Origin of the sequence: Streptomyces sp. NPDC050147, assembly GCF_040660195.1 — a bacterium.
Lineage (GTDB): Bacteria > Actinomycetota > Actinomycetes > Streptomycetales > Streptomycetaceae > Streptomyces.
On sequence record NZ_JBFALJ010000017.1, the window covers coordinates 1 to 55,417 of the forward strand.

57 protein-coding genes and 2 pseudogenes (1 of these 59 cut by a window edge) are annotated in these 55,417 nt (G+C 69.7%); 29 read left to right on the top strand and 30 right to left on the bottom strand.

The window, feature by feature from the left end:
• Nucleotides 1-492 precede the first annotated feature (492 nt).
• From AB0I94_RS24660 to AB0I94_RS24670, 3 genes are all read right to left on the bottom strand, one after another.
• Nucleotides 493-996, bottom strand: coding sequence for a metallophosphoesterase (locus AB0I94_RS24660; protein ID WP_363311795.1), 504 nt, complete (start codon nt 994-996; stop codon nt 493-495).
• Between the two features lie 148 nt (nt 997-1,144).
• Nucleotides 1,145-1,969, bottom strand: a complete 825-nt coding sequence (locus tag AB0I94_RS24665; RefSeq protein ID WP_363311796.1) for an alpha/beta hydrolase — start codon at nt 1,967-1,969, stop codon at nt 1,145-1,147.
• Nucleotides 1,970-2,186: 217 nt separating this feature from the next.
• Nucleotides 2,187-3,053, bottom strand: coding sequence for a UbiA family prenyltransferase (locus AB0I94_RS24670; RefSeq protein WP_363311797.1), 867 nt, complete (start codon nt 3,051-3,053; stop codon nt 2,187-2,189).
• 146 nt (nt 3,054-3,199) lie between these two features.
• On the opposite strand from AB0I94_RS24670, the gene AB0I94_RS24675 reads away from it, so the two are divergent.
• Genes AB0I94_RS24675 through AB0I94_RS24685 form a run of 3 tightly spaced genes read left to right on the top strand, consistent with a single transcriptional unit; the run spans nt 3,200 to nt 5,829 of the window.
• Nucleotides 3,200-4,258, top strand: coding sequence for a 3-oxoacyl-[acyl-carrier-protein] synthase III C-terminal domain-containing protein (locus tag AB0I94_RS24675; RefSeq protein WP_363311798.1), 1,059 nt, complete (start codon nt 3,200-3,202; stop codon nt 4,256-4,258).
• A gap of 30 nt (nt 4,259-4,288) precedes the next feature.
• Entirely contained in the window at nt 4,289-4,819 is a 531-nt protein-coding gene (locus AB0I94_RS24680; protein ID WP_363311799.1) for an isoprenylcysteine carboxylmethyltransferase family protein, read from the top strand.
• Nucleotides 4,816-5,829 (top strand): FAD-dependent monooxygenase, encoded by a 1,014-nt coding sequence (locus tag AB0I94_RS24685; RefSeq protein WP_363311801.1) that lies wholly within the window; start codon nt 4,816-4,818, stop codon nt 5,827-5,829. The genes AB0I94_RS24680 and AB0I94_RS24685 overlap by 4 nt, the downstream gene beginning before the upstream one ends.
• 119 nt (nt 5,830-5,948) lie before the next feature.
• Here the strand turns inward: AB0I94_RS24685 and AB0I94_RS24690 are convergent, their stop codons facing one another.
• Nucleotides 5,949-6,131, bottom strand: a complete 183-nt coding sequence (locus tag AB0I94_RS24690; protein ID WP_363311802.1) for a hypothetical protein — start codon at nt 6,129-6,131, stop codon at nt 5,949-5,951.
• Between the two features lie 301 nt (nt 6,132-6,432).
• Between AB0I94_RS24690 and AB0I94_RS24695 the strand changes: the two genes are divergently transcribed.
• From AB0I94_RS24695 to AB0I94_RS24760, 14 genes and pseudogenes are all read left to right on the top strand, one after another.
• Nucleotides 6,433-6,579 carry a hypothetical protein gene (locus AB0I94_RS24695; protein ID WP_363311803.1) on the top strand — a complete coding sequence of 49 codons (147 nt, stop codon included), beginning with the start codon at nt 6,433-6,435 and terminating at the stop codon, nt 6,577-6,579.
• Nucleotides 6,580-6,919: 340 nt separating this feature from the next.
• Nucleotides 6,920-7,378, top strand: a complete 459-nt coding sequence (locus AB0I94_RS24700; protein WP_363311804.1) for a hypothetical protein — start codon at nt 6,920-6,922, stop codon at nt 7,376-7,378.
• A gap of 92 nt (nt 7,379-7,470) precedes the next feature.
• The gene (locus AB0I94_RS24705; RefSeq protein ID WP_363311805.1) at nt 7,471-7,914 is read left to right on the top strand and encodes a hypothetical protein; all 444 of its coding nucleotides are present in this window, start codon (nt 7,471-7,473) and stop codon (nt 7,912-7,914) included.
• A 42-nt stretch (nt 7,915-7,956) separates the two neighbouring features.
• Nucleotides 7,957-8,265 carry a hypothetical protein gene (locus AB0I94_RS24710; protein ID WP_363311806.1) on the top strand — a complete coding sequence of 103 codons (309 nt, stop codon included), beginning with the start codon at nt 7,957-7,959 and terminating at the stop codon, nt 8,263-8,265.
• A gap of 176 nt (nt 8,266-8,441) precedes the next feature.
• The gene (locus AB0I94_RS24715; protein ID WP_363311807.1) at nt 8,442-9,905 is read left to right on the top strand and encodes an NAD(P)/FAD-dependent oxidoreductase; all 1,464 of its coding nucleotides are present in this window, start codon (nt 8,442-8,444) and stop codon (nt 9,903-9,905) included.
• 435 nt (nt 9,906-10,340) lie between these two features.
• A pseudogene (locus tag AB0I94_RS24720) lies at nt 10,341-11,171 on the top strand (IS110 family transposase); the annotation flags it as partial.
• Between the two features lie 229 nt (nt 11,172-11,400).
• On the top strand, nt 11,401-11,865 hold the full coding sequence (locus tag AB0I94_RS24725) for a hypothetical protein (protein WP_363311808.1): 465 nt from the start codon (nt 11,401-11,403) through the stop codon (nt 11,863-11,865).
• Nucleotides 11,866-12,160: 295 nt separating this feature from the next.
• Complete coding sequence (locus AB0I94_RS24730) at nt 12,161-12,559, top strand: hypothetical protein (RefSeq protein WP_363311809.1); 399 nt, start codon at nt 12,161-12,163, stop codon at nt 12,557-12,559.
• 111 nt (nt 12,560-12,670) lie between these two features.
• Nucleotides 12,671-13,780 carry a PLP-dependent cysteine synthase family protein gene (locus tag AB0I94_RS24735; protein ID WP_363311810.1) on the top strand — a complete coding sequence of 370 codons (1,110 nt, stop codon included), beginning with the start codon at nt 12,671-12,673 and terminating at the stop codon, nt 13,778-13,780.
• On the top strand, nt 13,777-15,075 hold the full coding sequence (locus tag AB0I94_RS24740; protein WP_363311811.1) for an MFS transporter: 1,299 nt from the start codon (nt 13,777-13,779) through the stop codon (nt 15,073-15,075). Before AB0I94_RS24735 ends, AB0I94_RS24740 begins: the two co-directional genes overlap by 4 nt.
• Before the next feature lie 177 nt (nt 15,076-15,252).
• Nucleotides 15,253-16,695, top strand: coding sequence for an MFS transporter (locus AB0I94_RS24745; RefSeq protein WP_363311812.1), 1,443 nt, complete (start codon nt 15,253-15,255; stop codon nt 16,693-16,695).
• A 366-nt stretch (nt 16,696-17,061) separates the two neighbouring features.
• Entirely contained in the window at nt 17,062-17,874 is an 813-nt protein-coding gene (locus AB0I94_RS24750; RefSeq protein WP_363311813.1) for a hypothetical protein, read from the top strand.
• Nucleotides 17,875-17,911: 37 nt separating this feature from the next.
• The gene (locus AB0I94_RS24755; protein ID WP_363311814.1) at nt 17,912-18,442 is read left to right on the top strand and encodes a carboxymuconolactone decarboxylase family protein; all 531 of its coding nucleotides are present in this window, start codon (nt 17,912-17,914) and stop codon (nt 18,440-18,442) included.
• 81 nt (nt 18,443-18,523) lie between these two features.
• On the top strand, nt 18,524-19,798 hold the full coding sequence (locus tag AB0I94_RS24760) for an MFS transporter (RefSeq protein WP_363311815.1): 1,275 nt from the start codon (nt 18,524-18,526) through the stop codon (nt 19,796-19,798).
• Nucleotides 19,799-19,975: 177 nt separating this feature from the next.
• Here AB0I94_RS24760 and AB0I94_RS24765 read toward each other — a convergent pair whose 3' ends face one another.
• The 6 genes and pseudogenes from AB0I94_RS24765 to AB0I94_RS24790 form a co-directional block, all read right to left on the bottom strand.
• Complete coding sequence (locus AB0I94_RS24765) at nt 19,976-20,470, bottom strand: hypothetical protein (protein ID WP_363311816.1); 495 nt, start codon at nt 20,468-20,470, stop codon at nt 19,976-19,978.
• A gap of 180 nt (nt 20,471-20,650) precedes the next feature.
• The gene (locus AB0I94_RS24770; RefSeq protein ID WP_363311981.1) at nt 20,651-21,559 is read right to left on the bottom strand and encodes a hypothetical protein; all 909 of its coding nucleotides are present in this window, start codon (nt 21,557-21,559) and stop codon (nt 20,651-20,653) included.
• A 212-nt stretch (nt 21,560-21,771) separates the two neighbouring features.
• Nucleotides 21,772-22,745, bottom strand: a pseudogene (locus AB0I94_RS24775) (MFS transporter).
• 100 nt (nt 22,746-22,845) lie between these two features.
• A complete protein-coding gene (gene ssuE / locus AB0I94_RS24780; RefSeq protein ID WP_363311817.1) occupies nt 22,846-23,394 on the bottom strand; it encodes an NADPH-dependent FMN reductase in 549 nt (182 codons plus the stop codon).
• 101 nt (nt 23,395-23,495) lie between these two features.
• The gene (locus AB0I94_RS24785; RefSeq protein ID WP_363311818.1) at nt 23,496-24,584 is read right to left on the bottom strand and encodes an LLM class flavin-dependent oxidoreductase; all 1,089 of its coding nucleotides are present in this window, start codon (nt 24,582-24,584) and stop codon (nt 23,496-23,498) included.
• Nucleotides 24,585-24,740: 156 nt separating this feature from the next.
• Nucleotides 24,741-25,535, bottom strand: coding sequence for an MBL fold metallo-hydrolase (locus AB0I94_RS24790; protein ID WP_363311819.1), 795 nt, complete (start codon nt 25,533-25,535; stop codon nt 24,741-24,743).
• An 82-nt stretch (nt 25,536-25,617) separates the two neighbouring features.
• Here AB0I94_RS24790 and AB0I94_RS24795 point away from each other — a divergent pair, with 82 nt between their 5' ends.
• Nucleotides 25,618-26,220 carry a CGNR zinc finger domain-containing protein gene (locus AB0I94_RS24795; RefSeq protein ID WP_363311820.1) on the top strand — a complete coding sequence of 201 codons (603 nt, stop codon included), beginning with the start codon at nt 25,618-25,620 and terminating at the stop codon, nt 26,218-26,220.
• Between the two features lie 96 nt (nt 26,221-26,316).
• Here AB0I94_RS24795 and AB0I94_RS24800 read toward each other — a convergent pair whose 3' ends face one another.
• From AB0I94_RS24800 to AB0I94_RS24830, 7 genes are all read right to left on the bottom strand, one after another.
• Nucleotides 26,317-26,796: a DUF3237 domain-containing protein gene (locus AB0I94_RS24800; RefSeq protein ID WP_363311821.1), complete on the bottom strand. Its 480-nt coding sequence runs from the start codon at nt 26,794-26,796 to the stop codon at nt 26,317-26,319.
• A 48-nt stretch (nt 26,797-26,844) separates the two neighbouring features.
• Nucleotides 26,845-27,717, bottom strand: coding sequence for an ATP-binding cassette domain-containing protein (locus AB0I94_RS24805; RefSeq protein ID WP_363311822.1), 873 nt, complete (start codon nt 27,715-27,717; stop codon nt 26,845-26,847).
• Nucleotides 27,710-28,747: an ABC transporter ATP-binding protein gene (locus AB0I94_RS24810; RefSeq protein WP_363311823.1), complete on the bottom strand. Its 1,038-nt coding sequence runs from the start codon at nt 28,745-28,747 to the stop codon at nt 27,710-27,712. Before AB0I94_RS24810 ends, AB0I94_RS24805 begins: the two co-directional genes overlap by 8 nt.
• Entirely contained in the window at nt 28,744-29,619 is an 876-nt protein-coding gene (locus tag AB0I94_RS24815) for an ABC transporter permease (RefSeq protein ID WP_363311824.1), read from the bottom strand. Before AB0I94_RS24815 ends, AB0I94_RS24810 begins: the two co-directional genes overlap by 4 nt.
• Entirely contained in the window at nt 29,616-30,566 is a 951-nt protein-coding gene (locus tag AB0I94_RS24820) for an ABC transporter permease (RefSeq protein WP_363311825.1), read from the bottom strand. The genes AB0I94_RS24815 and AB0I94_RS24820 overlap by 4 nt, the downstream gene beginning before the upstream one ends.
• Nucleotides 30,563-32,218: an ABC transporter substrate-binding protein gene (locus AB0I94_RS24825; protein ID WP_363311827.1), complete on the bottom strand. Its 1,656-nt coding sequence runs from the start codon at nt 32,216-32,218 to the stop codon at nt 30,563-30,565. Before AB0I94_RS24825 ends, AB0I94_RS24820 begins: the two co-directional genes overlap by 4 nt.
• Before the next feature lie 144 nt (nt 32,219-32,362).
• Nucleotides 32,363-34,057, bottom strand: coding sequence for a CocE/NonD family hydrolase (locus AB0I94_RS24830; RefSeq protein WP_363311828.1), 1,695 nt, complete (start codon nt 34,055-34,057; stop codon nt 32,363-32,365).
• Nucleotides 34,058-34,163: 106 nt separating this feature from the next.
• Between AB0I94_RS24830 and AB0I94_RS24835 the strand changes: the two genes are divergently transcribed.
• Both AB0I94_RS24835 and AB0I94_RS24840 read left to right on the top strand, forming a co-directional pair.
• On the top strand, nt 34,164-34,775 hold the full coding sequence (locus AB0I94_RS24835; RefSeq protein WP_363311829.1) for a TetR/AcrR family transcriptional regulator: 612 nt from the start codon (nt 34,164-34,166) through the stop codon (nt 34,773-34,775).
• Between the two features lie 150 nt (nt 34,776-34,925).
• Entirely contained in the window at nt 34,926-36,395 is a 1,470-nt protein-coding gene (locus AB0I94_RS24840) for an amidase (RefSeq protein WP_363311830.1), read from the top strand.
• 77 nt (nt 36,396-36,472) lie between these two features.
• Here the strand turns inward: AB0I94_RS24840 and AB0I94_RS24845 are convergent, their stop codons facing one another.
• Nucleotides 36,473-36,628, bottom strand: coding sequence for a hypothetical protein (locus AB0I94_RS24845; RefSeq protein ID WP_363311831.1), 156 nt, complete (start codon nt 36,626-36,628; stop codon nt 36,473-36,475).
• A gap of 307 nt (nt 36,629-36,935) precedes the next feature.
• Nucleotides 36,936-38,012 carry an alkene reductase gene (locus tag AB0I94_RS24850; RefSeq protein WP_363311832.1) on the bottom strand — a complete coding sequence of 359 codons (1,077 nt, stop codon included), beginning with the start codon at nt 38,010-38,012 and terminating at the stop codon, nt 36,936-36,938.
• 155 nt (nt 38,013-38,167) lie between these two features.
• Here AB0I94_RS24850 and AB0I94_RS24855 point away from each other — a divergent pair, with 155 nt between their 5' ends.
• Nucleotides 38,168-38,605 carry a MerR family transcriptional regulator gene (locus tag AB0I94_RS24855; protein WP_363311833.1) on the top strand — a complete coding sequence of 146 codons (438 nt, stop codon included), beginning with the start codon at nt 38,168-38,170 and terminating at the stop codon, nt 38,603-38,605.
• Between the two features lie 208 nt (nt 38,606-38,813).
• On the opposite strand, the gene AB0I94_RS24860 is transcribed toward AB0I94_RS24855, so the two are convergent.
• Entirely contained in the window at nt 38,814-39,386 is a 573-nt protein-coding gene (locus AB0I94_RS24860; RefSeq protein ID WP_363311834.1) for a cytochrome b/b6 domain-containing protein, read from the bottom strand.
• 194 nt (nt 39,387-39,580) lie between these two features.
• On the opposite strand from AB0I94_RS24860, the gene AB0I94_RS24865 reads away from it, so the two are divergent.
• Together AB0I94_RS24865 and AB0I94_RS24870 are read left to right on the top strand one after the other, a co-directional pair.
• Nucleotides 39,581-40,588, top strand: coding sequence for a winged helix-turn-helix domain-containing protein (locus AB0I94_RS24865; protein ID WP_363311835.1), 1,008 nt, complete (start codon nt 39,581-39,583; stop codon nt 40,586-40,588).
• Between the two features lie 980 nt (nt 40,589-41,568).
• Nucleotides 41,569-42,009: a VOC family protein gene (locus tag AB0I94_RS24870; RefSeq protein ID WP_363311836.1), complete on the top strand. Its 441-nt coding sequence runs from the start codon at nt 41,569-41,571 to the stop codon at nt 42,007-42,009.
• Between the two features lie 576 nt (nt 42,010-42,585).
• On the opposite strand, the gene AB0I94_RS24875 is transcribed toward AB0I94_RS24870, so the two are convergent.
• Nucleotides 42,586-42,855 carry a DUF1905 domain-containing protein gene (locus AB0I94_RS24875; RefSeq protein WP_363311983.1) on the bottom strand — a complete coding sequence of 90 codons (270 nt, stop codon included), beginning with the start codon at nt 42,853-42,855 and terminating at the stop codon, nt 42,586-42,588.
• Nucleotides 42,856-42,871: 16 nt separating this feature from the next.
• Entirely contained in the window at nt 42,872-43,237 is a 366-nt protein-coding gene (locus AB0I94_RS24880) for a VOC family protein (RefSeq protein ID WP_363311837.1), read from the bottom strand.
• 380 nt (nt 43,238-43,617) lie between these two features.
• Between AB0I94_RS24880 and AB0I94_RS24885 the strand changes: the two genes are divergently transcribed.
• Nucleotides 43,618-43,842 carry a DUF1737 domain-containing protein gene (locus AB0I94_RS24885; RefSeq protein WP_363311838.1) on the top strand — a complete coding sequence of 75 codons (225 nt, stop codon included), beginning with the start codon at nt 43,618-43,620 and terminating at the stop codon, nt 43,840-43,842.
• Between the two features lie 251 nt (nt 43,843-44,093).
• Here AB0I94_RS24885 and AB0I94_RS24890 read toward each other — a convergent pair whose 3' ends face one another.
• Nucleotides 44,094-44,786 (bottom strand): restriction endonuclease, encoded by a 693-nt coding sequence (locus AB0I94_RS24890; RefSeq protein WP_363311839.1) that lies wholly within the window; start codon nt 44,784-44,786, stop codon nt 44,094-44,096.
• Nucleotides 44,787-45,252: 466 nt separating this feature from the next.
• Between AB0I94_RS24890 and AB0I94_RS24895 the strand changes: the two genes are divergently transcribed.
• A complete protein-coding gene (locus tag AB0I94_RS24895; protein WP_363311840.1) occupies nt 45,253-45,654 on the top strand; it encodes a VOC family protein in 402 nt (133 codons plus the stop codon).
• Nucleotides 45,655-45,727: 73 nt separating this feature from the next.
• Here the strand turns inward: AB0I94_RS24895 and AB0I94_RS24900 are convergent, their stop codons facing one another.
• From AB0I94_RS24900 to aztA, 3 genes are all read right to left on the bottom strand, one after another.
• Nucleotides 45,728-46,480, bottom strand: a complete 753-nt coding sequence (locus AB0I94_RS24900; protein WP_363311841.1) for a TIGR03943 family protein — start codon at nt 46,478-46,480, stop codon at nt 45,728-45,730.
• Nucleotides 46,477-47,502 (bottom strand): permease, encoded by a 1,026-nt coding sequence (locus AB0I94_RS24905; protein ID WP_363311842.1) that lies wholly within the window; start codon nt 47,500-47,502, stop codon nt 46,477-46,479. Before AB0I94_RS24905 ends, AB0I94_RS24900 begins: the two co-directional genes overlap by 4 nt.
• Before the next feature lie 220 nt (nt 47,503-47,722).
• Nucleotides 47,723-48,466: a zinc ABC transporter ATP-binding protein AztA gene (gene aztA / locus AB0I94_RS24910; protein WP_363311844.1), complete on the bottom strand. Its 744-nt coding sequence runs from the start codon at nt 48,464-48,466 to the stop codon at nt 47,723-47,725.
• Nucleotides 48,467-48,480: 14 nt separating this feature from the next.
• Here aztA and aztB point away from each other — a divergent pair, with 14 nt between their 5' ends.
• The 4 genes from aztB (at nt 48,481) to aztD (ending at nt 52,865) form a co-directional block, all read left to right on the top strand.
• The gene (gene aztB / locus AB0I94_RS24915; RefSeq protein WP_363311845.1) at nt 48,481-49,365 is read left to right on the top strand and encodes a zinc ABC transporter permease AztB; all 885 of its coding nucleotides are present in this window, start codon (nt 48,481-48,483) and stop codon (nt 49,363-49,365) included.
• Nucleotides 49,366-49,375: 10 nt separating this feature from the next.
• A complete protein-coding gene (locus AB0I94_RS24920; protein WP_363311846.1) occupies nt 49,376-50,617 on the top strand; it encodes a hypothetical protein in 1,242 nt (413 codons plus the stop codon).
• A complete protein-coding gene (gene aztC / locus AB0I94_RS24925; RefSeq protein ID WP_363311847.1) occupies nt 50,614-51,573 on the top strand; it encodes a zinc ABC transporter substrate-binding protein AztC in 960 nt (319 codons plus the stop codon). Before AB0I94_RS24920 ends, aztC begins: the two co-directional genes overlap by 4 nt.
• 92 nt (nt 51,574-51,665) lie before the next feature.
• The gene (aztD, locus tag AB0I94_RS24930) at nt 51,666-52,865 is read left to right on the top strand and encodes a zinc metallochaperone AztD (RefSeq protein ID WP_363311848.1); all 1,200 of its coding nucleotides are present in this window, start codon (nt 51,666-51,668) and stop codon (nt 52,863-52,865) included.
• A 124-nt stretch (nt 52,866-52,989) separates the two neighbouring features.
• On the opposite strand, the gene AB0I94_RS24935 is transcribed toward aztD, so the two are convergent.
• The 4 genes from AB0I94_RS24935 to AB0I94_RS24950 all read right to left on the bottom strand — a co-directional run.
• Nucleotides 52,990-53,817, bottom strand: a complete 828-nt coding sequence (locus tag AB0I94_RS24935) for a class I SAM-dependent methyltransferase (RefSeq protein WP_363311849.1) — start codon at nt 53,815-53,817, stop codon at nt 52,990-52,992.
• Between the two features lie 74 nt (nt 53,818-53,891).
• The gene (locus AB0I94_RS24940) at nt 53,892-55,079 is read right to left on the bottom strand and encodes a GTP-binding protein (protein ID WP_363311850.1); all 1,188 of its coding nucleotides are present in this window, start codon (nt 55,077-55,079) and stop codon (nt 53,892-53,894) included.
• A 7-nt stretch (nt 55,080-55,086) separates the two neighbouring features.
• Entirely contained in the window at nt 55,087-55,257 is a 171-nt protein-coding gene (gene rpmF / locus AB0I94_RS24945; RefSeq protein WP_363311851.1) for a 50S ribosomal protein L32, read from the bottom strand.
• Nucleotides 55,258-55,367: 110 nt separating this feature from the next.
• Nucleotides 55,368-55,417: the 3' end of an AAA family ATPase gene (locus AB0I94_RS24950; protein ID WP_363311852.1), read on the bottom strand. It continues 2,950 nt past the right edge of the window; 50 of the gene's 3,000 nt are visible here — the last part of the coding sequence; its start codon lies off the right edge, out of view — the gene reads right to left on this strand; the stop codon is at nt 55,368-55,370.

The window sequence follows — 55,417 nt, forward strand, 5'->3', positions numbered from 1 at the left end:
CCGAAGCCCGGCTCCAGCGGCTCGATCACGAACCGGGAGCGGAATTCGTCGACGACCTCTTCGGTCAACGAGGGACGCTGAGCGATCAGCATGAAAAATTTCCTCCAGTGTTCGGCGCCCGCTATTTGACGCCGTGGACAATGCACAGGGTAACGGGTTGCACAGTCTCACCTGGCGGTCTGGGGTCGGGACTCGACAGGCGGCCTTGGTGCGGATCAGAAATCGGCGGACTCACGTCAGGCGGCAGTAGGCGTTTCGACGTGCCGGGGCAGACGACACGCCCGGCGCCGCCGACGTGAGCGAGAACGTGGGTCAAGCCTGTCACGACCGTCGGCGGGCCCTGTTTCAGGGGTCCCCGGGTCCGGCGCAGGTAGCGCTCGCATCCCAGGTCAGACCCGTGACGCCGGCGTAGCTCTGCTCGGCACGGTCTTCTCCACCGAGGCAGGGCCGGACCCGGTCTCGACGCCGAGTGGCAGGATACCGATGCCCTGTTCAACGTCTCGGCGGCAGCCGGTGCAGCGTCACGTCGTGCAGGGCGCCGTCAGAGACGGTCAGGGTGAGGAACGTGCAGTACGGCTGACGTCTGCGGTCGGTGGGCGAACCGGGGTTGAGCAGCCGCAGGCCGCCTGGGGCCGCGGAATCCCAGGGAATGTGGCTGTGGCCGAAGATGAGCACGTCCAAGTCCGGGAAACGTTCGGCGCATCGGCGCTCACGGCCGGTGGCCGCCCCGGTCTCGTGCACGACACCGAACCGCACGCCATCCAGCTCCGCGCGGGCTACTTCGGGGATACGCCGACGGAGTGGTGGACCGTCGTTGTTGCCGAACACGCCGATCAGCCGACGCGACCTGGATTCGAACAGATCGAGCGTGGCCTCATCTGTCCAGTCCCCGGCGTGGATCACCACGTCGGCCTCGTCGATGCCCGTCAAGAGCGCCTCGGGCAGGACCTTCGCCCGCGTCGGCACATGCGTGTCAGAGGTCAGCAGCAGCCGCATGGAGCCAGCGTAGGCCGACTCGTGCCCAGTCGGCCTCTGGCCTCGCCGAACAGCCCGGCATCAAGCAGTGCGCCTCGCCGGGTGCGCCAGATCCGGACCTTGAGACCCGAGGCTACTGGCCAGCGGCCCCGCGCTCCTGCCGTTCCTCTCACCTCTCCGAGGGGAACTTGGCGGTGAGGTAGGCCGACAGCTGCCCCGGTGCGTCCTCCTGGAGGAGGTGACCCGCCCCCTCGATCCAGTGCAGCTCGGCGTGAGGGATGCGCTCGTGCAGCCACGTGGCGTACTCCGGGGGGAGGATGCGGTCCTCCCGGCCCCAAATGAGGCGTACCGGCAGCGACATCCCGCCCAGCAGCTTCTCGTACGCGGCGGTGTCCGCCTGCCTGATCTGGCTGTACTGGCGGTAGAACGCGGCCTGCCCCTCGGCCCCGCGCCACGGCGCGAGGAACGCGTCGAGGACTTCCGGCCGGAAGCCGATGTGCGTCGCGTGCCGCATATGGCCGGCGACCAGTGCTTCGTGAGCGTAGTCCGGAAGCTTTTGGAAGACGTCCGCGTGCTCCAGGATGAGTCGGAAGAGCCCTCGCTCCCACTCTCCGCCGCTCACCGCGTCGAAGAGAGTCAGGTCCCGGTAGCTTCTCTCCTCCAGCAGCAGCGTGCGCAGTGCCACGGCCCCGCCGATGTCGTGGGCGACGACGCTGGGGCAGGACAACTCCCAGTGGTCGAGGAGCCGGGCGAAGGTCCTCGCGTGGGCCGCCAGGCTGAGGTCTTGGCCCTCGCGCTGGTCTGACTGGCCGAAGCCGAGATGGTCGAAGACAAAGACCGTGCGGGTACGGGCGAGTGCCGGCGCGATGTCCCGCCAGAGAAAGGAGGAGTACGGGGTGCCGTGCACCAGCACGACCGGGTCTCCGCTGCCGAAGGCCCTCCAGCGCACCATGCCCTCGGACGTCTCGAACTCCTCGCCAAGTGACCAGTTCACCCTTGATCTCCCTCGCTGCGACATGACCGGAACCCTTCACCAAAAGCATGGCTGATGCCGCCCACAGGAGAGTGCGAGTGCCTCGACAAGCGACGTCCCCCTGCTCATACACCGTTCCGCAGTTCTCATGACCAGCCGTCAACGGCTGTCGCCTCACCGTGGGTGAGGCGAGTGGCGCCGTCGGGCGTGTAGCCATCGGGGCGGTCCAGCAGGCCCGTCAGGCGATCGCGACGCCGCGCAGCAGCAGCAACGCCACATCTACGATCGCCACCGCGACGGCGGCCACGAACGCAGCCCGCTCCCAGCGGCGTCCCAGCACCGTCCCTGCCACCGCGATCAGGCCGACCAGCGTGAGCGCCGTGACTCCCCAGCTGCCGGGGGGCCCGGCGGGACCCAGCGTCAGAACCGCGGACGCGATCACCAGCGGAACAGGCAGCAACAGGCGCGCGCGGTCCGGGCCGATCCGCTGCGGCCATCCTCGTACGCCCATCGACAGATCCGAGCGGATGTCCGGCAGTACGTCCCCCAGATGGGACCCGACCCCCAGCAACGCCCCGGCGGTGACGACCCACCAGGCAGGCCAAGACCGCTCCGGCAGCCCCAGCGTCACGAACGCCGGGAGTGCGGCAAAGCCCAGCGCGTACGGTGCCCACGACCATGCTGTCGCCTTGAGGCGCAGGTTGTACGCCCACGCCCCCGCTACTCCGGCCAGGTGAATGGCTCCTGCCCACAGGCCGCAGGCGAGCGACAGGGGCACGCACAGCGCCAGCGCGACATGCGCGGCTGCCCACACCTCCGTCGCCCGAACCGCGCCGTCCACGACGGGTTTGCCGCAGCGGCCCGCAGCGGTGTCCCGGCGCGCGTCGAACGCGTCGTTGCACCAGCCGACGGACAACTGCCCGGTCAGGACGGCGGCGGCGGTCAGGGCCGAACGCGCCGGGCCCTGTCCGGCGGTGACGGCCAAGGCAGTGATCAAGGCGGTGACCGCCACGACAGGACCCGGGTGGCACGCGCCGGCCAGGCCACCCGCCCGGCCGCCCCACCTGCCGGCCGGGCGAGCCGTCGATCGCTCGGGAGTGCCCACCCGGCCGAGCGTAGGTGGCCCGCCACCGGCCAACCCGATCACGCGGCCCGGCCGAGCCCCCGGATGGGCGATCCATGGTGCGCAAGCTCTGGATCGTGGAACAGGTGCAGAGCAGCACTCCAGTCGGAACATCGGACAGGAAAGCCATGACGCGGATCGCCGCCGTTCGCGGTGCCCTTGCACCGCACCGCTACGCCCAGTCCGAGATCACCGACATAGTGGCCCGCACCTGCCTGCCCGAGAATGGCGACCGCCGCGTCCTGGACCGGTTGCACCGCAGCGCGCAGGTCCGCTCGCGCCACATGACGCTGCCGCTCCAGCGGTACGCGGAGTTGGACGGATTCGGCTCTGCCAACGACGTATTCGTCGAAGCCGCCCCCGGCCTGGGGGCCAGAGTCGTCCGGGACGCGCTGCACACGGCCGGCATGAGCCCAACCGACGTGGACCTGCTGATCTACACCTCCATCACCGGCATCGCCACACCGTCGATCGACGCACGGCTGGTCGGCCGCCTGGGACTGCGGCCGGACGTGAAGAGACTTCCCCTCTTCGGCCTGGGCTGTGCCGGCGGCGCCGGCGGCCTGGCCCGGATGCACGACTATCTGCTGGGCCGGCCCGACGACGTGGCGGTCCTGCTGTCGGTCGAGCTGTGCTCGCTCACCTTCCAGCGGAACGACGCTTCCATGGCCAACTTGGTCGCCACCGGGCTGTTCGGCGACGGCGCCGCCGCGGTCATCGCCTGCGGCGCGGACCGTCCGGACGAAAACGCCGGCCCGACGATCGTGGACACCCGTGCCCATCTGTATCCGGACACCGGGCGCGTCATGGGCTGGGACATCAAGGACTCCGGCTTTCAGGTCGTCCTCGACCCGACGGTTCCCGACGTGGTGCGCCGTCACCTCGCCGACGACGTGGCGGGCTTCCTCGCCGACCACGGCCTGAAGCCGAAGGACGTGACCGCCTGGGTGTGCCATCCCGGTGGCCCCAAGGTCCTGCAGGCGGTCGCCGAGGCCCTGGACCTGCCTGACGGAGCACTCGACGTGACCTGGCGTCACCTGGCCGACGTGGGCAACCTGTCCTCCTCGTCGGTGCTGCACGTACTGCGCGACACCCTGGCCGAACGGCGCCCGCCGCCCGGCACCCCGGGGGTTCTCCTGGCGATGGGTCCCGGCTTCGCCTGCGAACTCGTCCTGCTGCGCTGGTAATTGCTCCGACGTGCGAGAGGTATCGGACACATGATCTGGTACGGCCTGCTGGTGGCCGCCGTCGCTGCCGAGCGCGTCGCCGAGCTCGTCGTCGCCCGCCGCAACGAGCGGTGGAGCATGCTTCGCGGCGCCATCGTGGCCGGGCAGGGCCACTACCCGGCCATGGTCGCCCTCCACACCGGCCTGCTGGTCGCCTGCCCGGCCGAGGCGTGGCTGGCCGACCGGCCGTTCCTACCCTCCCTGGCTTGGCCGATGCTGTTCGTGCTGGCGGCATCCCAGGCGCTGCGATGGTGGTGCATCCACACCCTGGGGCCCCGTTGGAACACCAGGGTCATCGTCGTCCCGGGCCTGCCGTCGGTGAAGGCGGGCCCCTACAGGTGGCGGTGGCTGCGACATCCCAACTACCTGGCCGTCGTGGCCGAAGGCGTCGCCCTGCCCCTGGTGCATACCGCGTGGGCCACCGCGGCCGTGTTCACGGTCCTCAACGCCGCCCTGCTCACCGTGCGCATCCGCTGCGAGAACCGGGCACTGGCCGCCCCGACCACATCCGTTCCCGCATGATCGACGTACTGGTGGCCGGTGGCGGTCCCGCCGGCCTGGCCGCTGCCATCCATGCCGCGCTCAACGGCTTTGAGACCGTGGTCGTCGAACCCCGGACAGGGCCGGTGGACAAGGCCTGTGGAGAAGGTGTCATGCCCGGCGGCGTCGCCGCGCTCCACGCACTGGGCGTCGATGTCACCGGCCGCGAACTGCGGGGCATCCGCTACGTGGACGGCTCGGCCCGCGCCGAGGCGTCCTTCCGCGGCAGCGGCGGGCTGGGGATTCGCCGTACGACACTGCACCGCGCATTGCACCAGCGTGCTCTCGGCCTCGGCGTGCGCATGGTTCGCGGCAAGGTCGGCGACGTACATCAGAGCGCGGAATCGGTCACCGCCGCCGGGGTCACGGCCCGTTGGCTGATCGCCGCCGACGGCCTGCACTCCCCGGTGCGACGTGGTCTGGCGTTGGAACTGCCGGGCAGCCCTCACCGCCGTTACGGACTGCGCCGGCACTACCGCGTCGAGCCATGGACCGACTTCGTGGAGGTCCACTGGTCGCGTCACGGCGAGGCCTACGTGACTCCGGTCGGCGACGACCTGGTGGGTGTCGCCGTGCTCAGCCGTACCCGCCGTGGATTCGACGCCCATCTGGCCGACTTCCCCGCGCTCGCCGCATCGCTGCGCGGCCCCGTCGCGACAGATGTACGCGGAGCCGGTCCGCTGCGCCAGAGAGTGCAGAGCCGGGTCGCCGGACGCGTACTGCTCGTCGGTGACGCCGCCGGTTACCTGGATGCCCTCACGGGTGAGGGCATCGCCCTCGGGTTGGCGACGGCCCGAGCCGCCGTCCACGCCCTGGCTGCCGGACAGCCGGGGGAGTACGAGCGTGCCTGGACTCTGCTGACCCGGCGCCACCGGCTCCTGACCGGGGCCCTGCTGGCCGCGAGCCGGCGTTCCGGCACCTCCCGGCTCATCGTCCCCGCGGCTGCCCGGATGCCCTCGGTGTTCACAGCCACGGTCCGCGCACTGCAGTAGCCACCGGCCTCCCAGGTGTCGGCGGTGGCCCCGGCTGAGCGTGGTTCGGTGGAAGTCCTCGACGCGCGCCGCGACCACCTCCGCGGTCGGCCGGGTGGCAGTCGCGGTGGCGCGCCGGGCTACTGTCCGGACTCGGGGTGACCGCCCTCGATCTCGTCCCGCACACCCTGGGCCTCATCCTTCGCCCCGTTCTCGGGCCGCCCGGTGTTCTCCTGCGCCTCATTGTCGGAGGTGCCCCTTCCGGTCCTGTCCCTGTTCGCAGGTTCGTTGGTCTCGTCCTCGGACTGATTTTCTTCACCCATGGTGGGCTCCCTTCTTTATGGCAGGGTCCTTGGTCACAGCCTCAGCCGCGAGCGGAGCCCGGCTCACGCGTCGCCTTTCTACGGCCTCGGGTACCCCGTGGCGGGCGACCACGCTCCTCACGCTGGCCAACCGGGTCGGCGGCTGTGGTGGGACCGCCGCTCAGCGCCCGTGCGCAGACTTCCCCCCGCCCGATCCGCGGCGTGCGGGTCCGGGGAATCCCCCTTGAGGCAACCGATGGGCGACGGAGTACGTCTCCAAGATCGAAGTAGGACACGGGGATGGACACGAGAGGATCAGAAGGTGGAAGAGGCTGCGAGTTCTACGGTGGTGCGAGTCCTGAAGGGTGTGGGCTGGCTGGCGGTCAACGTGGTCGGCACAGTGGGCGACATGCTCGCCACCCACGTCCCGTGGAACAAGCGGAGCCGGCGGTCCTCCTCGAACGGATAGCGCTGCCGCGGAAAGGCATCGCGCCGTCCAGAGGCCGGGGGCGGACAGTCCCCCGGTCGACAACCGTGTGCGGCCGGCCAATCGGCACCTGCCGACGGCACTGGTGCACGTATACGTGGGGGTGTGGGCCCCGCTGACAGCGGTGCCCACTCGCACGGCGCAGGCTGCATCCGCTACAGCCCATGGTTGGCGCCGGCCCGCCGCGGCGACGCCGGAGGCGGTGCCGGCCACTGGCCTGCCCAGGCAGGCGCTGCCACTCACCCCCGGATAACCCGATACCTTCAAGTGGATCACTGGGGCGTATCAGTCGCGCCGAGACAGTAGTTGACGTGGAGGATGAATGCGCAAGACGGTCACTGGCATAGCCCTGGTCACGACTGCCGTGCTACTGGCGGGGTGCGGCGGCGACGGCGGGGGCGAAGACACGAAAGGCGACCAACACAGCAACGGCGCGCCCGCTACGCCGAAGGAGAAGACCAGCAAGTGGGGAGCGCCCCAGTCCTTTGAAGTGACACTGGAGGTCACGGGCAAGGGCAAGCCGTCGCTGGGATGGATGGCGGACACCAATCACTTCGAGAATCAGGTCACTCTGCCCTGGACGAAGACGGTCAAGGTCACCCTGGAGGGGGCCGAGCTGAAGGTCGGCAGGCTGCTGGCCCTTACCCCTCAAGGCGTCCCGGGCACCGATGGGTTGACGTACGGGTTCCCTCCCTGCGCCATCAAGGTCGACGGGAAGACCGTTGAGAAGAATGCAGGCGGGAAAAAGGGCGGCTGCAAGTACCAGCTGAAGGCCTCCTAGCGGGCGTGCCTCGGCCGGTGCTGCTTGCCCTACCGGGGGCCGCGCGAATCGTGTGCTCGGCCGTGTCGCCGGGGAAGATGCGGAGCTTCCCGGTGAACTTCCGTACGGCTGTGTCGTCGATCCGGGTGGTCAACGCCCGTTCCCAGATTGGGAACGGGCTGGGGACGAAGACTCTGCACGAGCTGGGCGACGACCGTGCCCTGAGCCGGTTCCCGGCCGCCGAGGAGCTGTTCCTCGTGCTGGAACACGCACAGAGATGGGGCGACAAGCTGGCACAGCCGGAAAACAGCCCGGTCAACGTGATCGGGGAGGCCGCGGTGCTGCGCGCGATGTTGTGGCAGTACCTGCGCGAACAGGCCGACGCCGGGCAGCTGAAGGCAATCGAGACCGGCCGGGCCGCCGGCGTGCCCTGGCACCACTTCACCGAAGCGCTCTGCGTCACCTCCAAACAAGGCGCCTACCAGAAGGCCCGACGGCTGAAGGCCGAGGACGTCCGCGAGCCCGGCGAACGCCGAGCGCCCGAGGTCGCCCGCTAGCACGAAGACCGCACGGCCGCCGAGCAACGGGCCGAGCGGGCCTTGCTCCTCGTGCAGGAACGGCGCTTCCCCGTCGCCCGGCGGATCGCTCAACTCCTCCTGGAACATTGCGACGGCATCGTCATGGACGGCTGGGCCTCGTACTGGATCGGAGAGATCGCCGAGACGATCGACGACCGCGACAGCCCGGACAAGCGAGGACGGTTCACCGGATGGCTGGAGAGCTTCGTCCGAGCCGTCCGCGGACACGCTCGTGAACGCAACCAGCCCTCCACTACCACCGAGGCGGCCCGCCAGGCCCTCGCCATGGCCACCGAGTTCGCGTTCCAGGAACGCTCTGACGCACCGTGATGCGCGTGGTCGTCTCCGTCTGTGGGCGTTGACCGTGTACGTCGTGTCCTGGGGTGTGGCCGTGCTCGTTCAGCTTCTGATGCCTCAGGTACCGGAGGGCGCCCTGGGCAGGGAGGCCCGCAACCGGGATTATGGGCGAGCTGGACACGGCGATCGCCCATGGGGAGTGACAGCTGATGAGAGCGTGTGTGGTCGGGGCCGGCCCCGGGGGGATCGTCACCGCCAAGGTGCTGCTGGAGAACGGCTTCGACGTCACGGTCTTCGACAAGTACCAGCAGGTCGGCGGGATCTGGTCATCAGAGGGCTGCTACGACGGGCTGGCCAACCAGTCCGCGCTCCGCATCTTCGAGTTCGCGGACCTGCCCAACCGCTTGCACTTCGCCAGCGCGGTGGACACGCAACGCTACCTGGAGAACTACGCCGAGATCTTCGGTGTACTGGACCGCGTCCGGCCCGGTACCGAGGTGATCTCCATCCGGCCGGTGGAGGGACCCGGGCGGGTGGGCGCCTGCGGCTGGTCGGTCGACTCCCGGCCCACCGGGGACAAGGCGGCGGACGTTCATCGCGAGACATTCGACTATGTCGTTGTCGCCAGCGGGGCTCATCATCATCCCCAACTGCCCGAGCTGCCCGGGCGCGAGTCGTTCCGCGGGACCGTGCTGCACTCCAACGAGGTGCGGGCCGGGACATTCGCCGGCCGGCGCGTGGTCGTCGTGGGCGGCGGCAAGTCCGCATTGGACCTGATCACCCGCGCCGCACACGAGGCGGCCTCGGCCACGATCGTGCAGCGCAAGGTGAACTGGATGATCCCCGAGCGGTTCCTGCTCGGTCTGGTCGGCTACAAGTGGATCCTGTTCACCCGGTTCGGTGAGGCGCTCCTGCCCCGCTACCACGATCCGGCCTGCGTCCGTCCGATCGACCGCATCGACGAGCGGGTCAAGCGGGCTCTGTGGTGGCTCATCACCCGCGACGTGCTGCTTTCCACCGGGCTGTACCGGCTGCCGAGGCAGCTGCGGCCCGCTCACGCGCTCCCCTTCCATCTGGCCCACGCGGGAGTGATGCCACGCGGCTACGCGCGGGCCGTGCGCCGCGGCCTGATCGCCCCCAAGGTCAGTGCCGTCGAGGCGTATACCGACAAGGGGCTGCGACTGGCGACCGGCGAGGAAGTGGCGGCGGATGTCATCGTGTTCGCCACGGGGCACCATAAAGTCTTCCCGTTCCTGGACTCGAGCGTGCGCGTGCACGATGACGACGGGCGGCTGCGGCTCTACCGAGGCATCGTGCCACCCGGCGCCGACCGGCTGGGGTTCGTCGGTTTCCGGCAGGTCTTCAACAACATCATGGGAATGGAACTCACCGCGCACTGGCTGACCAGCCATTTCCGGGCGACGCTGCGCACCACCCCGGGCGAGCAGGGGATGCGGGAGGCCATCGACGCTCGCCTGGCCTGGCAGGAGCAGGTACTGCCAGGCTCCGGCGGCTACGACTTCGGCCCCTACGACATCCACTGCGCGGACGAACTCCTGCATGACATGGGGTTGCCATCCCGCCGCGCCGACAACCTGCTGGCCGAATACCTGCTTCCCGGCGGAGTGGCACGCCGCTACGCGGGCCTGACTCGATCGAGTTCGGCGAAATGAATGCAGAGCATGAGCGGCCCGACGCTCGACGAGCCCCGCTGACCTGCCGAGGAACGCCCACAAGTGTGGGTTAACGGCGCCTGCTTCGGCTGAGTCGACTGGGTTCGTTGTCAAACGCCTGGGTTGGATGGCAAAGGACAGCCGCCGCCGGACACGCTCCGGTCGCTGACGCACTTCGCGTATTCCGTCACCTCGTGAACCGCATTTCGTCCCTACCCTCCACATGGGTGGTCGGGCCCCTCGTATAGTTCAGCCCCCAGGGGTGTCGGGTGAGGCTTCATTTCGTCTGCCGTCAGTGGCTCGAACCGATTGGCCGCCCGGCACCCCACGACGACTCGGCCGCCAATTGGGATGTGCGAGCAAGAATGCTGTGTAGGGACGCGTCGGCGAAGTCGTCTGTGGGCAACCAAGTATGCGACGATTTCCGGAGGCGCAATGAGCCGGATTTGGGCCGGAGTGGACGCCGGCAAGACCCATCACCACTGTGTCGTCATCAACGAAGACGGCACCAAGATGCTTTCCCGTCGAGTCAGCAATGACGAGCCGGAGCTGCTCCAACTTGTTGCCGATGTGCTCGCCATCAGTGACGACATCACTTGGGCAGTAGACCTGGCCGACGGCGGAGCCGCCCTGGTCATCATGCTCTTGATCAACCACGACCAGGAACTGCTCTACATCCCGGGTCGCACCGTGAACCGCGCAGCTGGTGCTTACCGCGGTGAAGGAAAAACCGATGCCCGCGACGCCGCGATCATCGCGGACCAGGCGCGCATGCGGCGCGATCTGCTCCCCTTACGGCCTGGGGACGAAGTTGTTGCCGAGCTCAAGATTCTCACCTCGCGCCGCACAGATCTGGGCTGTGACCGCACCCGCACCATCAACCGTCTCCGTGCACAACTGACCGGCATCTTCCCGGCTCTGGAACGCGCTTTGGACATGACCCTCGCCGGGCCGCTGACCTTGCTGTCCGGCTACCAGACGCCGAGTGCACTACAGCGCCTCGGGCCCCGCCGCCTCGAGGCTTGGCTACGGAACCGCAAGGTGCGTAACGCCGCCCAACTCGCGACTGCGGCCACGGCCGCTGCCGAGCGTCAGCATGTCGTGCTTCCTGCCGAAGAGCTCGCGGCGCAGTTGGTTCGCACGCTGGCGCAGGAAGTGACGTCCCTCAACGCGCAGCTCGCAGAAGTCGACAGGCTCATCGAGTCTCGGTTTCGCGAGCACAAGTACGCCGAAGTGATTCTCAGCATGCCAGGTATCGGACCGGTGCGGGCCCCTTCCCGATGACCACCCTTGCGTCGTCACTACCGCCAGGCAGCATGTCAGCCAACGCCGAGCCGGGAATGTACGACACCGCGATCATTGCGGCATTTCTCTCTGATCCGGGTCTGTTCTCGGTTACGGCCCCGATACGAGCTCCGCCGCACATATGGCTTGTTCACTCGCGGTTCGTGCCGTCCCTTACGCCAGTCAGACAGACAGAGGCTAGGATCACGGCGTGATCACGGCCTGGTCTCCTTCCCGCGTACTGCGGAGTCGCTCAACCGCGATTCCGCTGCGCCTGCTGGGCCTTGGCCTGATCCTCTTCGGCCTTCTGTATGCGCACGCGGCCAGCCCCGAGAGCACGGCGCGTCACCTCGCATCAGGCAGCGTGACCTCGGCGGCCATCGTCGGCCACGTTGAACTCGGGCCGGAGCAGCCTGTTGCGACTGCCACGCGGGATGCGACCGAAGCGCCGGTCGATCACCATGGCGGCGACGGCCACGGGCGGCAGAGCTCCCTCGACGAATGCGGACTCGGTCAGCCGGCACAGGGCCCCGTGCTCGGGCTGCCGTGCCTCACTTCGCTGGGTTCGGCGGCGGAAACCGTGGTGCCGCCGCTCGTGCACGTCCGCCCCTCAGCCGTGCGGGGCTTCGTCGTTCCGATACCGCACGCGGCGGAGTCTCCAGTTCTACGTATCTAGGTCAGCGCCCCCTTCTCCATCGGCCGACGCCTCGCTGAGGCCGGCCGACGCGGCCCGAGGCCGTCGTCGTGCCTCCTCCCGTCGACCGGTGCCCGGCGTCTGACCTTCCCTTGTGTGCGCCCTGCTGCGGCGGCTCGGGGATGGTTTCGACGGCTTGTCACCACCCCCACCCATCGCTGCCCTGCCCTGGACGATCCGGCAGGGGCAGCCGCCGCACGGAGGATCTGTGCCGCCTTGCTCTGCTGAACTGATGTCCCCTTCCGCGCGGGCGTGTTCGCCCCTGGGGAGTTGGGCCGTGTCGCGAGCCCAGGTGCTGTGGAAGCGCCGACTCGTATGGACCGCGGTGACCGTTCTTCTGCTCACTCTGGTGCGGTGCGCCGCCGAGACGGCGCACGCCGGTGAGCAGTCGAAGGGCCACCTCGGTGCCCTGTCGCGCACACTCACCCCGCCCGAGGAGCGGCGCACGACGGAAGTGCTCGACGGGCCCGAGTCACCGGCCGACTGCTCCGTCTCCGATCCCGGAACCGCCGGAACCGCTCCTGCTCCCGTACGCGGTCTGCCGTACGCGAGCGCGCTCGAGAACCCGTCAACCTCCGTCACACCCCCCATCGCTGAGCACTTCGGTGCTGCGCGCAGCCGGATACCGGATGGCGGCCGGACCAGGCCGGCCGTCCTGTGCAGGTGGCTGATCTAGGAGCCGCCTTCGCGGTCGGCCGTAGTCGATCCGCCGCGCCGCTCGCCCGACAGGTGGGCGGTGCGAGACGAGCACCCGCGCAGCTTCTACAGCGAAATGAGAGCGAATCAGATGCACTCTCTGACCACGAGTGGCTTCACTCCTGCCGGATCCGGCCTTCCAGGGCTGGTCGGCAACACCCCCGTCCTTCGGGTGGCCCAGCCGTTCACCACGCCCGACCGCGGCTTCTGGGCCAAGTTGGAGGGATTCAACCCGGGTGGCATCAAGGACCGCCCGGCCTTGTTCATGGTCGAACGGGCCCGCGCCCGCGGCGAGTTGCTGCCGGGCCGCCCGATCGTCGAGTCGACGAGTGGCACCTTGGGGCTCGGGCTCGCCCTGGCCGGGATGGTCTACGGGCATCCCGTCACTCTCGTCACCGACCCGGGTCTGGAGCCGTCCATGACCCGTCTCCTTTCCGCGTACGGCGCCACCGTCGACATGGTGCCCGAACCACACCCCGCCGGAGGCTGGCAGCAGGCCCGCCAGGACCGGGTCGTCGAACTGCTCGCGCGGGAGCCCGGAGCATGGTGCCCCGACCAGTACGGCAACCCCGACAACGTCTCCGCCTACACTCCGCTCGGCCTCGAACTCGCCTCCCAGATCGGCCACATCGACGTACTCGTCTGCAGCGTCGGCACCGGAGGCCACTCCGCGGGCATCTCACGGGCACTGCGCCAGCTGTACCCGGACATGCGCCTTGTGGGCGTGGACACCGTCGGCTCGACCATCTTCGGGCAGCCCGCCCGGCCCAGGCTCATGCGGGGGCTCGGATCCAGCATCTACCCGCGCAACGTCGCGTACGAGAACTTCAGCGAGGTGCACTGGGTGGCGCCGGCCGAATCCGTGTGGACGTGCAGGCAGTTGGCGACCTCGCACTACGCCACGGGCGGCTGGAGCGTCGGCGCGGTCGCGCTCGTGGCCGGGTGGCTGGCACGAACGCGGCCTCGGGACACGCGGATCGTCGCGATCTTCCCCGACGGGCCTCAGCGCTATCTGGAAACCATCTACGACGACCAGTACTGCGCCGAGAAGGGGCTGTTGGGAGTGGCCCCGGCTCCCGAACCGGAGGTGGTGCACCGCCCCGACGAGAAGGAAGTGACCCGCTGGACCCGCTGCGCCGTGGTCGCGGATCCGCTCTCCTTGCCGGCTAGGACCGACGATCTCGAAGGCGGGGACCGGTGAAGGGCACGATCGCGCAAGTGCGCTCCTACGACCGGAGCGTGCAACTCCTGTTCGCCAACCAGTTCACCATCAACCTCGGCTTCTACATGCTGATGCCGTATCTGGCGCAGCACCTGTCCGGGTCGCTCGGCCTCGCGGGCTGGATGGTCGGGCTCGTCCTGGGGGTACGGAACTTCAGCCAGCAAGGCATGTTCCTCATCGGCGGCACCCTCGCCGACCGGTTCGGCTACAAGCCGCTCATCGTCGCCGGCTGTGTTCTGCGCACGGTCGGATTCGCGACACTCGGTCTGGTCGACTCGGTCGCGTCGCTGATCGCAGCCTCAGCGGCCACCGGCTTCGCCGGCGCGCTGTTCAACCCCGCCGTACGGGCCTACCTCGCGGCGGACGCGGGTGAGCGCAGGGTCGAGGCATTCGCCCTGTTCAACGTCTTCTACCAGGCGGGCATCCTGCTCGGCCCGCTCATCGGGATGCTGCTCACCGGAGTCGACTTCCGTGTCACCTGCCTGGTTTCGGCAACGATCTTCGGTCTGCTGAGCGTGGTGCAGATCCGCGCGCTGCCCGCCCGCAGGGGCGACGATCGCGCAGATGACGGCGCCGGTGAGCGGGAGAGCGTACTGGCGCAGTGGCGCGGCGTCATCGCCAACCGGGCGTTCCTGCTCTTCTCCACCGCGATGATCGGCTCGTACGTCCTCTCCTTCCAGGTCTATCTCGCGCTGCCGCTCGAAGTACGGCGCCTGGGCGGCGACGGCGAGTTCGGCACCGTCGCCGTGGCACTGCTGTTCGCCGCCTCCGGACTGACCACGATTGTCTGCCAAACCCGGGTGACGGCCTGGTGCAAGGAGCACTTGGAACCCGGCCGCGCCCTGACCTGGGGCCTGCTGATCATGGGAGCGGCGTTCACACCTCTCCTGGCCGCAACGGCCGTGCCGGTGCCGGACGAAGGCGTCGGCCTGCGGCTGCTCACCGCCGCACCGCCCACGCTGGCCGCACTCATGCTGGCCCTGGGCACGATGATCGCGTACCCCTTCGAGATGGACACCATCGTCCGGCTCTCGGGCGACCGCCTCGTCGCCACCCACTACGGCCTTTACAACACCATCTGCGGTATCGGCATCACCCTCGGCAACCTGCTCACCGGCGCAGCCCTCGACGCTGCCCGGGCCGCCGGAATGTCCGCGCTGCCCTGGCTCGCGCTGCTCGGCCTCGGCCTGGCCTGCTCGGCGTCCCTCTACGGGCTGCACCGGACCGGACGCCTGACACGCCCCGCTCCCGAGCCGAAGCCCGCGACGGTCTGACCGATTCCGCACACAACCGGTGGGGGCGGGGGCAACCCAGTCGCCCGTCCCCACTTCGAGTGCGCCCGAATTCGTGGAGACCCCATGCCGAACCATGAGCTTTTCATACCCTAGGGGGGTATGTTAGGTTCCCGCTCAAGATACCCCACCGGGGTATCAGGACGAGGGGATGGGATCATGCCAACAGTCAACCCAAGGCGCTGGTGGGCGTTGCTCGTGCTCGCCGCTGCCCAGTTCATGGTGATCATGGATACCAGCATCATCGGAGTGGCGCTCCCCGAGATGCAACGCGAACTCGGCTTCTCGCAAGGCGAGTTGCAGTGGGTCTTCAACGCCTATGTCATCGCCTTCGGCGGTCTCCTGCTGCTGGGCGGCCGGCTCTCCGACCTCCTGGGTGCCCGCAAGGTCTTCAACGCGGGCTGGGTCGTCCTGATAGCGGGCTCTGTCGTTGCCGCGGCCGCGCAGACAGCCTGGGTGGAGGTCGTCGGTCGCGCCGTACAAGGCGTCGGCGGTGCGCTGATCGCGCCCGCCGCCATGACGCTGCTGATGATCCTCTTCGCCCACGACCCAAAGGAGCTGGGCAAGGCGATGGCGCTCTACGGCGCCGCGGCCCCCGCCGGCGGCACGGCGGGAGTCTTCCTGGGCGGTGTGTTCACCGAGTGGCTCAGCTGGCCCTGGATCTTCATCATCTACGTCCCGATCGGCATCGCCACCCTCGCGGCCACCAAGCTGCTGCCCGTCGTCGAGTCCCGCCGCGGCCGAGTGGACGTACTCGGTGCCGCATCCGTCACCGCAGGTCTGGCCCTCGCGGTGTTCGCCATCGTCCGTGCGGAGCACGTGGGTTGGGGATCCAGCACCACCGTTCTCCAGCTTGTGGGCGCCGCAGTCCTGCTGGTCCTGTTCTTCGTGATCCAGAAGTCGGCAGGTCAGCCGCTGATGCCGCTCGGCATCTGGCGGGTGCCGCGTCTCGGGTCCGCCAACCTGGCGATGGCGCTGCTCGGCGCCGCATGGATCCCGATGTGGTACTTCCTCAACCTGTACCTGCAGCAGGTGCTCGGCTACGGGGCGTTCGCCTCCGGCGCGGCGCTGCTTCCGATGACCGTGCTCCTGATGATCTTCATGACGGCGATCACCGCGAAGCTGCTCGCCAAGTTCGGCGCCAAGCCCCTGATCGGCGGGGGTCTGCTGGTCCTCGCGGCGGGTTTGCTGTGGCTGTCGGCCGTCGAGCCGACCGGTTCGTTCGTGGTGGACGTCCTGCCCGCGTCACTGGTCGCGGCCCTCGGCATGTCGATGGCGTACATCCCGGCGATGATGGCCGCCATGTCCGGCGCCCCGCAGGAGCAGGCGGGTCTGGCCTCCGGGATCGTCAACACCACCTACCAGGTCGGCTCGGCCCTCGGCCTGGCGGCCCTGACCGCCCTCGCCGCATCTCAGGGCGCGGGGCAGCTGGGTAACCTCCCGGCGCTCACCGACGGCTTCAGCGCGGCGTTCCTTGGTGCCGCCGCGATCGCCGCTGTGGGCGGTCTCATCACCCTGCTTGTGATGCGCGGCGACAAGGCTACGGCCGCCGAACAGCAGGCGTCCGCTGCGCAGTCCACAGAAGAGCAGATCGGCGTGTAGCCGGTGGGCCGCCGGACGACCGCACGCGACCACTGTCAACAGGGGCCGCTCGATGTCTCACCGGACATCGAGCGGCCTCCTTCTGTGGTCGGGTTTACGGCCGAGTTGGCGGACGGCGGACGGTCATGCCCGGGCACGTACTCAAGCGGCAGGACCCGGCAGGCGTAGGGCGGTCCGGTGTCGGTGACTGGGTGCCGGTCATCCCGACTGCGGCGATGGGCGGGACTGGTGGGGATCCACTTCGGTCAGCCTCCCCGTGAGATTCCCACCATCAAGGCTCGCCAAGATACCCCCCCGGGGTATATGGTTCACATCAGCAGCCTGAACGGACGACGCCGAAGGCGCATCACACCCATGGGAGATGTCATGAGGAATCACTCCGGCCACGACCAGGCCGACCACGAGGGCCACGGCGGAGCCCAGCCCGGTGGGCTGTCGGTCTCCGAGCACGGTTACACCCTTGAATTCGACTCGACGATCCTCACCGCCGGCGTGCAGCCGGTCAGCTTCCGGGTGATCGGCCCCGACGGGCAAGCGGTGACCGAGTTCCTTTCGGAGCACGACAGAGAACTGCACTTCATCGCGGTCCGGCGCGACACGGCCGGATTCCAGCACGTGCACCCGGTCATGGACGAGAAGGGCACCTGGAGCGTCGAACTGGCCCTGGAACCGGGGGACTGGCGGTTCTTCACCGACATCCACCCGGTCGGCCACGACGGGACCATGACGCTGGGCATCGACGTCGCGGTCGCCGGGCCGTACGACCCGCGGCCGCTCCCCGAGGCCACCGGAATCGCACACATCGGTGAGTACACCGTCGCGCTCGACGGCGAACTCCTGCCCGGAGAGCCGAGCGAACTGACCCTCACCGTCAGCCGGAACGGCCGCCCCGTCGCCGACCTTCAGCCCTACCTGGCCGCGTACGGGCACCTGGTGGCACTGCGCGTCGGCGACCTGGGCTACCTCCACGTCCACCCGGAGGGCGAACCCGGTGACGGCGCCACCGCACCGGGTCCCGGGATCGCCTTCATGGCGGTCGCGCCCACGGCCGGCACCTACCGCCTGTACCTGGACTTCCAGCACAACGACGTCGTCCGGACGGCCGAGTTCACGGTACGGACCGCCACCGCCGCCCCCAAGCACGCCGAACGCCACCACGGCCACCACGCACACCACTGACCGCATGAACGCACGTACGCCACATCGAAGGAGCGTCATGCCCCGCCTGACCCGACTCACGCCCGACACGGCGGTCGGCGCCTCGCGCGACCTCCTCGCCGACCTGGTCTCCCGCCATGGCCAGATCGGTGACATGGTCTCCACGATGGCGCACTCGCCGGCCGTACTCGGCGGCTACCTCCAGCTCAGCCGGGCCATGGGACGAGCCAAACTCGACCGCAAGACCAGCGAACGGATCTCGATCGCCGTCCAAACCCTGCAGGGATGCGGACTGTGCCTCGACTCGCATGTGAGTGCCGCCCGCGCCCTGGGAGTCGACGAGCAAGAGATCGAACTGGCCCACGCGGGCACCTCGGCCGATCCCGCGATCGCGGCGATCATCACCCTCGCCCTCCAGATCTATCGCGAGCCGACGTCGATCACCGACGAGCAGGTCACCGCGCTGCGGGACCACGGCTACAGCGACCGCGCGATAGCCGACGTCGTCGGCGTCGTCGCACTCAACACCCTCACCGGCGCCTTCAACCTCCTCGCCGGTCTCACACCGGGGAGCGACACCGGTGCGTAGAGACACCCCCGCCTGTACTCGAGGGGCACGGACTCCGCCCCGGGGCCGTGCCCCACCGCATGGACACGGAAGGAACCCGCCATGCGACTGTTCGCCATCCGCGACTACCGCCGCCTGTTCAGCGCCCAGGTCATCGCTCTGTTCGGCACCGGGCTGACCACCGTGGCCCTCGGGCTGCTCGCCTACGACCTCGCAGGACCGCGCGCAGGCATGGTCCTCGGCACGGCCCTGACCATCAAGATGGTCATGTACGTGGTCATAGCCCCGCTGGCTGCTGCGTACGTCGACCGGCTCCCCAGGAGAACTCTCCTGGTCCTCCTCGACGTGGTCCGCGGTGCGGTGGTCCTGGCACTGCCGCTGGTCACCGAGGTCTGGCACATCTACGTCCTGATCGGCCTGCTCCAGGCCGGATCCGCGGCGTTCACCCCGACGTTCCAGGCCGTCATCCCCGACATCGTCACCGACGAGACCGACTACACGCGTGCCCTGTCCGCCTCGCAGGTCGCCTCGACCATGGAGAGCCTGCTCAGCCCCGTGTTCGCAGCCGTCGCACTGACGTTCATGAGCTTCGACCGTCTGTTCCTGGGCACCTCCGCCGGATTTCTCGTCTCGGCCCTGCTCGTCCTGGCGACGCGCATCCCGGACGCCCGCCCCAGTAGCCATACGAAGGCATGGGACAAGGCGGCAGCGGGGATCAGGGCCTTCCTCATGACGCCGCGGCTGCGCGGCGTCATGGCGCTCAACCTCGTGGTCGCGGCGGCAGGGTCGATCGTCGTCGTCAACACCGTCAACTACGTCCGTGACGAGCTCGGCGGCTCGCAGTCGAACGTCGCCTGGATGCTCGCCGCCTCCGGCACGGGGACCCTCCTGGCAGCCCTCGTACTGCCCCGCGTTCTCGACCGGATCGCCGCCCGCACGGTCATGATGACCGGCGCCGGAGTCCTGGTCGGCGGCGTGACCGCCGCGGTGACGCTCATCGCGGCCGGCCTGGCCAGCTGGACCGGTACGGCGATCATCTGGACCGTGATCGGCTTCGGCATGGCACTGATCATCACGCCGACCGGCAAGGTCCTGCGCGCCTCCGTCGCACGGAACGCGATCCCCGAGGCATTCGCGGCCCAGTTCTCCCTCTCCCACCTGGCCTGGCTGATCACCTATCCCGTCGCGGGATGGCTCGGCACGACCGCCGGTTTAACCCTCGCCTGGTCCGTCCTTGCGCTCCTGGCCGGAGCGGGAGCGATCGGTGCCCTCCTCCTGTGGCCGCGCCACGACGGACGTGGAGCCATGACCAGCCCCGTGACACCCGCCGGGCACGCGGCGAGCACGGACCGGTCCACCCTGTCCAAGGCAGCGTGAAGCGCCGTGTACATCGCTCCGACTGCCTGCGTCCTGCAGTCCTGACCGCGGCTCGGTGACGGGACGCCCAGCTGGTGCGCTGACCGAATGGAACCCTCCTCTGGCCCGGCCCGATGGCCAAAGGAGGGTTGCGAGCCGGGTCATCGGCTCCCGAACGGGTTGCCGTGACCGCTCGGGTCAGCGCATGAACTTGCTGCAGTCGTCCTTGTCCATCCAACGGTGCGAGCTGATCCTGTTGTCCGCGACGTAGCCGGTGGAGAACCTGTCGAAGCCGTAGTCGTCGCCGCCGTCGACGAGGGTGGAGGCGTACTTCTCCTGCTGGGTGAGGCAGATGTGTCCGCCGCTGTAACCGGTAAGCCGGTAGAACGCGACAGCGAGGCCGGACGACCCCTTGTTCAGGAGCGATGTCGCGCGGTTCTCGTCATCGCCCTGGAACCCGCCCGTACTGTTGCCCCAGTCGGAGTCCACGCCCGACGACCTGCCGAGGTAACCCTCACACTGGTCGTTCCAGTAGGCGTACATGTAGCCGATGGTCGCGTCGCCGTAGTTGTCGGAACAGGTCCGGGCGGCCGGTGCGGCGGCTGAAGCGTCGGCCTGCGCGGCGCCTGCGGGGACCAGCATCCCGAGCGTCGCGAGGCCCAGGGTCGCTGCTGTGGCCAGGGTCTTGCGCATGTTGCATCACTCCTTGTACGTGGGTGTTGTGGGTGCCCCGCAGCTGTGCCGCTGCGGAATTCCTGGGACGCCGTACGGGCCGTGCCGCGACAGCCCGAAATCCGGGTCAGGCATCGCTGCCCGAGGGGCTGTCGCCTGAAGGTTGCTGCCTAGTGGTTGCTGCCTGGAGGCGGCTCGGCGTCAGCTCTTGGAGCCGGTGATGTCCTCGGCTCGGGCCAAGGCGCTGGTTTCCAGCGTCCGGCGCGTGGCGATGGCTTCGCTGTAGCGGCGGGGGAGCTTCTTGGCGCGGTACTCGCGTTCCAGCGTGCGTGCTGTGGTGGCAAGCGCCGTCCGCTTCGCGCAGGTGGCCTCGGTGACAGCCAGTTCCACCTCGATGGCGTGGGCCTTCGCGTCGCTCTTTCCATCGACGAGCTCTTCGAGGTCGGCACGGACCGCCGGCGGATCGGCATAGGCGTGTCCCGCCTTGCGCATGCAGGCCGACCATGCCTTGAGCGCGGTCACGAAGCGCTTTTCGCGGAGCAGATCAGGAACGTACAGCGGAGTCAGGTTGTCGGTGGTCTTCTGGACGCCGTACCAGGTCTCGTAATTGCCGTACAGGTCCTCACCGGCAGCGACGCGGCAGCTGTCGGCGGGAGTTCGCACCGTGCCGCCCGTGGGCAGTTCGGCCGACAGCATCCGGCCCGCGTCGTCGCCGTCGAGCGTCCTGTCGTACCTGGCGCGTTCAGCGGTGGAGAGCTTGTCGAGGTACGCGAGATTCGGATCCTTCAGCCGGGCCTTCTCGGCCTTCTTCTCCAGCTCTCCGCCGTATCCGTACCGCTTCGCCCACGCGACGTCATCCAGGGCGTAACTCTGGCCCTTGCGTTCCTCGACGGTGGGAACCCGCGCCACCCAGTACTTGAAGCCCTTCCCCTCCATGCACTTCTTGACGAGCAGTTCTTCCGCACGCCGCACCTGGATCCGCTCCGCGTCGGTCAGTTCCCGCGCTCCGTTCCCGGAGGCCTCGGCCGCAGTGTTCCGCTGCGGGTCGGTCCCACTCGACTGCTCGCTCGTGCTGGTGGTGCAGCCGGCCACTGCGCCCAAGGCGATCACCGTGGCCGTGCATGCCGAAACGAACGCTCGCCGCATGATGCAACGCACTCCCCCGAGTCGTGGCGCTGGTTGGTCGTCGCGCCTTTTCGCCCCCTGAGCATCTCTGAACGGGAGCACGGTCAGCCAGGGGTTTCAGGCCTGCCTTAAAGGCGCAGGGTGCCGTGGGGGAACCCGATGCTCCGTATCCATCGCACCGATGCCAGTTACGTCGGTCAGGCGCGCGCGGATCCCTTGCGAGCTGCGACGATGGCCGCAGGCGCAGCCGCGAAGGCGAGGACGCCGCACACAATGGCGAGGATCGGGTAGCTGGCGAAGGCGACGACGATGCCGGAGACCAGGCCGCCTACGGCGCCCGCGACGGCGATGGCGACGTCGACCAGTCCCTGGACCTTGGCGCGGGTGGCCAGGGGTGTGCTGTTGGTGACGATCGCGGTACCGGTGACCAGGCCGAAGTTCCAGCCGACGCCGAGCAGGACGAGGGCGACGGTGATCAGGGTGAAGGAGTGGCCGGGCGCGAGGGCGGCGGCCACTCCCGCGGCGAGCAGCGTGGGGTCATGGTCATCACGGCGACCATGACGAGCTGACTCAGGACCAGGACCACGACGCCTACGAGCAGTCCGGGCCCGGACCGGGAGGGGGAATCCGCGGGTGCGGCCTCAGCGGGGGTGGCGAGCAGGGGTCCGGCGATGCCGCCGGCGGTGGTGGCGACGATGACGGTGGAGGTGGCGCGGGCGCGCTGATGGGGTGCGGCGAGGTCGGCTCCTGCGTACCGGGCCTGGAGGTTGGAGGTGGTGCCGGCGCCGTAGAGGAACAGGGAGGCGAACAGCAGCGCGGGGCTGCCGAGCGCGGCCGCGACGGCGACTCCCGCACCGCCGAGGGCGCCGGTGAGATATCCGGCGGCCAGTCCGGGGCGGCGGCCGAGGCGCTGGGAGACGCGTCCGATGACGACGGCGGCGGAGGCCGAGCCCGCGGTGAGCAGAGCGATGGGCAGTCCGGACAGCGAGGTGTCGTGGAGCATCTGCCCGGCCAGCAACCCGGCGACGGTGACACCGGCGGCGAGGCCGACACCGCTGAGGACCTGCGAGGCGAGCAGCACGGTCAGGGTGCGCTTCTGCACCGCGGATATGGCGGGGGCGGGAGCGGCGGTGGGCGGGGTGCGGGTGGGGGAGAGGGGCAGGTGGGCCATGGGGTCCGTACTTTCGGGATGCCGGGATGCCGGGATGCCGGGACTCCGGAAGGCCGGGGTGGTGGCACCGGTCGGGATGGGGCGGGGCGGCCGGTGGTCGTCAGGCGGTGGTCAGGGGCGCGCGGGACGGGAGAGCGTGGGCGAACTGGTCGGTGACGCGGGCCAGTTGGCTCTCGTCGTCGTGGTCGAGAGCCAAGGCTCCGTCCGGAGTGGTCGTGATGTGCCGGTCCAGGACGAACCGGCCCTGACAGACCTGGGCGCCGAGCGCGGTGAGGACTGGCCGCAGGGCGTAGTCGAGGGCCAGGACGTGGGCCGGGCTGCCGCCGGTGGCCAGGGGAAGCACCGGCTTCCCGGTGAACGCGTGCTGGGGCAGCAGGTCGAGGAAGGTCTTGAGCAGGCCGGAGTAGGCGGCCTTGTAGATGGGGGTGGCCACGACGAGGGCGTCGGCCTCGGCAACCAGACTCACGGCGTGGGCGACCGACGCGTCATGGGTGTCAGCGGAGAGCAGGGGCGCAGCCGGCAGGTCGCGCAGGACGAGTACGTGGGTCCGATGGCCGCGGGCCCGCAGGACCGCGGCGGTGTGCTCGGCCAGGAGAGCCGTACGGGACGTACGGGAGGGGCTGCCGGACAGGGCGAGGACGGTGGCCACGGTAACTCCTCGAACACTCCTGGGGAATCAGGGGACTTGGCGATGGCGGGCGGTCGGGCGGGCGGGCGGTGTCGGTGGGCGGAGGTCCGCCCGTTCCCGCGTCAGTGCGGGCTGTCGGGCATTCCGTAGGCGTCGGCGATCAGTTCGGTGGAACGCAACCGGGCCTGGACGGAGTGGCCGACGCTGCCGATCATGAGTTCGTCGGCGGCGGAGTCCCGCTGGACCTGGTTCAGGTGGGCGGTGACCTGTGCGGGGGTGCCGTGCGGGACGTGGCTGAGCCAGTTGTCGACGGCCTGGCGTTCCTGGGCGTCGTAGGCGTAGGCGTCCACTTCCTCGGGGGACGGCAGCAGGTAGGACTTGCGCTGGAACATGCGGAGCATGGCGTGCGCGAGGGTGCCGGCCTGGCGGCGGGCTTCCCGCTCGTCGTCGGATGCCGCGACGGTGAAGCTGACCAGCGCGTACGGCTCTGACAGGGTCTTGGACGGAGTGAACCGCTCGCGGTACAGCCGCAGGGCGGCCACGACGTCGCGCGGGTTGAAGTGGGCGGCGAAGGCGAACGGCAGGCCGAGCCGGGCGGCGAGCTGCGCCGAGTAGCCGGACGAGCCGAGCAACCACACCGGCAGGTGGCCGGTGGGCGGGGTGACGTCGTTGAGCCGGTCCTGGGCGGGCCCTGGCACGGCGTAGACGCGGTCGGCGGCGTAGGGGTGCTCGGCCGGGAAGTCGTCGCCGAGGAAGTGCAGGAGTTCGAGGACCTGCTGGGGGAAGTCCTCCGCGTCGCTCGCGCCGCGGCGCAGGGCGGCGGCCGTGGCGTGATCGGTGCCCGGGGCGCGGCCCAGGCCCAGGTCGATGCGGCCGGGGGCGAGGGCGTCGAGCATGCCGAACTGTTCGGCGACGACCAGCGGCGGATGGTTGGGCAGCATGATTCCGCCCGCGCCGAGCCGCAGCCTGCTGGTCTCCGCGGTGAGCCGGGAGAGCAGGACGGGCGGGCTGGAGGTGGAGACGCCCGGCATGGCGTGGTGCTCGTTCATCCAGTAGCGGGTGAAGCCGCGCCGGTCGGCGAGCCGGGCGAGTTCGATGCTGCCGGCCAGTGCCTGAGCGGCGCTCTGGCCGGTGCCGGTCATGGCGGAGTCCAGTACGGACAGGGCAGCGGGGGCGGAGCCGTGGCGGATGCCGCGGATGGGGTCGGTCATGCTCGTGCGGTCCTTCGGTTTCAACGTGTGCGGCGTGCGACGCGCGGCGTCCGGCGCGCGGGGAAGTGGGGCGCCGGGCGCCGGCCGACAGATGCGGCGGGTCTCTGTCGGCCGACGCCCGGCCGTGTCCGGCGTACGGGTCCGACGTACGTGCGGTCAGCCGCGGGCGCCGAAGTCGACGCGGTCGGCGAGACCGGCGGCCGCAAAGGCGGCGACGAGCTCGTCGCGGCCCTCGGTGAAGTGGGCCCAGCTGTCGTAGTGGACGGGGACCACGCGGCCGGCGTCGAGGATCTTCGCGGCCTCTGCGGCCTGGGCGCTGTCCAGGACGATCAGTCCGCCGTCGAAGACCTCGGAAAAGCGGGGCGCTCCGGCGAAGAGCAAGGCCGTGTCCACCGGGGCGAAGCGCTCGGCGATCTCCTTGACCGCGTCGAGAGAGGCGTTGTCGCCGCTGACGTAGACAGTGGGCAGGCCCTCGCCGGTCAGGACGAACCCGACGACCTCGCCGCAGATCGGCTCGACCTCTTCGCGCTTGCCGGGGCCGTGGATGGCGGGCACGCCGGTGACGGTGACCGTGCCGGGCCCGCCGTCCCGGCGCTCGAGCTCGACCGACTGCCAGTCGGCCAGGCCGGTGGCCTTCTCGCCGAGTCGCTCGCCGCCGCCGGGGGTGGTGAGCGTCAGCGGGACATCGGCGAGCAGGGCCCGCCCGGAGGTGTCGAGGTTGTCGGCGTGCTCGTCGTGCGAGAGCAGGACCACGTCGACCCGGCCGAGATCGGCCGGACTGCCGACGGCCGCCGCCGTCTTGGTCAGCATGACGGCCGGTGCCGGGTGCTCGCCGGGGCCGTCGAAGGTCGGGTCGGTGAGAAAGCGCAGGCCGCCGTAGTCGAAGAGGGCAGTCGGGCCGCCGAAGACGCGGACAGGGAAGGGGGCGGTCTGCGGGGTGGGAGAAGACACGAGAAGAGTTCCTCACGGATAGATTGCGTATTAACCGTGATGTGACTGTAGACATGCCTCACGGATGAATGCAACCCGTACCATGAGAAGCGTGGAAGAGACCGTGATGGAAGAAGCAGCCCTCCCGTCGGCACCGGGCGAGGCGGAGCACCCAGCTCTGGCCCTGGTCAACAGCGCCGTCGCACTGCCAGGGGGGCATACGGCCGACCTCCTGAGCACCCCGGCGCAGGCCGAGCAGTGGCTGGCGCGGCGCGACCTCGCCCCGGTCGGCGCGGGCCTGGCGGAGGTGTGCGCGACGCAGCTGCGTTCGTTGCGCGAACAGGTCAGGTCGCTACTGGCTTCGCGTGTCGCGGGGCAGCCCGCCCTGCCCGCCGCCGTCGCGGCGATCAACGACGCGATGACCCGCGTCCCCACCGCATCTCTGCTGTTGTGGGACGAGAAGACCGGCCCCCGTCGTGCCACACCGCACCCCACCACCGCGATCGTCGAGCACGCCCTGGCGGTCATCGCCGCCGACGCCGCCGACCTGCTCACGTCACCCGACGCCGCCCGCCTGACCGCCTGCGCCTCCCCTCCCTGCAACCGCTTCCTGCTCAAGCACGGCCGCCGCCAGTGGTGCTCCACGCGCTGCGGCGACCGCGCCCGCGCCGCCCGCGCCTACGCCCGCCGCACCGCGATGGACTGACGACGCCGCATCGCCCGCCCGCCGAGTGCGGCGGGCGGGCGATGCGGGTCACCGCGCCGGGCGTGTACGAGCCGCACACCAACGCTGCCCTCGCCGCTACCGGAGCGCGTACACGCGGATGACGACCGCGTCCTCGCCATGGGGGCGGGCGAGTCCCACGAAGACGGTTTCGGCGAGCCACCGGTGGGCGGGGGCATCGGTGCGAAAGACGGGAGAAGTGCGGTAGTAGTGACCCGTTTGGGAGATCTGGATGCCGTCGTCGTACTGGTCGGGGCCTTCGGGGTCGGGGTGGTAGTAGCCGCGGTTGACGATGTCGATGACGGCGCCGTCATCGGCCTGGAGCAGGTAGCGGGCGTCGAGTTGGCAGATGTCGCCGCGTGTGCTGCTCCAGTCGCCGCCGCCCGAGAGCACCTTTCCGCTCAGCAGCGGGCCGTCGACGCTTCCTCCGACGATCGGAGTGAACTCGGTGACCTCTCCATCGCCGTGGCCGATGTGCAGGGACGGCGAGAGGTCGGCGCGGATCTCGAAGGCGAAGGTCAGGGCGGGGGGCGAGGACGTGACGGGTGAGGAAGGCATGGAGGAACTCCGTTCGCTGCGGGTGGGGTTCAGTGGGTTCGATCGGGTTCAGTCGGGTTCGCTGGGGACAGGCCGGCCGCCAAGTGCCGCCGCCGGCCTGCGGCGCGGCGTCCAGCCTCTGCGCGGTACGGATTCGAGCAACTCGACGGTGTAGGGGTGTTGGGGGCTTCCGAGTACGGCGGTGGTGGTGCCGCGCTCGACGATCCGGCCCCGGTGCATGACCACGATGTCGTCGCAGATGTGGCGCACGATGCCCAGGTCGTGGGTGATGAACAGGTAGGCGATCCCGGTCTGTTCGCGGATATCGCGCAGCAGGCTGATGATCTGTGCCTGTACGGAGACGTCGAGGGCGGCCACCGCCTCGTCGAGGACCAGGACGCGGGGCCGCACGGCCAGCGCCCGCGCGATGGCCACGCGCTGGCGCTGCCCGCCGGACAGGGCGCGCGGCAGGGAGCGGGCCTGCTGGGCGCCGAGCCCCACCTGGCCGAGCAGTTCGCTCACGCGCCCGGCGAGCGCGGCTCCCCGCAGGTCGGTGTGGAGCGCGAGGACCTCGCCGACGCAATCGCCCACGCGTTGGTGCCGGTCCAGTGAGGCATAGGGGTCCTGGAAGACCATCTGTACGTCACGGGCGAACTGTCGGCGCTCGGCTGCACGAGCGCGCCGTCCCGCCCCCGGCCGGTCCTGGCCCGCCCAGCGGATCGTGCCGGCGGTGGGTGTCTCGAGCCCGGCGAGCATGCGGGCGGTGGTGGTCTTGCCCGATCCGGACTCGCCGACCACGGCCAGACAGGCGCCCGGGGTCAACGCCAGGCTCACATCGTCGACCGCGACGAAACCGCCGAAGGACTTGGACAGGCCGACCGCTTCCAGGGCGGGCCGTGCGGCTTCGGCGGCCTCGTCAGACACTGCGGCGTCGTCAGGCATGTCGCGTGCTCCTGTCCGTGCCGGGGGCCACGGCGGCCGGGTGGTGCGGGTAGTGGCAGGCGGCGAAGCCGTCGCCGAGCGGTTCCAGACGCGGCCGTTCGCTCTCGCAGCCGGCCCCGGTGGCCGAGCAGCGCGGCGCGAAGGCGCAGCCGGGCCCGGCCTCGTACGCCGTGAGGGGGTTGCCTCCGATCGCCCGCAGGGGCCGCGCACCGTCCCCCGGGTCGGGCCGGGACGCCAGCAGGGCACGTGTGTAGGGGTGGCGGGCGTCGTCGTGCAGCCGGGCGGCAGGGAGCTGCTCGGTCACCGATCCCGCGTACATGACGGCGATCCGGTCGCAGACGGCCGCGGCGAGGGCGAGGTCGTGGGTGATGAACAGCATCGCGAGACCCCGCTGGGTGCGGGCCTCGTCGATGAGGGACATCACCTCGGCCTGGGTGGTGACGTCCAGGGCGGTGGTGGGTTCGTCGGCGAGCAGGAGCCTGGGCCCGCCGAGCAGCGCCGCGGCGATCATCACTCGTTGCAGCAGCCCGCCGGAGAGTTCGGCCGGGCGCTGGCGCAGTCTGCGCGCCGCGTCGGCGATGCCCACCTCGCGCAGCAGCGCCGCGGCCTTGTCCTCGGCCGCCTTGCGGCGCTCGCCGCGTGCGGTGACGAGGGCTTCGGTGAGGAAGTCCCCGATGGTCCGCAGGGGGTTGATGTGGGCCCGGGGGTCCTGGAAGACCATGGCGGTCTCCCGGCTGCGCAGCGTGCGCAGGGCGGCCGGGTCCATGGCGGGGACGGACTTCCCGTCGTAGCGGACATCGCCGCCGACGCGGGCCCCCGGCGGCAGCAGCCGCAGGACCGAGCGTGCGGTGAGCGACTTGCCGGAACCGGACTCGCCGACGAGGCCCACGGCGCTGCCGGCCGGGATCGCCAGGTCGACGCGGTGGACGACGGTGCGGTGCTCGCCCTTGACCGGCAGGTCGATGCGCAGCCCGTCGAACTCCAGCAGAGGAGTTTCGGTCTGTGGCCGGGGTGTGGTGGCGGCGCTCATCGGCCTTCTCCCAACAGGCGGCGGGACAGGCTGCTTCCGAGCAGGTTGCAGGCGATGACGAAGACGACGATGACAAGCCCGGCGTACAGCGACTGTTCGGGCCGTCCGGAGAGGATGCCGGGAGCGCCGTTGGCCACCATCAACCCCCACTCGGCGGTGGGTGGTTGGGCGCCGAGGCCGATGAAGGAGAAGGCCGCCACGTCGAGCAGTGCGTAACCGAACGAGGCGGTCGTCTGCACCACGACGAGGGGCAGCAGGTTGGGCAGCAGATGGCGCAGGCAGATCCGCCGCCCCGACATGCCGAGCATGCCCAGTGCGACGACGTAGGGCAGCGAGCGCTCCCGCAGGGCCTCCGCGCGCACGGTGCGGGCCATGTACGGAAGGAAGGCGAGCGAGAGGGTCGCCACCGCGATGTGCAGGCCGGCGCCGAAGACCGCCGCACCGACCACGGCCAGGATGAGGCCGGGGAACCCGAAGATCAGGTCGAGGGCGCCGGAGATCAGCCGGTCCCACCAGCCGCCGAGCCAGGCGGCCGTGACCGCGAGCGCGGTGCCGAGCGTTCCGGCGATCAGCGTCACGAGCGCCGGGGCGAGCAGGCTGAGCCGTGCGCCGTGCAGGAGGCGGGAGAGGATGTCCCGGCCGGTGTCGTCGGTGCCCAGCCAGTGCGCTGCCGAGCTGCCCTGGGAGACGGCGAGCGGGTCCACGGCGTTCGGGTCGTACGGTGCGATGAGCGGGGCCGACAGGGCGGTCAGGACCACCAGGGCGACGACGGCGCCGGCGGCGATGGGCACCCCCCGGCCGCGGGCGAGGCGGCGGAACCGGCCGAGCCGGGCCTGATGAGGTGTCAGGGGAGCCAACTGATAGGTGCTCACGCGTGTCCTCCCAGCGGAACGCGGTGGTCGAGGGCGGCGGTGAGCACATCCACCGCGGTGTTGATCACCGCGAAGGCCACCACCGTGATCAGGGCGACGGCCTGGACCACGGCGAGGTCCTGCTTGGCGGCGCTCTGAATCAGCAGGGCGCCGACGCCGTTGAGTCCGAAGGCCTGTTCCACGATCGAGGAACCGGCCATCAGACCCGCGACGGCCACCCCGGAGATCGAGGTGATCGGCGCGGAGGCGTTGCGCAGGATGTGCTTGCGGATGATGAAGCGTTCCCCGATGCCCCGGCCGCGGGCCGTCTGGACGTGCTCGGAGAGCAGCTCGGCCCGGACCGCCGATCGGGTCACCTGCGCCACATAGGCGAGCCAGGAGGCGGCGAGGGCCACGGCGGGCAGCGTGAGATGTTCGAGCCGGCCGGTGAAGCCGCTGCCGCTGCCGTAGGCGGGCAGCCAGTCGAGGCGAACCGCGAGGAACCAGGTCAGCGCCACGGACATGACGAACACCGGCACCGCCATCAGCGTGGTGGCCATCACCGTCACCGCGGTCTCGACCCAGCCGCCGCGCAGACCGGCCAGTGTCCCCAGGGTGACGCCGAGCGTGACGATGAGCAGGGCCGCGTAGCCGATGAGGAAGAGCGTGTTGCCCGCGCGGTCGGCCAGCAGGCCGGTGACGGAGTCCTGATAGCTGAGGGACTGTCCGGCGTCCCCGTGCAGCATGTTGGTGAGCCAGCGCCAGTAACCCTCCAGGAACGGGTCGTCGAGGTGGTACTCGCGGTGGATCTGTGCCAAGAGACCGGGGCTGGGTTCCTTGCCCCCTCCGACGAGCAGCGTCGCGGGATCGCCCGGGGCCAGGAACAGCGCGCCGTAGATCGCGACGCTGGCGGCGAGCAGGGTCAGTGCCAGCGTCGCGGCGCGGCGGGCGATGAAACGGGTGATCACGAGGAGCCCTTGCCGGTGCCGCCGAGCTGGGCCGCCCACGGCATGCGGATGTACGCGAACGACGCGGGCGCGCCGCTCAGGCGCTTGTTGAGGAACATGCGCTCGTACGGGGAGACGAGCGGCACCACGGGGAGGTCCTTGGTGTAGAGCGCCTGGGCCCGGTTGAACAGCCGCGCCGACTTCTTGGGCTCCAGGGTGGTCTGGGCGCGGGCGAGCAGCGAAGTGACCTCGGGGTTGCGGTAGTCGGTCCAGTTGAACAGGGCCTTGGGGTCGGTCATGAGCTGCGCGTAGGAGCCGGGGTCGGGGAGCTCGACGTAGCCGAGGACCATGGTCGCGTCCAGGCCCTTGCGCAGGGAGGGGTCGTAGAACAGGCCGGACATCTGCGTGGGCTGCAGTTGCTTGATCCGGATGTCGAGGCCGATCTTCTTGGCGCCCGCCTGGAGGAAGGTGAGGATCTGCTGGGACTGCTGGTCGCCCGCGGCCATGGCGATGGCGAGGGTGCGCTTCTTGGAACCGGCCTGCTGGACGAGCTTCTTGGCGCCCTCCAGGTCGGGTCCGGACACCGCGGGCAGGGCCTTGTAGGCCTTGTTGTAGATGTCAGCGGCTTCGCTGTTGCGCCAGACCAGCGGCGGGACGAAGGTCTTGGTCTTCTGTGCGGCGCCGTTGTAGACGCTTCTGATCAGTACGTCGCGGTCCACGACCAGGGAGAGCGCTCGGGCGATCTTGGGGTCGGTGAGCGGTGAGTCGGGGCTGGTGGCGGTGAGGAAGTTGGTCTGTGCCGAGGGGCCGTAGTAGACGGTGCCGGCGTCGGAGGAGCCGAGGGCTCGTGCGGTGGCGGAGCTGATCTCGTAGCTGCCGTCGATCTGGCCGGACAGCAGGGCACTGGTCAGGGTGGAGCCGTCGGTGATGAACTTGAACGTGAGCTTCTTGGCCTTGGGCCGCAGCGAGGTGTCCCAGTAGGCGGGGTTGCGCTCCGCGGAGATGGATTCGCCGGGCTTCCAGCGGTTCAGCTTGAAGGGGCCGGTGCACATCAGGCCGCCTTTGGCGCTGCCGTAGGAGCGCCCCGCCTTCTTCACGTACGCGGCTTCGTTGACCGCGCCGAAGCCTCCCGCAAGAGCTTTCAGGAACAGCACGTCGGGCTTCTTGAACCGCACCGTCACCTGGTGCGGGCCGGTCGCGGTGATCGACTCGACGTGGGCGAGAAGGCTGACGTTGACGCTGCGTGTGGCGGGCCGGCCCTGGCGCCGCAGGCCGGCGACCACGTCGTCGGCGGTCATCGGGTGGCCGTTCCAGAACTTCACGCCCTTGCGGAGGTTCAGGATCAGGGTGGTGTCGTCCGGCTGGTCCCACGCGGTGGCGAGGCCCGGGCTGATGGAGTAGTCGGCCTTCTGCCGCAGCAGTGGATCGCAGAGGTTGGCCTCCACGGTGCTCGGCGCGTAGTCACCGACCCTGGCCGGGTCGAGGGTGGTGGGCTCGCCCGTGGGCAGGTTCCACGTGACGTGGTCCAGGGAGCCGGAGGCCGCGGGCGTGGTCGTGGTGAGTTTCGGGGCGTTCGGCGCTTCTTCGGTGCCGCCGCCCGACGAACAGGCGCCGGCGGTGAGAAGCACGCACAGGGCGCCGGCGGTGGTGACGGTGGTTCTGGGAGCCTGCATGAGGAGCTCCTCGGGAGAGGGTCGCGACGGTGGATTCCATGGGCTGGAGCGGTGTGCGTGCGGTGCCGGTGGGAGGTGGGTTCGCAGGAGCGAGTTGGGCTCTGGCGGTGCGGGAAACGGTGCGGGACCAAGGCCCAGTCCGGCTCAGGGGTGGTCGTGCGGGGCGACAGTGACGGTCAGCCGGGAGGGGTGTGCGCCGCCTGTGCGCAGGCTCTGGGTGCTGGGTTTGGCGGTCAGTGCCGTCCAGGGGTTCTCGCCGGTGCCGGGGGCGGGCAGGAACAGGGGGAAGTCGCTGCTGGTGAGCAGGAGCGCGAGCCGGTGCCCGGGGTGCAGCCGGTAGCCGGTGTGGCCGAGATCGAGGTGGGTCGCGGTCGACGCCTCTTCCGTGAGAACCGTGACCTGGCCCCGGGCGATCAGGTGGGCCCGGCCGTCCGGGGCGAGGTCCACGGCCTTGGCGAACACGTCGAACTCCGGCGCGCTACTGCCGACGTGAAGGTCGAGTTCGATGGGTCCGGCCAGGTCAAGGGGCTCGCTCAGCGCGGGCCCGGAGAACACCAGGGCGTCGTCCCGCCCCGCGACCGGCGCGAGGTCGGGGTAGGAGCGCAGCAGAGCGAAGGAATCGTCGGCCAGGGACGGCACCGGTGCGTCCGGATCGTGGGTCCATCGCGTGGTCGCCTCGTCCTCGGCGGGGGAGTCGGCAAGGCCCGCGCCCGGCAGCGGGCCGAGGGCCGCCGTGCCCTGCGGGTCGGCGAGCCAGAAGGTCCTGGTGCTGCTGCCGCGCGGGGGCCAGACGTCGGAGGTCCGCCAACCTTCGTGGCCCAGCTCCCAGGTCACCTTGGACAGGGAGGAGAACGGGCGGACGCCTTTGAGGAATACGTCGAAGAAGTCGAGCGCCGGATTGGCGTAGCGCGGGAGCATGCGGGCGAGGGCGTCGTCGTTGGTGTTGTGGTCGTCGTGCTCACCTACGGGCGCCTGCGCGAGGTGGTAGTTCTCGTGGTCGACCGCGCCCGCCCACAGATACTGCGCGGCGTCCCAGCCCGGCCGTGAGGCGAGTTCCGCGTAGTCCCGCATGTGTGCGCCGATGAGGTTGTCGAACCAGCCGACGCAGTGCAGCACCGGAACAGGCCGTGCGTCGAAGGGGTGCAGGCCCGCCTGGGTCCGCAGCCCCGCGAGCCGGGGTGCCAGCAGGTCGAACCACAGGGAGCGGGCGCCGATGGCGCCGAAGGCCTGCTCGAACTGGTCGATGGCGGGCCGGTGGGAGGGGTCGACGTCGTACTCGTAGGAGTTGTTGTCGACCCAGTGGTGCGCGAAGTACTTGATGCCCTCCAGCCATACCGGCTGGCGCTGCCCTTCGGGCTGCCAGATGGTGTTGAAGTCCGCGGCCGTCATGCGCGGCACGATCGCCCGCAGTGCGGGGTGCTGGGTGGCGACGGCCGCCCACTGGGTGAAGCCGTAGTAGGAGTCGCCGAACATCCCCACGTGCCCGTCCGACCAACTCTGGTGCACGACCCAGTCGATGGCGTCGTAGCCGTCCTGCGGCTCGTGCAGGAAGGGGATGGTGCTGCCGCCGGAGCGGAACTTGCCGCGCACGTCCTGCACCACCACGGCGTAGCCGCGGTCGGTGAACAGGCGGGCGAAGCGGTCGCAGTACACGTAGCGGCTGTTCTTGTCGTACGGCAGGCGTACGAGCACCGCGGGGAACGTCGTGTCGGCGTCCGCTTCACCCGCGGGGAGGTAGACGTCGGTGGCGAGGCGGACGCCGTCGCGCATGCGGGCCATGTACTGCCGGGCGTCTGCGGCTACCGGAGCCGCACTGATCCGCTCGAAGGCGAAGGGCATGGGTGATCTCCAGCCAAATGAAGTACAACACCGTTGTGTAACGGCGTTGTATGACAACATTGCAGCTGCCCGCCACCACGTCAACATCCCTGAAGAGGTCGACGAGATGCCCATCGAGGTAGACGCAGCCCACCGGCTCGACGAGATCGCCGCCGCCACCATCGAGGTCGCCCGCGAGCGGGGGGTGCGCGCGGTGACCATCCGCGCCGTCGCCGAGCGGCTCGGTGGCTCCACCGCGGTGGTGACCAACTACGTCCCGAGCCGCGCCGACCTCATGGTCAACGCGCTGCGCCACGCGGAGCGGGAGTGGGCGCGCGAAGCGGACGCTCTACTGAGCGACGTGCAGGGCTTCGAGCGGCTGTCGGTGCTCGCGCGGTGGATGTGCTCCACCGTGGACGATGACGAGGTCATGCGCCGGCTCTTGATGGAGATCGTCGCCGCGGGGTCCGCCGCGGGGTGTGAGGCCGAGCAGGTCAGAGAGCTCGCGCGGGCTCAACGTGAGGAGCTGCGGGGCGTGGTGGCAGAGGCGGGCGTCCCCGCCCCGGACGTCGCCGCGGACGTCTTGCATCTGCTGTTCCGCGGCTACTGGCTTTCCGCCCTCGAAGACCCGGAGGGGTGGCCGGCGGAGCGCGGGGCGAAGGCCGCCCAGGCGGCGGTCGAAATGCTCCGGGGCGGCGCATCCGCGGAGGCGACGAGCGGCGGGGCGTCCGGGTCTTGACAGGCCGCGTGCGGACAGTGAGGCTGTGCGGCACATAAAACGACGTTGTATTACGTCGTTGCTTCTCCGTAGCGGAGCGGTACTCCGACGCCCTCGCCGCATGCCCGAGCCATCGCTCGGCGCTGTCGGCCTCCCTTCATCGAGGCGAAGATGGAATCCCAGAATCCGCCTGCCGCGTTGTGGCAGCGCACCGCGACCGAACTGGCCGCCGCCATCCGGAGACGTGAGGTCTCGTCCGTCGACGTCGTGCGGTCCTGTCTCGCGCGGATCGAAGAGACCAATCCGCGCCTCGCGGCGCTCGTCGACGTCCGCCCGGACGAGGCGCTGGCCGACGCCCGCCGCGCCGACCGGGCCGTCACCGCGGGCGAGGAACTCGGCCCGCTGCACGGCGTACCCGTATCGATCAAGATCAATACGGATCAGGAGGGTTACGCCACCAGCCACGGCGTGGCCGCCCTGGCCGCCGCTCCCGCACAGGGTGACGCGGCCTGTGTCACGGCGCTGCGCGAGTCCGGCGCCGTACTGCTCGGCCGGAGTAACGCCCCGGCCTTCTCCTACCGCTGGTTCTCCAGCAACGATCTGCACGGGCGCACCCTCAACCCGTGGGACCCCGCCCGTACTCCCGGCGGATCCAGCGGCGGTGCGTCCAGCAGCCTCGCCGCCGGGATGACCCCGATCGCGCAGGGCAACGACATCGGCGGCTCCATCCGCTACCCGGCGGCGTGCTGCGGTGTGGTCGGCATCCGCCCCACCGTCGGCCGGGTCTCGAACTGGGGGCCGCCCGCCTACGTCGACACACCCGACGGCAAGGCCCGGCTCGACATGCCGCCCACCGTCCAGGCCTGCGCGGTCGAGGGACCGCTGGCCCGCACCGTGGCCGACGCCAGGCTCGCCCTGGAGGTCATGACCGGCCCCGACCTGCGGGACCCCTACGGCATCCCCGCCGTGCCCGGCCCTCTGCCGCGGGGTGCGGCGCAGCGCGTGAGCGTCGTCCGCGGCATCGGCACCGTCAAGAACCAGCCCGCCGTCGACCAGGCCATCGACGCCGCCACCGCACGGCTGGCCGACGCCGGGTACGAGGTCGAGGAACTCGACGCCCTGCCCCTGCTCGCCGAGGCCGCGCGCCTCTGGTCGCTGTTGATCTACGAGGACTTCCGTTCCATGCTGCCCGTGGTGGACCAGATCGGGGACGAAGGCATCCGTACCTCCCTGAAGTACTCCTTCGCCGCCGCGGCGACCGTGTGGGGCGAGCAGCCCTCACTGGACGCGTACATCAGGGGCTGGTCCCGGCGCGCCTCCCTGATCACCGATCTCCAGCAACTCCTGGGCACTGAACGGATGTTGCTCACCCCGGTCTGTGCCGAACTGCCCTTCGAGCAGGACGCCGACGTCTCCTCCCCGGAGCGCGCCGCCGAACTGGTCGCCGCCATGTGGCCGATGACCGCCGTCCCCGTCCTGGGCTTCCCCGCCATCACCGTCCCGTCACTCTTCGCGGAGGGGCTGCCGGTCAGCGTCCAGATCATCGGAGGACGTTTCGCCGAGGAGCGCATCCTCGACGCCGCACAGGCCATCGAGGACCGCACTCCTCGCTACACGCCCTCCCTCGCGTATGGCACGTAGAGGAAGCGGGGTGGCGAACGCCTGACAGTTGACAGTCCTCGGTTGTCCAGGATCGAGGAAGGCCTAGCGCCGTCCACCTAGAAGTAATGCTTGCGTCCACCCACCTTGCGCCCGGTCGCTCCGAGGACCCAGAGGACCGCGCCTACGACGATGAGCACACCGCCTACGGTCGTCAGCAGTGAGATGCCAACCAACAGGCCGATGATGAGCAGAATGACACCGAGAAGAATCATGTGGGTTCCGATCGCCTAGTCTCTTCGGTACGGCCGGGCTCGCCTCGCCAGCGTCACGGCGCCTCTTTCGGCCCGCTGCGTACCCGGGCCGAAATGGGGCGTCCACGTGATCTGCGGCGGTTGAAGCCTGTCGTGCTGCCTCCGGGTGCCCTGCTATCGGCCACCCATGCGCGCGCAACTCCTCAGCCTTCGGTCGAGACCCGTGCCGAGCGGTTGCTCGCAGAATCGCAACGCCAAGACTCTGCCTGCCAGCACCCCCGGATCAGTTGTCGCGTGGAGTCCGCTTCCGTTGCCCGCGGCGAGACGGTCAGGCGGCCGTGTGCTGGTACGTCGGGTAGGTGATGTATCCGGCGTCACCGCCCTGGTAGAAGGTGCTCTCGTCGGCGGGCGCGACCGGCAGGTTGGAGCGCAGACGCTCGACGAGGTCGGGGTTGGCGAGGAAGCCGCGGCCGAAGGCGATCAGATCGGCGCCCAGGCCCAGCCAGTGTTCCGCTTCCGCCATCCCGGTCTGCTTGGGACCACCGGGCATGGTGGGGTTGACGATCAGGGTGCCCGGCCAGGCCGTGCGCAGCTGGAGGAGTATTTCCTCGTCGGCGGTGGCCTCCAGATGCACGTAAGCGAGGTCGAGGCGGGCCAGCTCCGTAAGGAGAGCGGTGTTCAGCTCGGCCGCGTCGTCCTCGGTCACACCCCAGATACCGCCGCCGGGCGACAGGCGGATGCCGGTACGGGCCGCGCCCACGGATTCCACGGTGGCGGTGACCGCCTCGACGGCGAAACGGATCCGGTTGGCGATCGAACCGCCGTATCGGTCGTCGCGCAGGTTGGCGTTGGAGGACAGGAACTGAGAGATCAAGTAGCCGTTGGCGCCGTGCAGTTCCACCCCGTCGAAGCCCGCGTCGATGGCGCCGCGGGCGGCGTGTGCGTAGGACTGGACGTGCTCGGCGACCTCGTCCGTCTCCAGAGCCCGCGGCACGGGCATCGGCTGCGGGCCGTTCGGCGTGAATACGCTGCCCTCGCCGGCCACCGCCGACGGGCCGACCGGCTGAAGACCCGTGGTCTCGTGGTGTGACACCCGGCCGCCGTGCATGATCTGGGCGAAGATGCGTCCTCCGCCGACGTGGACCGCGTCGGTCACCTGCCGCCAGGAATCCGTCTGCTCGGCGGTGTGCAGGCCGGGCGTGCCCGGGTTGGACTGCCCGACTCGGCTGGGCTGGACGCCCTCCGTGACGATCAGTCCGGCCGTGGCTCGCTGCGCGTAGTAGGTGGCCATTGAAGGGGTGGCCAGACCGCCGGCGGCGGCCCGGACGCGGCTCATGGGGGCCATGACGGTCCGGTTGGGCAGCGTGAGCTCGCCGAGACGGTAACTGCTGAACAGGGGCGGCATGCCGGTTCTCCTCCGTACACATGTGCTCCGGTTGCCGAAGCACGTGTGTACGCTAAAACCTGACGCCGGTGTCAGAGGCAACCGGGAAGCACCGCGGGTTCGTGTGGGGTGCACCACAGGTCGTGCGGTGCTGTAGACCACCGCGGGAGGCAGTCATGCGAATCGGGGAACTCGCGGCACGCGCCGGAGTGAGCGTGCGGTCATTGCGCTACTACGAGCAGCGGGGACTGCTCACCAGTACCCGCACGCCGAGCGGACAACGGCAGTACACGGAACACGACGTGGATCGCGTCCACTTCATCCAGGGTCTGTACGCGGCGAACCTCTCCAGCAGCACCATCGCTGAACTCATGCCATGCCGTGACGCCCCGAGCAAGCACAACTCCGACGCCACGCTGGAGCGGATGGCCCGCGAACGCGAGCGGATCACGGCGCAGATGGACGATCTTCAGCGGGCTCGGGACACCCTCGACAAGATGGTGGCCACGGCGCGGGCCCACCGCGAGTCCCTGCTGCACCCGGCCCCTGTCGAGGACGAATCGGCGGTGAGCCAGAACTCCACGCCGCTTCCGTCCGCGGCCGCCTCGGTGTGAGCCGACGCGGCGGCAGAGCCTTCGCCCCGGGCTCCCTCTCCTTCACTCTGCCCACCGATCAGTCAGAACCGGCGAGACGGGCGCCGGATCGACCGGTCCGGTCTCTGGCCCCTCGTGCAGCTCCGCACGTCCGTACTGACTCGGATCACCCGTCTTCAACCGGCCGGTATCAGCGCCGGCCCGGTCAACCGCCCACCTCTCGCGTGCTTCATGTCATGCGGCGCAGCAGATGGTCACGGTCGATCAGTTGGTGTTTGAGCACCATCCCGATGTGCAGCGCCAGCGCTGCGAAGAAGACGATGTGCGCGGCGATGTGGATGCCAAGGAGGTCGTCTCCGCCAAGCACCAGTGCGACACCGGTGAGCGGGACGGCGAACGTGGCCCCGTACAGGGCGGTTTCGGTGCCGTGTGCCAGGCGCCGCTCCGTGGGGGTCAGGGTGGGCGCCCACGGCGGGAGCGGTGTGGCCAGACGCCAGGCGAGGCGGATCAGGACCAGGAGCAGCACTATGGCTCCCAGCACGACGTGCACGGTGAGCAGCGCGTCATCACCGAAGGGGTCGTACCCCTCCCCTGCACCGCCGCCACGGCCCCGTCCCCTGCCCGAGCCCTCGCCGCGTCCGCGCCCACGGCCCCGGCCGCTGTCGTCGACATCGAGCAGATATCCCACCGCGAACTGCGCGGCCATCGCCACGAAAACCGCCCAGTGCAGCACCTTCGTGACAATCCCATAGCCATGTGCACCGTTACGCAGGTGAAAACCCATGCCTCCAACGTGCCCCATGACGCACGTCTCCAGGCGTGCAGGCCCTTCCTTTTCCCCTTCCCGATGATGCGGTTGGCTGATCGGTGGGCTGCTGCGGTGCGGGCGGGCGCATCGCTGCGCGGAGTCGCAACGCGTGTGTCCTGAACGCCTGTTGTGGGCTCCCGCGTCTGCTGGGAGCCTGTGAGCCAGGCACGACCGGAACGGAACGCTCGGTGAAACGGATCCACTTCACGGCCCAGGACATCGCGCGGACCCGTTTGGGTTCGACGATCGGTGCGGCGGCGGAGACCCTCGACAGCCTCAAGCTCCTCAAGGAACGAGACATACGACGCGCGTTCGGCCCGTGGCGCGCGTCGCTGGGCAACCGCCTGGCTGACCGGCTGGGGCCGCTGACCGCGCTGATGCCCGCACATGGGCCTGCCGTCGACGTGGTGAGTCTCGCGGGAGACTCCGCTTCGATCGAGGAGGCGGTGCAGACCCTCGTCGCAGCCCCCCGCGCCTTGCTGCGCGCCGAACTGGAACACATTGCGTTCGACCGGGAGCACCTCCCGTGGGCGAGGCTGCTGGCCGACGGCGATCGCGAGACCGTGCAAAACCTTGCCTCGGCGCTGCGGGCCTGCCACGGCGTGACGGTCGCACCCCACTGGCAGCGCATCCGGTCTCATCTGGCGGCGGTCCGCTCCGCATACGCGCGCACGCTCAGCGAGGGGGGAGTGGAGCAGCTGCTCGCCACGCTCCCCGGGCCGATGCTGCGCTGGCAGCCACCCGTCCTGGAAATGAGCCACCCGCGGGACGGGGATGTCTACCTGAACGGGCGGGGCCTGGTGATCACACCCACGATGTTCTCCTCCCCGCAGGTGGAATTGCTGGTGGCTCCCTTGGATCCCGCCCTGGCACCGGTCCTGGCTGTGCCCGCCGTGACCGCCGCGGGCGACGCGGAGGCGGCGAGAGCCCTGTGGCAGACCGGCGGGCACGGCGGTGGGTCGTTGGGCGACCTGCTGGGGCACACCAGGGCGCAGACGCTGGAGGCGACGGTCGGCGGATGCAGCACGCTGGAGCTGGCCCGTCGACTCAACGTCTCGCCGGCAGCGGCGAGTTACCACGCCAAGGTGCTGCGCAACGCCCATCTGATCACCACTACCCGTGACGGCAAGGCCGTGCTACACGCTGCCACGTCACTGGGGATCACCCTCCTGGAGTCCCACGCCCAGCTCGGCTGACAGGACAGGGCCTCCTCCAAGCTGAGCGGCGCCCCTGGCAGGCGGGGGACTCTGCCTGACAGGCGGGCGGCGTGCAGCCCCCCGCGCTGCACGCCGTACCTCCTGGCACATCCTTGCCGAGGCGGCAGGGGCGCGGCCATGTATTCACCGGTGATCGAAACCATCCGCGCTGCGAGTCTCAAGGCTCGGCACCCGTACGACGATGCCGACGGAGGGGAGATCGTTTCGAGCACGGTCGAAAAGTTGGACGCCTGCGTACGGCAGTGAAGATCCTCGTCCCGTCGCACTCTGTTCGGGAGGTACAACCATGAGGTCTCTTTACACGTCAGCGTCAGCTATACGAATCCGCGGGGCGGCCGTCTGTCTGGCAGCCGTGGCAACGCTCGGGCTCTCCGTGACCGCAGGCTCCGCCCACGCCCAGGAAGCCCCCGTACCGAAGCCTCGGGCACGGGCAAAAGGGGCAGGCCATCACCGTCCACTGCACCGGGAACCCTTGGTGGTACATCACCAACAGGGCCACAGGCGTCGTTGGTTGGGTGTACTGGCCGGGCAACGTCCTGATCGACTTCGGAGCGGGGAACCCTCCCAACTGCTAGAGGGGCTCACCAACTGCTGCAAACGGCAGGCGGGTATGGGGGACACCCGGCACGCCCGGGACGCCCACGAGCCCGGGATCCCAAACGGGTGAGGTGAGGGCGGGAGACGATCCGGTCCTCACCTCAAGTACGTGGCTCTGACGCCTGCTTGCTTGCGGCAGACCTCAGCTCGCCGCTGCCTCCCGCGCCCGACGCGCCGCCTGGACCGCCCTCTCCTCGGTGGTGGCGTCTGGCTCGCGGGTCTGCTGTATCGATGCTGAGGCACGATCGAGATGTCCGAAGTTCGAGTTCGGTGGTCTGGGAGTGTCGAGAATGGGCCACCGGCTCCGTCCCAGGGACATCAGCGGCCACCACCGGCCGCACGAGGAAGAAGGAGAAACCAGCATGGCGATTCAGCGGATGGACAACGTCGGCATCGTCGTCGAGGACATGGATGCCGCCGTCGCGTTCTTCGTGGAACTCGGTATGGAGCTGGAGGGCAGGGCGCAGGTCGAGGGCCTCGTCGCCGACCAGTGCACCGGACTCGACGGCGTCCGCTGTGACATCGCGATGGTCCGCACCCCGGACGGTCACAGCCGGCTCGAGCTGGCGAAGTACCGCAGCCCCGCGGCGATCAGCGCCGGGCCGCGCAACCAGCCGCACAACGTTCTGGGCACGCATCGCGTCATGTTCGCCGTCGACGACATCGAGGACACCGTTGCCCGCCTGCGCCCTCACGGCGCCGAACTCGTCGGGGAGATCGCCCGGTTCGAGGACAGCCATCTGCTCTGCTACCTCCGTGGCCCGGAGGGCATCATCGTCGGACTGGCCGAGCAACTGCGCTGAGAAGGAGGAAGCGGCAGCCGAACGAGATCTTCGAGCTTCTGACCCGCCCGACCGGTCAGGAGCCGCTGCCCCGTGACGTGACCCGCCTCGCCTACGTCACCAAGGACGGACCCGCGCAACGTACCGATCGCCTACATGCGGAACGGATCGCACATCGTCGTGTGCATGGCGCATGGCACATGGTGAGGGTGCTTGATTGCGGTCCGGGCGTTGGGGTGCGGCGCGGGTCAATCAGCGTGATGGCGGTGATCACGACGGTCGGCCGTCAGGGCTGCGGACGACGCGCCCGGTACGGCTCGGGCAGGGTCAGTGAGAGCCTTGCTGCAGTGCCGCCGACGACAGCCCCTGGCACGCCTCAGCCCCGCTGTACGCGGTCATCCGGCGTCCTCTCCCGTCCTGCAAAAGGAACTCAGACTCCATGATCACCGGGGTCGCGCATCCGGCCTTCGCCCGCGCTCTCTCGAGGACCCGTCTCGTGCCCGCGAGGGGCAACGTTCGCTGTGTCGGCGACTTCAGCAGGCGTTCGTCGGCGGCGTGGGGGGCGCGTCAGATCAGCGGGAGCAATCGTGCCTGGAGTCAGGCGTCCATGCGCTCCTCCAGGCGGATGGTCACGGTGTCTCCTTCGTCCTTGCCGATCGCCTTACGCACGTCCGCCTTCACAGGCAGCTTGTGCCTGCCGTCCCCCAGCGCCATGAACGAACTGTGGAACGGATGGCCGTCGATCGTGCCCCGGACCTTCACCAGGCCGCGGGTGCCGAAGAACTCAGCCGAGTCGGGCCACACGACGTAGGTCCAGCCGCCCTTGTTCGGGCTCCTCTGCAGGGTCGCGGTGAATTGCTTGTCCATCATGGATACCACCTGTTCAGGAGCTTTCGACGAGAATGAGGTCGTTGCCGTCCGGATCACGCACGGCGAACATGGGCGGCACGGAAGGTCCCATGCGTAGCACTGCCGCATCCGCATCGATACCGCGTGCGCGAAGCTCCGCGTGGTCGGCGTCGGCGTCCCGGGTCGTCAGACGGATGCCGACCGGGAGCCCTTCGGGAACGAGCGCGACAGTCGTCGTCGCTCCAGGCGGGGCCACCTCGATCCAGCGCCCGCTGCCGAAGGGCACGTCCCGGCGTACTTCGAAACCGAGCTCACCGACATAGAACTCGAGTGCCTTCTGCTGGTCGGTGACGCGAACCCCGACTGTCGCCACCTGTGTGATGTGGGTGTTCTTGCTCATACCCTGCCTCCGCTTTGTTGGCGTTCACCAGGTCAGACGGAGGCAGGCGGTAAAACTCATCGCTGGCCATGAATGACGTCGACGCGGAGCGGCCCCCGGGGGCCAGGCAAATTTGGACTTCACGACATGCTCGCTGGTTGTGGGGCCCAGCATCTTTGGTGTGCGCAGCAAGCGCCAGCGGGTGAGCGATGCGGACTGCGTAACGCCGTCACCAGCGGTGGTCGGGCCGTCCAGCGGCAGCCATCGGGGTCCGCCCGGGGATGAGTGCACGCTTGAGAACCTGCCTTCAGCGGCCGATGCTCTTGGCGTGCGGGGAAGCCATTGCAAAGGCGTGTCGGCCGCCGGATCGGTTGCCGGGTGGGTCTGAGACCCTTGTCCTCATGAGCACACCGCCAGAGGGATTGCCTGTCTACCGGGTCATTACCGGCCCAGACGATGCCGCGTTTTGCCGACGTGTGAGTGAAGCGATGGATCTCGGCTACGAATTGCACGAAGGCCCCGCCGTCACCTTCAACGGTGAGAGGGTCATCGTCGCCCAGGCCCTGGTGTGGCGGGGCCTGTCTGGTCTGGCCGAGCCTCCCGCAGCAGCGGTGAGGCGCCGCTGAGCGTGCCTCGCGCTCCTCTCCGCTGCCCTGCCCGCACACGGCGGAGCCTGTCGCCCCCCGGGCCGCCCAGATGGCTCGCTCCTGTCCGCCCGCAGGGTGGTGGGGGATGGTCACATCGAGTGGTCCCGCCGCCCATGTCTTGACCTCAACCTCAGCCTCAGCGTCGATTCCGTTCGTACCGGTGGTCTGGGGCTTGGGGCTCCGGCTACGGGGTGTGACTTCGCCTCGCCCACGCTCGCCTGGTGGCCTTCTCAGCTGAGTGGTGTGGAGCGGTGCGGGGGAGGGATGTTGGGCAACAGGTCCCACAGCGGCCGGGAGCCCGCCGCCCAGTGCGCCACCACTGTGCGGTCGGCCAGGTGCATGCGCAGCTGTCTGGCCAGCGGGGCGCACCGGGTGGAGAAGCGTCCGTTGGTCACCACCAGCACCACGTCGGCGCCGTAGAGCTGCCGGGCCGTGCCGTTGACCCGCTGCAGATCGGGTGTGCCCACCGGCGAGCCCTGCGCCCCGTTTTTGCGGTGCTTGCACTGAATGACCCACGTGCGGCCCTGCGGGTCCGTCGCCAGCACGTCCGCACCGTTGTCGCCTGCGCCACCGATCTGGCGCGCATCGGCGCAGCCGTCCCGGCGCATCAGGTCGCGCACCGCGAACTCGAACTCCCGGTGGTGCAGTGAGTCGATCTGTGAGAGCTCATAGCGCAGTGCCTGGCGCCGCACGTCTGCCCATATGGCCTGTTGCCGCCGTTGATACAGGACGCCCGCGCCCGCCACCGTGGCCACCCCGGCCAAAACGATCAGCACCCACCAGTGCGCGAGCAGCCAGTTGACGAGCACGAGCACCGCGGCGCCTCCCGCGAGGAGCGCGAGGAGCTGAGCCTGCTGGCGCTGCTGCCGCTTGGTCGGCCGCCGTCGACGACGACGCCGCTGTACGGGCGGACGCCGCGTCACCGCGCACCGTCCTGAGGAGTGAAACGGATCGGGTAGGAGACCGATGGTTCGGGCTCCTGCTTCTGCACTTCGCCGCTGTCCGGGAACGTGACCGGATACTGCGCTGTCTGACCCGGCCGGGAAGAACGGTCCGTGTACGGCCTGACAAACGGCATGTGCTGCCCCCTCTTTGTCCATGCTCCCAGCCCAACCGCCCATACTTGCAGCCACCACTGACAACCGGTCAGGCCTCGATCACGCCAAGTCAGGAGCAGCCAGACGTACCGGGCGCAGGTCGCAATCGGTGCCCCCGGCGGGCCGCCCTGGCGCAGGGCGGAGAAGCGAACTTGGGCGCAGGCAGCGGGAGATGAAGCAAGGGTTCCGTCACCGGTGGTCAGTGAACCCTGGAATCGCCTCAAGGGCGCGGTTGTCAGACCCCGTTGCTACGTTCGAGCCGTTCGAAATCATCCACGCCAAGGAGCATCAGATGGGATCGCAACTCAACCCGTGCCTCGCCTTCAACGGGAACGCACGGCAGGCGATCGAGTTCTATCAGAGCATTCTCGGCGGCCAGCTGGACATGGGCACCTACGCCGAATACGGCTCGCCGGACGTGCCTCACCCAGCCAAGATCATGCATGCCACGCTTCGCACCCCGGACGGCTACACGCTGATGGCGTGGGACGTCCGTGAAGAGATGCCGCACACCCCGGGCAACAACGTTGCGGTCTTCCTCGACGGCGACGACGCCAAACTCCGCACCTATTTCGAGAGGCTGTCCGTCGGAGGCACGGTGACGCTGCCCCTCGAGAAGCAGTCATGGGGTGACGAGGCCGGTTCGCTCGTCGACCAGTTCGGGATCACCTGGATGGTCAACATCGCCCTGTAACCCAGGTAGGTAGGCAGGTAAGGGGGGCGGCGGTTCGCTCCCGGGGTTGAAGACAAGCTCTTGTTTTCTTGACTCAGCGTTCCTCGTACGGGTCCGATGGTTCGGTGATCGCACGGACCGTCGTGGCGTCCAGTACCGGGGGCCAGGACGCCGCAGACCCCAGCTCGCCCCGCGGGTGCCAGGTGCCCGTCACCGTGACCCATGTGTCCGTCTCCGGCGCCCCCGCGCCGCGGACCTCCGCCTTGATCGCGGTCGCGTCGGCCGCGCAGCAAGCCACCCGCAATCGGGTCACGTACCAGGTGTCGCCGTCGCCCCGGGTGACGAAGCCGGTGAGCCGCACCGTGCGGTCCCGCAGCGAGTACCCGCTGTCGTAGGCGGCGCGTGAGCCGAACTCGGCCAGACTCAGCTCCACGGGGTCACCGGCCGGCAGCGCGGGGAACGCACCGACGTGCTCCTCGGCGCGCTGGGCCTCCTCCCGGGCCGCGCTGTAGGAGCCCAGCGCCGGCGGAGGAAAGCAGAGCAGGGCGACGGCGGGGAGAGTGAGCAGCCAGGCGATGCGCGGACCGCCCGGGTGAGAGTGACCAGGGTGCGGTTCACTGTCGGCCGGGTGTTCGTGCCCGTCGGCGCCGGGGGTGCCCGTCCGTGCCGCTCGCGCGGTCAGAGCGACCCGTACCAGACCGAGCAGTCCCAGCAGCGCCCCGGAGACGATCAGATAGGGCCGCAGCCCTGCCTGGACGTACCGGAGATAGAGATCGCTGAACAGCGAGATGCGCAGCACTGCGGCGCCGACCAGCAGCAACAGCACCGCGGGACCGTACCGCCTCACAGCAGCCACCACCCTACGAACACGCTGCTCGTCACCGCGGCCACCCAAGTGACGGACGAGAACCGGAGGGCGAAGTCCCGCCCGAACGTGCCCGCCTGGAGGGCGAACAGTTTGAGGTCGACCATCGGGCCGACCACCATGAACGCCAGCTGGGCCACCGGTCCGAACCCGCTCAGTGACGCGGCTACGAAGGCGTCCGCCTCGCTGCACACGCACAGCACCACGGCGAGCAGCGCCAGGAGCAGCACCGATACCCACGCGGATGCCGTGAAGACGTCCACCAGCGAGCGTGGGACGGCGATGTTGAAGGTGGCCGCCGCGGCTGCGCCCAGCACCAGGAAGCCTCCGGCGTGCAGGAAGTCGTGCTGCACCCCGGCGACGAAGGAGCCCGCGCGGGAGGCACCGGAGTCGGTCGCCGGCCTCGTCGGCAGCCGCAGCCACTTGGTGCGGCCGTAGCGCGCCCACAGCCAGCCCATCGTCACGGCGGTGACGAGCGAGGCGACGAACCGGGCCACCACCATCATCGGTTCACCGGGGAACGCGAGGGATGTGGCGACGAGCACGACAGGGTTGATCGCGGGCGCGGAGAGCAGGAACGCGAGCGCGGCGGCCGGGGCGACCCCGCGCCGAATGAGACTGCCGGCCACCGGTACGGAGGCGCACTCGCACCCGGGCAGCACCACCCCTGCCGCGCCCGCTACCGGGACGGCGAGGGCGGGGCTGCGCGGCAGCAGGCGGGCGAAGATCCGATCGGGTACGAGCGTGCCGACGGCCGCGGAGACCAGCGCGCCGAGCAAGAGGAAGGGAACGCCCTGGACGACGACGGCGGTGAACACCGTCCACCAGGCCGCGACGGGCGGTGTGTAGAGATCGAGCGCGAGCATCGGCCCGAGGACGCCGGCGACCGTGACGATCGTGAGGAGCGCGAAACCGCCAAGCAGGATGTGCACACAGGCCCGCACGGCCAAGCGCACGACATCGGCGGCGTCGCGCTGCCGCCCCGCGTACTTCTGATCGCTCATGTCACTCGCTTCACCCATCGGTGCCCACCGTGCCCGGTCTGCCGGGAGCCGTCGGCGCGTTGATCACGCAGTGCCGGGCCCGGACAGCTTAGTGAGGCGGTTCGTGACGCCTACGGGCAGAGTTCTCGAAGTCCTGTGAATCCCGCCAACGCCCCCGGGACGCACGGTGGTGGTGTAAACGCGCCGGACGCTACCGGTCCGCTCCAGCGCTTCAGCCGCTTCAGGCAGGCTGCCAGATCCGGGACAGGGCCGTAACAGTGAGAACCTGCTCGGGCGGGCCCTGGCCCGCCAGCCGCCCGTCGCTGAGGAGCAGGCAGGTGTCGGCCGCGCGGGCGGCCTCCAGGTCGTGCGTGGCCTGGACGACGGTCGTGCCGTCGGCGACCAGGTCCGCCAGCAGGACCGTGATCCGCTCGCGAGCCTCGGGGTCGAGTCCGGTGGTCGGTTCGTCCAGGAGCAGCAGATCGGACTGCTGGGCGAGGCCCTGTGCGATCAGGACGCGCTGGCGCTGCCCGCCGGACAGTTCGCCGAGCTGCCGGGCGGCGAGGTCGGCGACGCCCAGTCGCTCCATCGCGGAGTCGACCACGGCCCGGTCCTGGCGGGTCAGCCGCCGCCACAGCCCGCGCTCGCCCCAGCGGCCCATCTCCACGGTCTGCAGCGCGGTGAGGGGGAGTGCGTCGCCGACGGCGCCGCGCTGCGGGATGAAAGCCGGCGGACGGCCCTCCGCGTACCGGAGCTGCCCGGATGTGGCATCGATCACGCCGGCGAGAACGCCGAGCAGCGTCGACTTCCCGCTCCCGTTCGGTCCGACGAGTGCCGTCATGGTCAACGCCCTGATGTCGGCGGTGAGTTGACGGAGAACGGGGCGGCCCGGGTAACCCGCGTCCAAGTCGGTGATGCGAACGCGCTGGTGGCCCGTCTCGGCGTCGGGAGGTCCCGGGCGTTGTTTTTTGAACATGATTGTCATTGTAGTGTCATCGCATGGAGTGGTTGACGGCCCCTTTCGAAGTGGCCTTTGTGCAGCGTGCCTTGTGGGCCGGGATTCTGGTGTCGGCGATATGCGCCCTCGCGGGGACGTGGGTGGTGCTGAGGGGGATGGCCTTTCTCGGTGACGCCATGTCCCACGGCCTGCTGCCGGGCGTCGCGGTCGCCGCGCTGCTGGGAGGCAATCTGCTGGTGGGGGCGGTGGTGAGCGCGGCCGTCATGACCGCGGGCGTCACCGCCCTCGGCCGCACTCCGAGGCTGTCCCAGGACACCGGCATCGGCCTGCTGTTCGTCGGCATGCTGTCGCTCGGCGTCATCATCGTGTCGCGCTCGCAGTCGTTCGCCGTGGACCTCACCGGCTTCCTCTTCGGCGACGTCCTCGCCGTACGCGAGAGCGATCTGGGCCTCCTCGGGATGGCACTGCTGCTGGCACTGGTCGTCTCGATGCTCGGTCACCGTGCCTTCCTCGCGCTGACGTTTGACGAGCGCAAGGCCAGGACGCTCGGTCTGCGCCCCCGTCTCGCGCACGCCGTGCTGCTCGGTCTGCTGGCCCTGGCCATCGTGGCGTCCTTCCACATCGTGGGAACGCTGCTCGTCCTCGGCCTGCTCATCGCCCCACCGGCGGCCGCCCTCCCCTGGGCGCGCAGCGTGCGTGGCGTCATGGTCCTGGCCGCGGTCCTCGGCGCGACCGCCACCTTCGGCGGCCTGCTGCTGTCCTGGCATCTGAGCACCGCGGCCGGCGCGACGGTGTCGGCCCTCGCCGTCAGCCTCTTCTTCCTGTCCCACTTGGCGTCCGGGATCCAGCACCGACGCCGCGCGGCTCTTTCCCGACCCGCCGCCATCCCCGCGAACGCCCTCACGACCCGACCGAACGAAACCTGAGGCGATCTCCTTGTTCGTCCGAAGAAACGTCATATCCCTGCCGACGGCACTCCTGTCCGCGATCCTGCTGACCGCGGGTTGCACCGGCCAGGACGACGACCCCAAGCCCGCATCGGGAAGGGCCAACTCTCCCGCCACCCCCCACGGCTACGTCGAAGGCGCCACCGAGGCGGCCGAGCAGCAGTCCCGGCTTCTCCTGGCCGACAGCGCCACGGGCGAGACCCGCGTACTGGACCTGCTCACCGGCAAGGTGCACGAGACGGCACGCAGAGCGCAGGCCACCGGACTCACCACGGACGGCCGCTTCGGCTACTTCCACGGCACCGACAGCACGCATGTCCTCGACAGCGGCGCGTGGATGGTCGACCACGGGGATCACCTGCACTACTACCGAGCGAAGATCCAGGAGGTCGGCGAACTCCCCGGCGGCAACGGCACGAGCGTCCGCAGTGACGCGGGCGTGACCGTGGTGACGGGCGCGGACGGGAAGGCGGGTGTCCACCCCCGCGCCGACCTGGAGAAGGGCGCGACAGGCACGTCCGCCGGCCTTCCCGGCACCTACGCCGGGGCCGTGGTGCCGTACGAGGAACACCTCATCGCCCTCACGGAGGACGGGGACGGCCCCGCGAAGGTGAGGGTGCTCGACCGGTCGGGCAAGCGTGTCGCCTCTCCGGCGTCCGAGTGCGAGGACCCGAAGGGTGACGCGGTCACCCGGCGGGGGATCGTCCTCGGCTGCGCCGACGGTGCCCTGCTCGTCCACGAGGACGACGGCGCCTTCAGCGTCGAGAAGATGCCGTACGGCGAGGACGTGCCGGAGAGGGAGCGGGCCACGGAGTTTCGGCAACGTCCCGGCAGCAGCACGCTCACCGCACTCGCAGGGAAGGACGCCGTCTGGGTCCTGGACGTGACCGAGCGTGCCTGGACCCGGGTCGAGACCGGCCCCGTGATCGCCGCGAACACCGCGGGCGAGGGTTCGCCGCTGGTCGTTCTGGAGACCGACGGAGCCCTCCACGGCTACGACATACCCAGCGGCAAGGAGACCGCGGTTACGGACCCCCTGCTGGAGGACGTCTCCAGCGCCGCCCCCGGTAAGGCCGCGGCAGCGGTGATCGAGGTCGACCGCAGCCGCGCCTACCTCAACGACCCGTCGGGCAAGCGCGTGTACGAGATCGACTACAACGACGGCCTCCGTGTCGCCCGCACGTTCGACCTGGACGTCAGGCCGTCCCTGATGGTGGAGACGGGCCGATGAGCGTGCGCGTGGGAGCGGCGCGGCTGCGCGCCCTGGCGCTGACCCTGGTCAGCTTCTGCGTCCTCGCCGGTACGGTGACCGGCTGCGTGAGCGGTGACGACGACCGGCCCCGGATCGTGGTGACCACCAACATCCTCGGTGACATCACCCGGGAGATCGTCGGGGACGAGGCCGACATCAGCGTCCTGATGAAGCCCAACGCCGACCCGCACTCCTTCGGCCTGTCGGCCGTGCAGGCCGCCGAACTGGAGAACGCGGACCTGGTCGTCTACAACGGGCTCGGGCTGGAGGAGAACGTACTGCGGCACGTGGAGGCGGCCCGCGCATCGGGTGTGGCCACCTTCGCGGCCGGCGAGGCGGCCGACCCGCTCACCTTCCACACCGGGAACGAGGGCGGTCCGGCAGAGGAGGCCGGAGAGCCCGACCCGCACTTCTGGACCGATCCCGACCGTGTGCGCAAGGCCACCGGCCTGATCGCCGACCAGATCGTCGAGCACGTGGACGGCGTGGACGAGAAGGCCGTCCGGGGCAACGCCGAACGCTACGACGGACAACTCGCCGACCTCACCGACTGGATGGAGGAGTCCTTCGCCGCTGTCCCGCAGGACCGGCGCGCCCTGGTGACCAACCACCATGTCTTCGGGTACTTGGCCGACCGCTTCGGTTTCCGCGTGATCGGCGCGGTCATTCCCAGCGGCACGACACTCGCCTCCCCGAGCTCCTCCGACCTGCGCTCCCTCACCCGGGCCATGGAGAAGGCCAAGGTACGCACCGTCTTCGCCGACTCCTCCCAGCCCACCCGGCTTGCCGATGTCCTGCGCCAGGAGATGGGCGGCGACGTGGACGTCGTCTCGCTGTACTCCGAGTCGCTGACCGAGAAGGGCAAGGGCGCCGGCACCTACCTGGAAATGATGCGCGCCAACACCTCGGCCATGGCCGAGGGTCTCGCCGCCTGAACCAACCCACCCCGCGGGCCGGCCGGGACCGAACGCCGGCCGCCCCACCCCTGAAACCCGCCCCGCACGGGGCCGGAGAGGAAACACACGCGATGAACAAGCCGACGCGCGCCAGAACGCTCACGGGCACGGCCCTCGCCCTGGTGGCATCGATGGCGCTGACCGCCTGCGGCGGCAACGACGGCGCCTCGTCCGACGCCGAGCCGAAGCAGAAGAAGAGCAGCGAAGCCGCTGCGGTCGACAACCCGCTGGTCGCCTCCTACGACGGGGGACTGTACGTCCTCGACGGCAAGACCCTGAAGCTGGCGAAGACGATCGAGCTGCCCGGCTTCAACCGGGTCAACCCGGCGGGCGACGAGGACCACGTTTTCATCTCCACCGACAGCGGCTTCCGCGTTTTCGACGCCGCCCGGCAGACCTTCACGGACGCCGAATTCAAGGGAGCCAAGCCCGGCCACGTCGTACGGCACGCCGGCAAGACGATCCTGTTCACCGACGGTACCGGCGAAGTGAACGTCTTCGATCCCGCCGAACTCCGGGACGGCGCCAAGCCGCAGACCCGCACCTACAAGTCCGCCAAGGCCCACCACGGTGTCGCGATCGAGCTGTCCAACGGGGAACTCGTCACCACGCTGGGCACCGAGGAGAAGCGCACCGGAGCCCTCATCCTCGACAAGAAGAACAAGGAGATCGCCCGCGCCGAGAACTGCCCGGGTGTGCACGGCGAGGCCGCGGCCAAGGACGAGGTGATCGGACTCGGCTGCGAGGACGGCGTCCTGCTCTACAAGGACGGCAAGTTCACCAAGGTCAAGGCCCCCGACAAGTACGCCCGGACCGGTAACCAGGCAGGCAGCGACGCCTCGCCGATCCTCCTCGGCGACTACAAGACCGACCCCGAGGCGGAGTTGGAACGGCCCACCCGCATAGCGCTGATCGACACCCGCACCGCGAAGATGAAGCTGGTCGACCTCGGCACCAGCTACTCCTTCCGCTCGCTCGCCCGCGGCCCGCACGGCGAGGCCCTCGTCCTTGGCACCAACGGCGTCCTTCACGTCATCGACCCGGAGACCGGCAAGGTGGAGAAGAAGATCGACGCGGTCGGCGACTGGACGGAGCCCCTGGACTGGCAGCAGCCCAGGCCCACCCTGTTCGTCCGCGACCACACGGCCTACGTCTCCGACCCGGGCAAGCGCCAACTGCACGCCTTCGACCTGGACTCGGGTGAGAAGCTGAGGTCCGTGACCCTGCCGAAGGGCACCAACGAACTGTCCGGCACGGTGGCCGGTCACTGACCGGTCCTCTCCGGAGCGCTCTTCACGGGACGCCCGCCGACCTTTTGTCGGGGGGCGTCCCGCACTGCCGTAGCGGGGGATCACGCGAGCGTCGCGAAGGCCCTGCGGGCGGAGTCGCCGGCTGTCAGGGCAGGCGCAGGAGGTTGAGCCGGTAGCCCTCGACCTGGGGGAGGCGTTGCGCGGTGAGCGCGGAGACCATCTGCCGGTAGGGGAGCGGCAGCTCGGACAGCAGGGGACCGGGAAGGCTGGTGAGGGTGTGTGACGCCAGTACGCCGATCCCGGGCCGCCAGTTGGCCAGTCCGGCCGGGTCGGGGCAGTACCAGTGCATGCGGGCGTCGACCTTGCTGAGGGCGTCGTGCTGTTCCTGGGTGTCGAAGAAGCCGAGGCCGGCGGTGTCGAGGGCCAGGAGAGAACCGGGGAAACGGTCGGCGAGCAGATCGACGACCCGGCGCACATCGGGCTCGTGCAGGTAGGGCAGTACGGCCTCCGCGACGAACAGGCAGGGCCCGACGGTGCGCGAGGCCACCTCGGTGGCCCATGACTCGTCCGTCACCGAGGCCGCGATCATCGTCCGGCGCGGGGTGTCCGTGAAGAAGCGGCTGCGCAGGGCGATCGCGTCGGGCAGGTCGAGTTCGAACCATCGGGCGCGGCCGTTGTCCACGCGTTCGTAACGCGTGTTGAGCCCGGTGCCGATCTCGACCACCGTCGCGTCGGGGTGCTTGGCCAGGAAGTCCGTCACCCATCGGTCGAACAGGAGGGTGCGCAGCAGTACGCCGGTGAGGCTGGGGAGGTCGTCGAAGCGTCCGAAGTCGTAGTCGATCGCGGCGACGATCTCTTCGGCCCGGGTGTCCCGCAGCAGGGCGTGTTCCTTGCGGTTCTCCACCGCGCGGGCGTACAGCGGGATGAGGAGTGTCTCCTGCACCGTTCCCAGGTGCGGTCTTTCCTTCTCCATGAGCGGCCTCCCTGACACGGGTGTGTACCGGGCCGGGCGGTGCCGTGGCTGCGACCACCGACCGGCCCGGAGCCTCAGTGCCCCGTCACGGTGGTGAGGGGGTCGTGCTCGTGCGCACAGCTCTCGTCGAAACCGTAGGTGTCCCAGGCGGGGAAAGGGTCGGCGGCGGGCGGAGCTTCGTCTTCCCGCATGAGGCAGTCGGTCAGGGCCGCCCGCAGGGTTTCCGCGTCCAAGTGAGTGCCGATGAAGACGAGTTCCTGGGCATGAGGGCTGTCGGTGTCGCGCGCGGAGGAGGGTTCGAAGCGTGCCACGGAACCGGCCTGGGACCACAGTCCCGTCACACGCGGCCGACTGGCCAGCGTGAAGAAGCCCTTGGACCTGAGAACCTGCCCGTGCACGCCGCTGTCCAGTGCCCCCGTCACGAACGTCCACAGCCGCCCGGGGTGGAAAGGCGTCGCGGAGCGGAAGACGGTCGAGGAGATGCCGTACTCCTCCGTCTCGGGAACATGGTCGCCGTTGAGTTCCCTGACCCAGCCCGGCGCCTGTTGCGCCCGCTCCAGATCGAAGCGGGCGGTGCCAAGGACCTCTGCGACCGGCACGCGACCCCGCACAGCCGGCACGATGTGGGCGGCGGGATTGAGGCGGGCCAGGGTGGCCCGCAGCCGGTCGGCGGACGCGGAGTCGACGAGGTCGAGCTTGTTGAGGACGATGACGTCGGCGAATTCGATCTGGTCCATCAACAGATCGCTGACCGTGCGTTCGTCGTCCTCGTACTGGTCCAGGCCCCGTTCGGTCAGTTCGTCGCCGCCGGCCAGTTCGGGCAGGAAGTTGGCGGCGTCCACGACCGTGACCATCGTGTCCAGCCGGGCGATCTCGCCGAGGGTGGTGCCGTCGTCGCGGGCGAAGGCGAAGGTGGCGGCCACCGGCATGGGCTCGGAGATGCCGGAGGACTCGATGAGGAGGTAGTCGAAACGCCCCTCGCGCGCCAGCCGGTCCACCTCTTCCAGCAGATCGTCGCGCAGGGTGCAGCAGATGCACCCGTTGACCATCTCGACCAGGCGTTCCTCGGTGCGCGACAGTGCCGCATCGCCGCCGCGCACCAGGTCGGCGTCGATGTTGACCTCGCTCATGTCGTTGACGATGACGGCGACGCGCAGGCCCTCGCGGTTGGTGAGGACATGGTTGAGCAGGGTGGTCTTGCCGGCACCGAGAAAGCCCGACAGGACGGTGACGGGAAGGCGCGGCGAGGGGATCTGAGTCATGCAGGGCTCAGCCTTCGGGGCGGAGCAGGCCGCGCTCGTACGCCTTGGTGAGCCGCTGCGGGACGCGGTAGGAAACCCCGTCCACCGTGACCGTCACCAGCGGAGGCGTCGAGGCCTTCCACTGTGCGCGGCGGTGCCGGGTGTTGCTGCGCGACATCTTGCGTTTGGGCACGGCCATGAGGACCTCCGGTGCGATCGGTGAGCGCGACAGACGATACATGAAAATGGATGTCATTACGATTGACGCTTTCACGTAACTGGGTGCATCGCGCTCGGTGCCGCATGTGGTCACGCGTCGAAGGCCCCCAGCCGGTGCGCGATGGCCGCGGCTTCCCCGC

Bases quoted from the DNA above. Each gene is read 5' to 3' on its own strand.
- AB0I94_RS24660 (WP_363311795.1), bottom strand. From the start codon at position 996: ATGCGGCTGCTGCTGACCTCTGACACGCATGTGCCGACGCGGGCGAAG.
- AB0I94_RS24675 (WP_363311798.1), top strand. From the start codon at position 3,200: ATGACGCGGATCGCCGCCGTTCGCGGTGCCCTTGCACCGCACCGCTAC.
- AB0I94_RS24680 (WP_363311799.1), top strand. From the start codon at position 4,289: ATGATCTGGTACGGCCTGCTGGTGGCCGCCGTCGCTGCCGAGCGCGTC.
- AB0I94_RS24685 (WP_363311801.1), top strand. From the start codon at position 4,816: ATGATCGACGTACTGGTGGCCGGTGGCGGTCCCGCCGGCCTGGCCGCT.
- AB0I94_RS24690 (WP_363311802.1), bottom strand. From the start codon at position 6,131: ATGGGTGAAGAAAATCAGTCCGAGGACGAGACCAACGAACCTGCGAAC.
- AB0I94_RS24700 (WP_363311804.1), top strand. From the start codon at position 6,920: ATGCGCAAGACGGTCACTGGCATAGCCCTGGTCACGACTGCCGTGCTA.
- AB0I94_RS24715 (WP_363311807.1), top strand. From the start codon at position 8,442: ATGAGAGCGTGTGTGGTCGGGGCCGGCCCCGGGGGGATCGTCACCGCC.
- AB0I94_RS24735 (WP_363311810.1), top strand. From the start codon at position 12,671: ATGCACTCTCTGACCACGAGTGGCTTCACTCCTGCCGGATCCGGCCTT.
- AB0I94_RS24745 (WP_363311812.1), top strand. From the start codon at position 15,253: ATGCCAACAGTCAACCCAAGGCGCTGGTGGGCGTTGCTCGTGCTCGCC.
- AB0I94_RS24750 (WP_363311813.1), top strand. From the start codon at position 17,062: ATGAGGAATCACTCCGGCCACGACCAGGCCGACCACGAGGGCCACGGC.
- AB0I94_RS24755 (WP_363311814.1), top strand. From the start codon at position 17,912: ATGCCCCGCCTGACCCGACTCACGCCCGACACGGCGGTCGGCGCCTCG.
- AB0I94_RS24760 (WP_363311815.1), top strand. From the start codon at position 18,524: ATGCGACTGTTCGCCATCCGCGACTACCGCCGCCTGTTCAGCGCCCAG.
- AB0I94_RS24765 (WP_363311816.1), bottom strand. From the start codon at position 20,470: ATGCGCAAGACCCTGGCCACAGCAGCGACCCTGGGCCTCGCGACGCTC.
- AB0I94_RS24785 (WP_363311818.1), bottom strand. From the start codon at position 24,584: ATGACCGACCCCATCCGCGGCATCCGCCACGGCTCCGCCCCCGCTGCC.
- AB0I94_RS24795 (WP_363311820.1), top strand. From the start codon at position 25,618: ATGAGAAGCGTGGAAGAGACCGTGATGGAAGAAGCAGCCCTCCCGTCG.
- AB0I94_RS24800 (WP_363311821.1), bottom strand. From the start codon at position 26,796: ATGCCTTCCTCACCCGTCACGTCCTCGCCCCCCGCCCTGACCTTCGCC.
- AB0I94_RS24805 (WP_363311822.1), bottom strand. From the start codon at position 27,717: ATGCCTGACGACGCCGCAGTGTCTGACGAGGCCGCCGAAGCCGCACGG.
- AB0I94_RS24810 (WP_363311823.1), bottom strand. From the start codon at position 28,747: ATGAGCGCCGCCACCACACCCCGGCCACAGACCGAAACTCCTCTGCTG.
- AB0I94_RS24825 (WP_363311827.1), bottom strand. From the start codon at position 32,218: ATGCAGGCTCCCAGAACCACCGTCACCACCGCCGGCGCCCTGTGCGTG.
- AB0I94_RS24830 (WP_363311828.1), bottom strand. From the start codon at position 34,057: ATGCCCTTCGCCTTCGAGCGGATCAGTGCGGCTCCGGTAGCCGCAGAC.
- AB0I94_RS24835 (WP_363311829.1), top strand. From the start codon at position 34,164: ATGCCCATCGAGGTAGACGCAGCCCACCGGCTCGACGAGATCGCCGCC.
- AB0I94_RS24840 (WP_363311830.1), top strand. From the start codon at position 34,926: ATGGAATCCCAGAATCCGCCTGCCGCGTTGTGGCAGCGCACCGCGACC.
- AB0I94_RS24845 (WP_363311831.1), bottom strand. From the start codon at position 36,628: ATGATTCTTCTCGGTGTCATTCTGCTCATCATCGGCCTGTTGGTTGGC.
- AB0I94_RS24850 (WP_363311832.1), bottom strand. From the start codon at position 38,012: ATGCCGCCCCTGTTCAGCAGTTACCGTCTCGGCGAGCTCACGCTGCCC.
- AB0I94_RS24855 (WP_363311833.1), top strand. From the start codon at position 38,168: ATGCGAATCGGGGAACTCGCGGCACGCGCCGGAGTGAGCGTGCGGTCA.
- AB0I94_RS24860 (WP_363311834.1), bottom strand. From the start codon at position 39,386: ATGGGGCACGTTGGAGGCATGGGTTTTCACCTGCGTAACGGTGCACAT.
- AB0I94_RS24870 (WP_363311836.1), top strand. From the start codon at position 41,569: ATGGCGATTCAGCGGATGGACAACGTCGGCATCGTCGTCGAGGACATG.
- AB0I94_RS24875 (WP_363311983.1), bottom strand. From the start codon at position 42,855: ATGGACAAGCAATTCACCGCGACCCTGCAGAGGAGCCCGAACAAGGGC.
- AB0I94_RS24880 (WP_363311837.1), bottom strand. From the start codon at position 43,237: ATGAGCAAGAACACCCACATCACACAGGTGGCGACAGTCGGGGTTCGC.
- AB0I94_RS24885 (WP_363311838.1), top strand. From the start codon at position 43,618: ATGAGCACACCGCCAGAGGGATTGCCTGTCTACCGGGTCATTACCGGC.
- AB0I94_RS24895 (WP_363311840.1), top strand. From the start codon at position 45,253: ATGGGATCGCAACTCAACCCGTGCCTCGCCTTCAACGGGAACGCACGG.
- AB0I94_RS24905 (WP_363311842.1), bottom strand. From the start codon at position 47,502: ATGAGCGATCAGAAGTACGCGGGGCGGCAGCGCGACGCCGCCGATGTC.
- aztA (WP_363311844.1), bottom strand. From the start codon at position 48,466: ATGACAATCATGTTCAAAAAACAACGCCCGGGACCTCCCGACGCCGAG.
- aztB (WP_363311845.1), top strand. From the start codon at position 48,481: ATGGAGTGGTTGACGGCCCCTTTCGAAGTGGCCTTTGTGCAGCGTGCC.
- aztC (WP_363311847.1), top strand. From the start codon at position 50,614: ATGAGCGTGCGCGTGGGAGCGGCGCGGCTGCGCGCCCTGGCGCTGACC.
- aztD (WP_363311848.1), top strand. From the start codon at position 51,666: ATGAACAAGCCGACGCGCGCCAGAACGCTCACGGGCACGGCCCTCGCC.
- AB0I94_RS24935 (WP_363311849.1), bottom strand. From the start codon at position 53,817: ATGGAGAAGGAAAGACCGCACCTGGGAACGGTGCAGGAGACACTCCTC.
- AB0I94_RS24940 (WP_363311850.1), bottom strand. From the start codon at position 55,079: ATGACTCAGATCCCCTCGCCGCGCCTTCCCGTCACCGTCCTGTCGGGC.
- rpmF (WP_363311851.1), bottom strand. From the start codon at position 55,257: ATGGCCGTGCCCAAACGCAAGATGTCGCGCAGCAACACCCGGCACCGC.